Source organism: Paenibacillus sp. J31TS4 (genome assembly GCF_018403265.1).
In the GTDB taxonomy this organism is placed as follows: Bacteria; Bacillota; Bacilli; order Paenibacillales; family NBRC-103111; genus J31TS4.
Map to the genome: position 1 here is coordinate 633,128 of NZ_BOSI01000001.1, position 57,671 is coordinate 690,798.

50 protein-coding genes and 1 pseudogene (2 of these 51 running past the window's edge) are annotated in these 57,671 nt (G+C 58.6%); 4 read left to right on the forward strand and 47 right to left on the reverse strand.

Annotation, left to right across the window (positions count from 1 at the left end; translation table 11 throughout):
* From KJS47_RS02800 to metH, 20 genes are all read right to left on the reverse strand, one after another.
* Window positions 1-1,159: the 5' portion of an ABC-F family ATP-binding cassette domain-containing protein gene (locus KJS47_RS02800; RefSeq protein WP_213522582.1), read on the reverse strand. 392 nt of this gene lie to the left of the window's left edge; 1,159 of the gene's 1,551 nt are visible here — the first part of the coding sequence; it begins with the start codon at window positions 1,157-1,159; its stop codon lies beyond the left edge, outside the window.
* 136 nt (window positions 1,160-1,295) lie between these two features.
* Complete coding sequence (locus KJS47_RS02805) at window positions 1,296-2,954, reverse strand: DUF6382 domain-containing protein (protein ID WP_213522584.1); 1,659 nt, start codon at window positions 2,952-2,954, stop codon at window positions 1,296-1,298.
* Window positions 2,951-3,466 carry an A24 family peptidase gene (locus KJS47_RS02810; protein WP_213522586.1) on the reverse strand — a complete coding sequence of 172 codons (516 nt, stop codon included), beginning with the start codon at window positions 3,464-3,466 and terminating at the stop codon, window positions 2,951-2,953. Before KJS47_RS02810 ends, KJS47_RS02805 begins: the two co-directional genes overlap by 4 nt.
* A gap of 81 nt (window positions 3,467-3,547) precedes the next feature.
* A complete protein-coding gene (locus KJS47_RS02815; protein ID WP_213522588.1) occupies window positions 3,548-4,201 on the reverse strand; it encodes a hypothetical protein in 654 nt (217 codons plus the stop codon).
* A gap of 17 nt (window positions 4,202-4,218) precedes the next feature.
* Window positions 4,219-6,465: a hypothetical protein gene (locus tag KJS47_RS02820; RefSeq protein ID WP_213522590.1), complete on the reverse strand. Its 2,247-nt coding sequence runs from the start codon at window positions 6,463-6,465 to the stop codon at window positions 4,219-4,221.
* A 15-nt stretch (window positions 6,466-6,480) separates the two neighbouring features.
* A complete protein-coding gene (locus KJS47_RS02825; protein ID WP_213522592.1) occupies window positions 6,481-7,416 on the reverse strand; it encodes a hypothetical protein in 936 nt (311 codons plus the stop codon).
* 59 nt (window positions 7,417-7,475) lie between these two features.
* The gene (locus KJS47_RS02830) at window positions 7,476-7,691 is read right to left on the reverse strand and encodes a Flp1 family type IVb pilin (RefSeq protein WP_374706961.1); all 216 of its coding nucleotides are present in this window, start codon (window positions 7,689-7,691) and stop codon (window positions 7,476-7,478) included.
* Between the two features lie 21 nt (window positions 7,692-7,712).
* A complete protein-coding gene (locus tag KJS47_RS02835; protein ID WP_249716067.1) occupies window positions 7,713-8,381 on the reverse strand; it encodes a type II secretion system F family protein in 669 nt (222 codons plus the stop codon).
* A 125-nt stretch (window positions 8,382-8,506) separates the two neighbouring features.
* A complete protein-coding gene (locus tag KJS47_RS02840; protein WP_213522598.1) occupies window positions 8,507-9,328 on the reverse strand; it encodes a type II secretion system F family protein in 822 nt (273 codons plus the stop codon).
* Window positions 9,315-10,556 carry a TadA family conjugal transfer-associated ATPase gene (locus KJS47_RS02845; protein WP_249716068.1) on the reverse strand — a complete coding sequence of 414 codons (1,242 nt, stop codon included), beginning with the start codon at window positions 10,554-10,556 and terminating at the stop codon, window positions 9,315-9,317. Before KJS47_RS02845 ends, KJS47_RS02840 begins: the two co-directional genes overlap by 14 nt.
* The gene (locus KJS47_RS02850; RefSeq protein ID WP_213522599.1) at window positions 10,531-11,643 is read right to left on the reverse strand and encodes a CpaE/TadZ family protein; all 1,113 of its coding nucleotides are present in this window, start codon (window positions 11,641-11,643) and stop codon (window positions 10,531-10,533) included. Before KJS47_RS02850 ends, KJS47_RS02845 begins: the two co-directional genes overlap by 26 nt.
* 101 nt (window positions 11,644-11,744) lie before the next feature.
* Window positions 11,745-13,385 (reverse strand): serine/threonine protein kinase, encoded by a 1,641-nt coding sequence (locus tag KJS47_RS02855; RefSeq protein ID WP_213522600.1) that lies wholly within the window; start codon window positions 13,383-13,385, stop codon window positions 11,745-11,747.
* Between the two features lie 139 nt (window positions 13,386-13,524).
* Window positions 13,525-14,310, reverse strand: a complete 786-nt coding sequence (locus KJS47_RS02860; RefSeq protein ID WP_213522601.1) for an ABC transporter ATP-binding protein — start codon at window positions 14,308-14,310, stop codon at window positions 13,525-13,527.
* 108 nt (window positions 14,311-14,418) lie between these two features.
* Complete coding sequence (locus KJS47_RS02865) at window positions 14,419-15,252, reverse strand: deoxyribonuclease IV (protein ID WP_213522602.1); 834 nt, start codon at window positions 15,250-15,252, stop codon at window positions 14,419-14,421.
* Window positions 15,253-15,275: 23 nt separating this feature from the next.
* Window positions 15,276-16,100 carry an Fpg/Nei family DNA glycosylase gene (locus KJS47_RS02870; RefSeq protein ID WP_213522603.1) on the reverse strand — a complete coding sequence of 275 codons (825 nt, stop codon included), beginning with the start codon at window positions 16,098-16,100 and terminating at the stop codon, window positions 15,276-15,278.
* A gap of 130 nt (window positions 16,101-16,230) precedes the next feature.
* Complete coding sequence (locus KJS47_RS02875) at window positions 16,231-17,517, reverse strand: ribonuclease H-like domain-containing protein (protein ID WP_213522605.1); 1,287 nt, start codon at window positions 17,515-17,517, stop codon at window positions 16,231-16,233.
* Between the two features lie 180 nt (window positions 17,518-17,697).
* Window positions 17,698-19,944, reverse strand: coding sequence for a DEAD/DEAH box helicase (locus KJS47_RS02880; protein WP_213522607.1), 2,247 nt, complete (start codon window positions 19,942-19,944; stop codon window positions 17,698-17,700).
* Between the two features lie 563 nt (window positions 19,945-20,507).
* Complete coding sequence (gene murA / locus KJS47_RS02885) at window positions 20,508-21,809, reverse strand: UDP-N-acetylglucosamine 1-carboxyvinyltransferase (protein ID WP_213522608.1); 1,302 nt, start codon at window positions 21,807-21,809, stop codon at window positions 20,508-20,510.
* A gap of 312 nt (window positions 21,810-22,121) precedes the next feature.
* Window positions 22,122-23,051 (reverse strand): ribonuclease Z, encoded by a 930-nt coding sequence (rnz, locus tag KJS47_RS02890; RefSeq protein ID WP_213522609.1) that lies wholly within the window; start codon window positions 23,049-23,051, stop codon window positions 22,122-22,124.
* 155 nt (window positions 23,052-23,206) lie between these two features.
* Window positions 23,207-26,656, reverse strand: a complete 3,450-nt coding sequence (gene metH / locus KJS47_RS02895) for a methionine synthase (RefSeq protein WP_213522610.1) — start codon at window positions 26,654-26,656, stop codon at window positions 23,207-23,209.
* A 221-nt stretch (window positions 26,657-26,877) separates the two neighbouring features.
* Between metH and KJS47_RS02900 the strand changes: the two genes are divergently transcribed.
* On the forward strand, window positions 26,878-27,417 hold the full coding sequence (locus KJS47_RS02900; protein ID WP_213522611.1) for an acireductone dioxygenase: 540 nt from the start codon (window positions 26,878-26,880) through the stop codon (window positions 27,415-27,417).
* A gap of 139 nt (window positions 27,418-27,556) precedes the next feature.
* On the opposite strand, the gene KJS47_RS02905 is transcribed toward KJS47_RS02900, so the two are convergent.
* From KJS47_RS02905 to KJS47_RS02915, 3 genes are read right to left on the reverse strand one after another with little or no spacing between them, the layout of a single operon-like run.
* Entirely contained in the window at window positions 27,557-28,357 is an 801-nt protein-coding gene (locus KJS47_RS02905; RefSeq protein WP_213522612.1) for an HAD family hydrolase, read from the reverse strand.
* Window positions 28,358-28,398: 41 nt separating this feature from the next.
* On the reverse strand, window positions 28,399-28,896 hold the full coding sequence (locus KJS47_RS02910) for a hypothetical protein (protein WP_213522613.1): 498 nt from the start codon (window positions 28,894-28,896) through the stop codon (window positions 28,399-28,401).
* A gap of 55 nt (window positions 28,897-28,951) precedes the next feature.
* Window positions 28,952-29,134, reverse strand: a complete 183-nt coding sequence (locus tag KJS47_RS02915) for a DUF896 domain-containing protein (protein ID WP_213522615.1) — start codon at window positions 29,132-29,134, stop codon at window positions 28,952-28,954.
* Window positions 29,135-29,343: 209 nt separating this feature from the next.
* On the opposite strand from KJS47_RS02915, the gene KJS47_RS02920 reads away from it, so the two are divergent.
* Complete coding sequence (locus KJS47_RS02920) at window positions 29,344-30,126, forward strand: NAD-dependent epimerase/dehydratase family protein (RefSeq protein WP_213522617.1); 783 nt, start codon at window positions 29,344-29,346, stop codon at window positions 30,124-30,126.
* A 93-nt stretch (window positions 30,127-30,219) separates the two neighbouring features.
* On the opposite strand, the gene KJS47_RS02925 is transcribed toward KJS47_RS02920, so the two are convergent.
* Window positions 30,220-30,540: a LysM peptidoglycan-binding domain-containing protein gene (locus tag KJS47_RS02925; RefSeq protein WP_213522619.1), complete on the reverse strand. Its 321-nt coding sequence runs from the start codon at window positions 30,538-30,540 to the stop codon at window positions 30,220-30,222.
* Between the two features lie 178 nt (window positions 30,541-30,718).
* Here KJS47_RS02925 and lexA point away from each other — a divergent pair, with 178 nt between their 5' ends.
* Window positions 30,719-31,342: a transcriptional repressor LexA gene (gene lexA, locus KJS47_RS02930; protein ID WP_213522621.1), complete on the forward strand. Its 624-nt coding sequence runs from the start codon at window positions 30,719-30,721 to the stop codon at window positions 31,340-31,342.
* Between the two features lie 193 nt (window positions 31,343-31,535).
* On the opposite strand, the gene glnA is transcribed toward lexA, so the two are convergent.
* The 9 genes and pseudogenes from glnA to KJS47_RS02975 form a co-directional block, all read right to left on the reverse strand.
* Window positions 31,536-32,864 (reverse strand): type I glutamate--ammonia ligase, encoded by a 1,329-nt coding sequence (gene glnA / locus KJS47_RS02935; protein WP_213522623.1) that lies wholly within the window; start codon window positions 32,862-32,864, stop codon window positions 31,536-31,538.
* 21 nt (window positions 32,865-32,885) lie between these two features.
* The gene (locus tag KJS47_RS02940) at window positions 32,886-33,296 is read right to left on the reverse strand and encodes a MerR family transcriptional regulator (protein ID WP_213522625.1); all 411 of its coding nucleotides are present in this window, start codon (window positions 33,294-33,296) and stop codon (window positions 32,886-32,888) included.
* A 127-nt stretch (window positions 33,297-33,423) separates the two neighbouring features.
* Entirely contained in the window at window positions 33,424-34,650 is a 1,227-nt protein-coding gene (locus KJS47_RS02945) for a methionine gamma-lyase family protein (protein ID WP_374707015.1), read from the reverse strand.
* 34 nt (window positions 34,651-34,684) lie between these two features.
* Window positions 34,685-36,004: a GTPase HflX gene (gene hflX, locus KJS47_RS02950; RefSeq protein ID WP_213522630.1), complete on the reverse strand. Its 1,320-nt coding sequence runs from the start codon at window positions 36,002-36,004 to the stop codon at window positions 34,685-34,687.
* A gap of 40 nt (window positions 36,005-36,044) precedes the next feature.
* A pseudogene (locus tag KJS47_RS02955) lies at window positions 36,045-36,458 on the reverse strand (AAA family ATPase); the annotation flags it as partial.
* Window positions 36,430-37,926: a recombinase family protein gene (locus KJS47_RS02960; protein ID WP_213522631.1), complete on the reverse strand. Its 1,497-nt coding sequence runs from the start codon at window positions 37,924-37,926 to the stop codon at window positions 36,430-36,432. The gene KJS47_RS02960 and the pseudogene KJS47_RS02955, both read right to left, overlap by 29 nt.
* A 91-nt stretch (window positions 37,927-38,017) precedes the next feature.
* Window positions 38,018-38,269 carry a hypothetical protein gene (locus tag KJS47_RS02965; protein WP_213522633.1) on the reverse strand — a complete coding sequence of 84 codons (252 nt, stop codon included), beginning with the start codon at window positions 38,267-38,269 and terminating at the stop codon, window positions 38,018-38,020.
* A gap of 147 nt (window positions 38,270-38,416) precedes the next feature.
* The gene (locus KJS47_RS02970; RefSeq protein WP_213522635.1) at window positions 38,417-38,626 is read right to left on the reverse strand and encodes a cold-shock protein; all 210 of its coding nucleotides are present in this window, start codon (window positions 38,624-38,626) and stop codon (window positions 38,417-38,419) included.
* A gap of 69 nt (window positions 38,627-38,695) precedes the next feature.
* Window positions 38,696-39,523, reverse strand: coding sequence for an AAA family ATPase (locus KJS47_RS02975; protein WP_249716069.1), 828 nt, complete (start codon window positions 39,521-39,523; stop codon window positions 38,696-38,698).
* Window positions 39,524-39,674: 151 nt separating this feature from the next.
* On the opposite strand from KJS47_RS02975, the gene KJS47_RS02980 reads away from it, so the two are divergent.
* Window positions 39,675-40,442, forward strand: a complete 768-nt coding sequence (locus KJS47_RS02980) for a GNAT family N-acetyltransferase (RefSeq protein WP_213522638.1) — start codon at window positions 39,675-39,677, stop codon at window positions 40,440-40,442.
* A gap of 4 nt (window positions 40,443-40,446) precedes the next feature.
* Here KJS47_RS02980 and KJS47_RS02985 read toward each other — a convergent pair whose 3' ends face one another.
* From KJS47_RS02985 to KJS47_RS03050, 14 genes are all read right to left on the reverse strand, one after another.
* Window positions 40,447-41,133 carry a YdcF family protein gene (locus KJS47_RS02985; protein ID WP_213522640.1) on the reverse strand — a complete coding sequence of 229 codons (687 nt, stop codon included), beginning with the start codon at window positions 41,131-41,133 and terminating at the stop codon, window positions 40,447-40,449.
* Window positions 41,091-41,873, reverse strand: coding sequence for an alpha/beta hydrolase (locus KJS47_RS02990; protein ID WP_213522642.1), 783 nt, complete (start codon window positions 41,871-41,873; stop codon window positions 41,091-41,093). Before KJS47_RS02990 ends, KJS47_RS02985 begins: the two co-directional genes overlap by 43 nt.
* A gap of 116 nt (window positions 41,874-41,989) precedes the next feature.
* The gene (locus KJS47_RS02995; RefSeq protein WP_213522644.1) at window positions 41,990-42,715 is read right to left on the reverse strand and encodes a peptidylprolyl isomerase; all 726 of its coding nucleotides are present in this window, start codon (window positions 42,713-42,715) and stop codon (window positions 41,990-41,992) included.
* A gap of 169 nt (window positions 42,716-42,884) precedes the next feature.
* Window positions 42,885-45,377: a transglycosylase domain-containing protein gene (locus KJS47_RS03000; protein ID WP_213522646.1), complete on the reverse strand. Its 2,493-nt coding sequence runs from the start codon at window positions 45,375-45,377 to the stop codon at window positions 42,885-42,887.
* A 144-nt stretch (window positions 45,378-45,521) separates the two neighbouring features.
* Window positions 45,522-45,761, reverse strand: coding sequence for an RNA chaperone Hfq (hfq, locus tag KJS47_RS03005; protein ID WP_213522648.1), 240 nt, complete (start codon window positions 45,759-45,761; stop codon window positions 45,522-45,524).
* An 86-nt stretch (window positions 45,762-45,847) separates the two neighbouring features.
* Window positions 45,848-46,798: a tRNA (adenosine(37)-N6)-dimethylallyltransferase MiaA gene (miaA, locus tag KJS47_RS03010; RefSeq protein WP_213522650.1), complete on the reverse strand. Its 951-nt coding sequence runs from the start codon at window positions 46,796-46,798 to the stop codon at window positions 45,848-45,850.
* The gene (locus KJS47_RS03015; protein ID WP_213522652.1) at window positions 46,795-47,568 is read right to left on the reverse strand and encodes a class I SAM-dependent methyltransferase; all 774 of its coding nucleotides are present in this window, start codon (window positions 47,566-47,568) and stop codon (window positions 46,795-46,797) included. Before KJS47_RS03015 ends, miaA begins: the two co-directional genes overlap by 4 nt.
* An 81-nt stretch (window positions 47,569-47,649) precedes the next feature.
* Complete coding sequence (mutL, locus tag KJS47_RS03020) at window positions 47,650-49,794, reverse strand: DNA mismatch repair endonuclease MutL (RefSeq protein WP_213522654.1); 2,145 nt, start codon at window positions 49,792-49,794, stop codon at window positions 47,650-47,652.
* A gap of 53 nt (window positions 49,795-49,847) precedes the next feature.
* Window positions 49,848-51,359 carry a S41 family peptidase gene (locus tag KJS47_RS03025; protein WP_213522657.1) on the reverse strand — a complete coding sequence of 504 codons (1,512 nt, stop codon included), beginning with the start codon at window positions 51,357-51,359 and terminating at the stop codon, window positions 49,848-49,850.
* A 30-nt stretch (window positions 51,360-51,389) separates the two neighbouring features.
* Entirely contained in the window at window positions 51,390-54,176 is a 2,787-nt protein-coding gene (gene mutS / locus KJS47_RS03030; protein WP_213522659.1) for a DNA mismatch repair protein MutS, read from the reverse strand.
* A gap of 43 nt (window positions 54,177-54,219) precedes the next feature.
* Window positions 54,220-55,704 (reverse strand): putative amidoligase domain-containing protein, encoded by a 1,485-nt coding sequence (locus KJS47_RS03035; protein WP_213522661.1) that lies wholly within the window; start codon window positions 55,702-55,704, stop codon window positions 54,220-54,222.
* 174 nt (window positions 55,705-55,878) lie between these two features.
* Entirely contained in the window at window positions 55,879-56,445 is a 567-nt protein-coding gene (locus tag KJS47_RS03040; RefSeq protein WP_213522663.1) for an outer spore coat protein CotE, read from the reverse strand.
* Between the two features lie 107 nt (window positions 56,446-56,552).
* On the reverse strand, window positions 56,553-57,509 hold the full coding sequence (locus tag KJS47_RS03045) for an aromatic acid exporter family protein (protein ID WP_213522666.1): 957 nt from the start codon (window positions 57,507-57,509) through the stop codon (window positions 56,553-56,555).
* A 107-nt stretch (window positions 57,510-57,616) separates the two neighbouring features.
* Window positions 57,617-57,671, reverse strand: partial view of an ABC transporter permease gene (locus KJS47_RS03050; RefSeq protein WP_213522668.1) — the 3' portion only. The gene runs 776 nt beyond the window's last position; the window shows 55 of its 831 coding nt (coding positions 777-831); its start codon lies beyond the right edge, outside the window; the stop codon is at window positions 57,617-57,619.

Below are 57,671 nucleotides of genomic sequence, written 5' to 3' on the forward strand. Positions count from 1 at the left end.
GGAAATCACCGAGATAGGTCGTGCCGCCGAGCGGCGGAATCTTGCCGAGTATCGTCTTGAGCAGCGTCGATTTGCCGACGCCGTTGCAGCCGACGATCGCGATTTTGTCTCCCCGCTCAATAGTCATGTCCATCTTGGGCAGTAGCGGAGTGGAATACCCGATCTCCATCCCTTTTGCCTCGAAGACGATGCGTCCGCTTGCGCGCGATTCCTTGATCGCAAACGTCGGCTTCGCCGCCTCCTCGGGACGGTCGATCCGATCGATCCGGTCCAGCTGCTTCTGCCGGCTCTTAGCGCGGCCTGACGTCGAATAACGTGCCTTGTTCCGCTGGATGAAGTCTTCCTGTTTCTTGATGAATTCCTGCTGCTTCTCATAAGCGTCGATATGCTGGTTCTTGTTGATATCCGCCATTGTGAGGAACTTCTCGTAATTCGCACTGTATCGGGTGAGCTTGGCGAATTCCAAGTGGTAGATGACATTGACCACCTGATTCATGAAGTCGGTATCGTGGGAGATGAGAACGAAGGCGTACGGATATTCCTTCAGATAGTTCGTCAGCCACTGGATATGCTCCACGTCCAAATAGTTCGTCGGCTCATCGAGAAGCAGAACGGTCGGCTGCTCAAGAAGAAGCTTAGCGAGCAGCACCTTGGTCCGCTGACCTCCGCTTAAGCTAGCCACGTCGCGCTCGAGACCGATCGCGTCGATGCCGAGGCCGTTCGCCATCTCCTCTACCTTCACATCGAGCAGATAAAATCCGCTATGATCCAGCTGCTCCTGGATTTCTCCCATTTGCTCAAGGAGAAGCTCCAGCTCCTCCGGTGTCGCATCCCCCATGCGCTCGGTAATGGCCATAAGTTCCTTTTCCCGTTCGAAAAGCGGCAAAAAGGCGCTGCGCAGCACATCCCGGATGGTTTGGCCGGCGGTCAGCTTGGAATGCTGATCCAAATAGCCGTAACGGATGCGGGGTGTCCATTCGACCTTCCCCTGGTCCTTCAGCAGCTGGCCTGTCAGTATATTCATGAGCGTCGACTTGCCGACGCCGTTAGCGCCGACCAGCCCGACATGCTCGCCGGCCAGAAGACGGAACGAAACATTTTTGAATAAGACCCGGTCCCCGAAGCTGTGGCTCAGGTCTTCAACGGTTAGTAGACTCATATTGGCAATGTAAACTCCCTGTCTGGTAGGATAGCTTGCGTCGTATTTCAAAAATAAATTATATCACGCCGCATCCCGTTCAGGGAAGCCAATCGTGCAGAAACCGGCTGCACGGGGGAGTTCGCAGCCGTTTCGCTTAAGCAGTCCCGTTCTCTCCGAGCCGATAGACGGCTTCCACGGCCGCATAGCGGATTCTATCCTCGTGTCGGAGTAAATACTCCTCATACGGGACCATCCGGGTGCCGTTGAGATAGCTCCCGTTACGCGAGCCGAGATCCTTGACCAAATAGCTACCGTCCTCCGCGCTGCGCGAGAAGGACAGATGCAGCCGGGAAACGCCGGCTGTCTCGTCTACGTAATCGACCTGCCCGGCTTCCCGTCCGACCAGAAACTGCTCCCTGGTGAGCTCGACAGTCTCCTTCCCCTGATCCCTAGCGATTACGAGGACGGGGACGACGCGAGCGGGATGGGCGGCATTCCCGAGGAAGACGGTCGCGTCCGAAGCCAGCAGCGTCGTCCGCATGGCCAGTCCGCTGTAGTAAGCTCCTCCCGCATCCCGAAGCCCTGACGGGTGGCTCGGCCGCATGTTGTGGGAACGAGGTGGCGGGACAGAAGGCGCCGCCAGCTCCCTGCCCGGTAACGAAGCGCTCGCGTCGGAGCGCTCTCCTGGCACCGGCGCATCCTCTCTGTGCCGATAAGCCGCAGTCGGTCCATTGGATTCCCCTTGTTCAGACCCGCTGGCAGCCGCTATCGGCTCTCTTATTGCCGCTTGATGTTCAGCGGGTTCCGTCGGCTCCCATTTCCATACGGGCAGCGGTTCTTCGTCCAGTTCTGAAGGTTCCGTCTTCTGCTGACGAGTCCGTCTCGCATCCGCTCGTTTGGCCAGCAAATAACCGCCCGCCAGCGCCACAACGCTGATGCCCAGCGCTGCATTCAAAGCCGTATCCGAGCGGATCAGCAAATAAGGGGTCCAAGCTCCAATCACCAGCAGGACGGGCAGCAGCATAAGAAGACGCGGGTACGCGAGGGCGAGCCAAGAAGCTTTGTCCCCCTCGTCCTTCGTTTCGCGGGTGAGCCCTTCCCACTCCTCAAACCGGAACAGGTCCGACGGAGCGTCTGTTTCTGCCCTTTGCCTCTCTCCCAATCCCGCGTCTTCCGGGGCAAGGGCAGGCAAACCTAACCGTTCCTTCGGCGGTGCGGGATCTTCCACCTGGCCGAGACTCTGCCATAGCAGCTGCTTCCACTCCCCAAGGCTCGCGTCCGGATCGGCAAGTAGAGCTTCCAGCTCCCTCCGGGATTTCTCCGGCACTTCCGTCTTCTGCAGAAGAGAGCGGACCAGCTCCGCAAATTGCTCCAGTACGGCCGGTTTGTCCGGCAGCTCCAGCACCGGCACGTACATCAGAGCCGGCTCGAGCATATCTTTCTCCACAAAGATCCACCTCGCATCCAGGACGAAGCGTTCCTCCTGCAGCAAATAGACCCTGCTCTCTTCGACCGTAAAAAGGACTGCGTAAAGCATCCGACAAAGCTGATGATAGCCCGGTGTCGTTCGGGCAAGCGCATCCGCAAGACTCCGCTTTCCCGTCAGCCGGTAATGCAGCCGGACGATCGAATCCGCCTCCTCGATGTCCAGACTGAGCAGCCCGGGAACCCGATACGTATCGAGCATAATCGCTTCCGTCGCCGCTAGCTCCTCACGCCGGAGAGGCTTCTCTCTTGATAAGACGAGGTCGACGTCCCGCCTACGGATCAGCTCGGCTTGCAGCCCGTACAAGTGCTGGATACGCTCGCTCATAGCCATATTCCTCCTTCAACGAGCGTAACTGCAAACGCGGGAGCGACGGCGAGCATGAACGGAAACCGGGTCAAGTCGTTACCGGTAAAACGGAACGCCCGCCGATTCCCGAGGAACAACAAATCAAAAAAGCGAAATGCTGCCTCTTTTGCTTTGGTCAGCAGCACGCGTTTGGCCAAAAAGAACCCGATGCCGATGACGAAAGCGAACAGAAGCGAGTAAGCCATGCACGTCAGCACAAACGGCATGCCAGCTATCGCCCCCAATGCTGCGAACAGCTTCACATCCCCCGCTCCTACTGCCCGGAACGCATAGAGAAGAAGCATAATAACAAATCCGGCTGCAAGACCCGCAAAGGAGAACAGGAATCCCTCCCAGCCTCCTGGCAGGCTGTGGACCAATAGGCCGCCGGCCGTGCCGGCTACCGTGAACCGGTTGTATATTTTTGCGTTTTTCAAGTCTGTGATGAAGGAAGCCGCTATTAAGCCGCTTGCCATGGTCAGTTCCAGCATCGTATCCTCTCCCTTCTTTCCATGAACTCCCGGCCGTCTCGAAAGTGTCGTAGGACATGCGCGTCCAGCCGGATTTCTTGTTCATTCCCCGATCCATGCCCGTTCCATGGCCTGCTGCTTCAAGGTAACCGTCTTGCTCATAAACGGGACCGGAAGCAGGAATTCGTATTCCGCCTCAATCGCCAAGTAGGCGTTTTCGGGATGCTCGAGATCCGGCAGCTTGACGCGGACAAGCCGAAACCGATCTTTCTTGAGAATCCGCTCGTCAGCAAAACCGTAGACGACCGGACGAAACGCCTTTTGCAGCATAGGCTGAAGGATCTTATCTTCCAGTACGCTTCCTGCTGTAGTTTCGAGCGCTTCACGCTTTGCCGCTTCCCATTCCAGAAGAGTGACGGCTATGTCGGGCAGGTAAGCGGCGTACTCATCGGCCCAGTCCTCCGCCTGCTTCACCGCCTCACGGGCCTGGACCGCGCGAGTCCATGCTTCCTTCGCCCAAGCGCCTGCCTGGGTTCCGCCAGCCTGCGTTTTGGCTTCCTGATAGAGCACATCGACCGGATATAGATTCGCTGCCATTACTTTTACCGATTCGCCGACCGTGGTTTTCAGGTTCATCTCGACAGCAGATAGCTGGATGAGGCAATGAAGCGCGAGCAGGAAGACAATGACAAAGGGAAAGAGAATGCAGGCTTCCACGGTCAGGTAGCCTTCCCGGCCCGCCGCCAAACGTTTCACCGTTGCCGCTCTTCCTTTCAATAAGAGGTTACTTCCGTTTTGGTTATGTGCCATCGTCCCTGTCTAACCTGCCCTTCCTCGCCCGCCAGCCGAAACAAGCCGGGGAGAAACCATAACCGGATGGAAGCGGTCGCCGTGCTTTGCAAATAGGTCAACCGATCGGTCAGGGGCACCTCCGTATTCAGCTCAATCAGCGCCTGCATTCTTGCCGTCATGCCCGCCTCGCGCCCATGCAGGAGCATAAAGATCCGAAGCAGATCGGGATAGCTTACTGTAAGCTGGGGCAGCCGTAGAAACAATGCCGTTCGGTCTCCATCCAGAAGCGTCTTCATATTCGTCCACGCCTCGAGGGCCCCTTCCGCCGCGGCTGTCAGAAATGCCAGCATTGGGGAGCCGAGGCGGAGCGCTTGCTTGTCGGGCTCCATCATGTTCTCCACCGTGCGAACGGCCAAAAACAACAGATACATTTCCCCGTAAGCAGAGGTCAAGTTTGCCGTGCAGGACGTTTGGCCGTATAAGACATATTCAGCCTCCTGTCCGGCAAGCGGATGGGTTAGCGGAGCGGACAACGTCCGCGCGGCTGGTTTGCCGCCCTTCTCCTCTTCCACACGCATCGTCCGATAATTGAACTTGGTTAGGGCGTACTCCGCCGTATATGCCTTGTCGCGTAGTCCTAGCAAGAGTCCGGGTATCGCTTTTAGGATGGACACGGCTCCTTTCACACCCGTTTCCGCATCCTTCGGGGCAAGCGGATCTACATCAACACCCTCTATCGCTTCCTGGTCTGTCCTCAGCCCGGCATATTTGGCAGCGAGGCTTCCCTTCTGCCTCGTTGTACCAAGCGTTTCATAGAAAGGCCTGTCCCCTTCCCCGCATTCCCCCGTCACCTTTCGAACCTCGGAGAGAATCCTCTCCAGCTTGGCCTTCTGCTCGCTCTTCGCCTGCCTGACCTTTTGGGTACGCTCTCCCCGCTGATGTTCCTCGCTTTCCCGGGTTTGCCGGAACTCGGCAATCTGCCGGCCGTACGTCTGCACGCTGACCATCAATTCTTCGTAAGGCTCGCCAGAGAACCGGCTGGTCGCTTCCCAACGATCCTTCATCGCCTGCAGCATAGCGGCGACTTTGCCGGCGTCCGTTTTGTAGGATGAGAAAAACTCCATATCGTAAACCGGCACACTTTTCCAATAGTCGGCGCCAGCTTGATTCGATTGCTCCATCAGCTCTTGTCTTGCAGCGCGCAGCCTCTCGTTAGCGAGCCTTGCCTGCTCGATCCGTTCGGCAAGCCGGCTGTTGGCCTGCTGCAGGCTGTGCACGTCGCTTGCCCAGCCAGCTGATGCCTGAGTGACCAAGGCCACGTATGCGGCAATGTCTGTAAGCAGCTGCTCGAGCGATTGCTTACGCTCGAACAGCTCGTTCAAGCTTGCTTCCGCTTCTGCAATCGACTGTTCCACCGACTCGATGGCTTGAGTCAGCGATTCCTGCTGCTCCTCGTCGGCATTGTTCATCGAATTGTGCATGTTGCGGACAGATTCCTGCTGGGAAGCCACATTGTCCTGCAGAAGCCGAATCGCTCGGTCCAGCTCCTCCATCAGCTTCCGTACACTGTCGGCTGTATGGAAACCGATCCGTTCGGACAAGCTGTTCAGCTCCGACAAAAGGGACGAATAGCGGGCATGGAGCGAGGACGCAAGCTCCATGTAGGCCATAGCCTCGTCCCATGTTTCATCCAGTTCTTTATCCAACTTTTCCAGTAACGCTTCCAGCCTCTCGGCATTTTCGAAGTGGGCAGCCCCAGCGCCCAACTCTTCAGACATGCCTGTTTTCTGAAAGAGGCCGATAATGGACTCGGCATACGATAGCGGTGCTCTATATTTCATTTCCTCCAGCACCTGTCTCTGGAACACAATTGGGTTGCCGAGGCTGTACAGCGCTTGATTCGACCGGTCGTCAGGCTCGGCCCGAAGATCGAGATAGGAGAAGCCGCTGCCCGCTGGGCTCGCCAGCTGGTAAGCGAACACTTCGTTGAACCGTTCCTTCCGCAGCGCTTCGTCCCCTGCCAGCCCGAACAAACCATAAGGCTGCAGCTTGCGATCGTAAGAGGATAGGACGGAACGGCCTGCGGCCCGCACGGCATATTCGGTCTCCCGATCGGCAATCCGGATACGGGCATAGTCGATCAGCACAGCATGAAACAAGAACAGCGGGACGACAAGGAGCAGGATCGTCACCGACACCGATCCGTCCCTCTTCCAAATCCATTTCAATCGTCCGGCTCCTTTCTAGTTGTGAATGACAATAACAATCCCGTTTTTCTCCAGCTCTTTTTTGAGCGAGGCGGTAAGTCCCGTCTGGCCGTTCTTCTGGTGGCGAAAAAAATGCCAGACCACGCCTTTGACGACCCCTTTGCGCACAAGCTCCATATCCTTGGCGATCTGCTCTCTGGCATTCTTCTGATTGACCGTGTACTTCGCTTCGTGCGCTACGCCGTCGCTGTCCAACGAATCGATGATTCTCGCCTCTCCAACCGTCTCGGTCGGGAACGTAGTCTTTTTACCTCCGGTCAACTTCCGGATGTATTCGCTCGCTTCCTTTTCGGAGGCGATAACAAGCTGCTGCCGCGGCTCCTCCGACGCGACGGCTGCCTGTACCTGCTCCGATTTCCACTTCTCCGTCCAGCTGCCTACGAATGTACGGAGCAGGTCGGTAAGCCGGATTGTCTCCACCGGATCCGTAATCCAGGAGGTAGCCTTCGCCTCAAGAGAGGGAGCGGCGAAACGGCTCGTCAGCAGCGAAAGCCGCCTATTATCTGCAGCCGTATCCAGTTCCACGACGGGCAGCAGGAGGCGGTTATGGAACCGGAACGTTCCCGTAACGCCAGGAGGAAGCAGCGAGGCCCCTCTGCTCAGCTTGGCGGCCGCTCCGCTCGCGGTAGAGCCGGTCTGCTCCGGCAGCGTTATGGACGCTCCGCTGCCACCCATCCACCCCATGCCGCTCGTCCTGCCCCCGAGCAGCCGGTCGTACAGGCCGTCACGCGAGCCGACCCAAAATGCTCCTGTGACCGGGTCCTTGGCGGCGTTGCCCCAATGAGCTGCCGTTCGGTCTGCCGTCAGAACGGCCTGCTGATACAAGCCCATCTTGGCATACAGCAGCAGGCCGACCATTAGGAGAGCTGTCACGATCAGCAGGATCGCAGGGAACAGCAGGACGGCCTCCACCGATGCGCTTCCGCTGCGGCTTATAAGAAATCGCCGGATGGAAGCCGGCAGACGTCCCGTCATTTCGGGGGGCTAATCGAGTCTTCGTTCGATTTGATTTGCGAATCCACCTGCTTGTCCGCTTCGTTGAACAACCCGCCGACCCACTTCATGATCCATTTGCGGAAGGCGACCGCAATAATAACGAGTACCGCCAAAATCATCAGGACTTCCAGCGTGCCGAGTCCGTCCTCATCCTTCCAGAGACGAATCCAAAATCCTTGTTCCTTGTTCAATGTCATTCCTCCAATCGGCTTCTAGGAGCCGTTCATGATTAAAAAAGCGGGGGCAGCCACCACGAGCATCACGCCGAAAAAGATAAGCACCATCGGAAACACGAGCTTGGCCGACGCCTCCTCACCCAGCGTTTTGGCGAGCGACTTGCGCCTTTCCCAGACAGTGCGGGACAGCTCGCGGAGCGAGTGGACGAAGTCTTCTCCTCCTCTCCGGTAATTGAGCAGCATCGTGGTCGTGAACAGAGCGACCTCTGGCAATGCGCATCGTTTGCTGAAATCTTCCATCGCCTTGCTGAACGAGACGTTGTTGACAAGCTCGGCCGAAAGCACCCTCAGTTCTACGTACAGAGGCGAATCCGCTTCTCCGCTTCCCTGCCGAGCGCAGCGGATCAACGCTTGCTGCACCGTTTCCCCCGCGTTGACGAGCAGCGTCAGTTTGCTTAACAGCTCGGGCAGCTCTGTCAGCATGCGCCGCTTCCTTGCTTTGACTAGCCCCTCCAATCGCTTCAGCTCCAGAAAAGGCAGCAGAAGGGCGAGACCGGGACCCGCCGTCATGCAGGTCACCGCATCAAGCGAAACGAGAGAGAGAGAGATCCCCGCGAGCAGACCCAGCAGCAGCAGACTGACGAGCTGCTCCCCAAACTTGCGCGTCAGCTCGAGTGGCGAGCCACGGCCCGTCAGAGCCGTCATGTGGAGATGAACCTTCGGAAACAGACCGGAGGAGCTATCCATCCAGCCGGATGCTTGCAGCAGCTTTGCCGATAACGGACGTAAAAGTCGGAACACAAGGGATTTCCGTATGAGATTGGACATAGCTACACCTGAATCGTCATGATTCTATTTGAGAGATAAAGACAGGAGGAGAACAGCAGAAGCGCCAGCGTCATGACGACCCGTCCGATCCCTTCTTCGTAAAGCGGCAGCAGATAATCGGGAGAGCTCATCTTGAGCAGCGCCACGACCGCAAGCGGAGCCACGGCAAGAATGGTCGATTCGAATTTCTTCTGGGCCAGCAGAACGGATATTTCCTGCTGCATGTCGAGCTTTTCGCCGATCATATTCGATGTCCGGCGAATCACCTCGATCAGATTCCCGCCCGACCGTTTGCACGTCGAGAAGACTTGGGCAAAGTTCGAAATGTCCTCCGTCCCGGCTCTCCTCGCAAAATCGTCAAGTGCCCGCTCCAGCGTATCCCCATTGGCAAGCCGGCGATGGATCCGCCTGAATTCTACCAGGATAGGCGTGGCCGGATCCGGATAGATCGGCGCGAGGTCTTCCGCCACCGAGACGAATGCGTTCTCCACCGATTTTCCTGCCGTCAGCGAAGAGGATAAGGCGGAGAGCGCCTGCTTGAATTGAAGGGAAAGCTCCTCCCGCCGGCGCCTGACCATCCGGGCGGATCGTAAGCGCGGCGCCAGCAAACCAGTCAAAGAGAAACAGCAGGCGATTGCGAAGTGATCATAGAATAAGAGGCCGATCCAGAAAAGAATTGCCATGGCGCCTCCCGCTGCCAACACCCGTTCCTTGGCGCTCAGCCGATAGACGGAATAATCAGCAGGAGCTGCGGATAGGGGAGGAGATGACAAGGGTGGGGGCCGATCGTTATTTCCGTTCAGCAGCCGATTAAGCCGAAGCATGGACTGCCCCTCCCTCCGTTATGCGGATCCCCGCCCTCTCCAGCTTTTCGGTATGCACAAGCCGGTTCCCGGTCGGGACGAGTCCCGATCCCTGGTCGTCCGCCTCTTCCTTCCAGACATAGAGCGGATTCAGCACATAGTCCCCCTCCTTCATTCCCACAACCTCCGCAATCTCCACTACCTTGCGAGAGCGATCCTTCATCCGGCTCAGCTGAACGATCAATTCGAGCGCCGAGGCGATCTGCTTGCGGACAACGGGAAGCGGGAGCTCGGAGCCGCTCAGCGTCATCGTCTCCAGCCGGCTCAGCATGTCCGCCGTAGAGTTCGCGTGTCCCGTCGACAGACTGCCTTCGTGTCCGGTGTTCATTGCCTGCAGCATGTCCAGTGCTTCGGCTCCCCGTACCTCTCCAACCATGATGCGGTTCGGCCTCATTCGCAGTGAAGCGCGGATCAGCTCCCTCATCGTTATGCTTCCTTTGCCCTCTGTGTTCGCATTGCGCGTTTCCAGGCTGACGAGATTCGGAATGGTCGGGATACGGAGCTCCGCCGAGTCCTCGATTGTCACGATCCGCTCATCCTCCGGAATATACGCCGTCAATGCGTTCAGGAAGGTTGTTTTGCCGGAGCCGGTTCCTCCGCTGATGAACAAATTGTACTTTGCCCGGATTAGGCAGCCGAGCAGCGAGGCTGCTTCCTTCGGCAGCGTGCCTTTGGCGATCAGATCCTCCATCGAAAACGGGGTTTCGGGAAATTTGCGGATCGTCAAAGTAGGCCCCTTCAAAGCAACAGGCGGCAGCACGACATGGACTCGCGAGCCGTCGGGAAGCCGCGCGTCCACGATGGGAGAAAACTCATTCACGACCCGGTTCACTTTGGAGACGATGGCCTGGATGATGTCCTCCAGCTTGCTCTGACTCTCGAACGCTCCTTCGAATCTGCTGGTCTTCCCTTCCCTCTCGATGTAGATCTCGTCGTGACGGTTGACCATAATCTCGCTGATCGACGCGTCGTCCACGAGCGGCTGCAGCACATCCAGACCGCGGAACGAATGAAACAGCCACCGAACCGCACTTACCATTTGATTGGCCGTCAGCGGTTCAGGGTCGACGTCCTGCACCACGATGTCCTCGATCAAGGCCATCAGCTTCTCATCGGACAGAGTCTCGGTCTGCTCGAGCAGCAGCTCGATTCTCCCTCGCAGCCTATGCAGGCGTTCCGGCTCTCCCACTGGCCTTCCCTCCTTCCCTCTCCTCCTCCCGCTTGCCCATCCATCGAAGCAAGTGCTGCTGAAACACGGGTTCCCTCAGCAGTTGACCGGGCGAGGCGACCGACTTCCATTCCGGAATGTAGGGCAGGCTGCCCGCTAGGCTGATGCCAAACCCCGCTGGGTCGTTCACCATTTTGCCCGTGTACTTGTTCAGCAGATAATGAATGCGCGGGGCAGGACGATCCGCCGGCCCGTTCTCGAATAAAGACCTGTAGGCTGCCCTGGTTTTTCCGAGGCAAAGAGCGTCGTCCGTAACCAGCCACAGCAGCTCGCAGCCGCTTAACAGAACCGCCCGGATTCTATCGGAGAGGAAGGAATCGCAATCGACGATCACGTAATCGTACCCCTTGCTCTGCAGCAGCTTCAGAAAGGAGAGCGCGTCAACCCCCGTCATTTCCTCCAGTTCGCTCGGGTTACGCAGCGGAGCCAGCAGGTCAATTCTGCCTCCGGCATCCGATGCTTTTACCTTGTCCAACCTAGCGCTTGCCTGAGGAGAGCCGGCCTTGACGGAATAGAGCATCTGCTCGAAGCCCCGATTGTCCTCGGCCGGAAATAGCGACATCGCATGATGTGACTCGAGATTGAAATAAAAGACCCGCTTATTCTGAAGCGCCAGCATCCGGCACAAATTGGCGGCGGCGGTTGTCTTGCCGGCGCCGCCCGCTGCGGAATATACCGCGATCGTCCGGCAGGATCCCGGTGCCGGATCCGGGAGAGGGACGCTCCCCGTCTCGTCAAGCAGTCTGATGATTTCCTGGAAGAAGAGATGCAGCGGCTGGAATTTGCGAATCCGGCGACCCTTTCTTTCCGAACCGTCAGGTGCCGCTTCCTCCAAATATACGACTGCACAGCCTGGGTCAGTCTCGCCCAGCAGCCCAGGGTCCGCCAAGAGCAGCGCAGCGTCTCCACCGCTCGCTCTCCATGCCTCCAGCGATGAGAATACTTTGAGCGATGCGAGACTTCGGAATTCCGACGTTCGAAAGTAGGAGAGCAGCAGCTCGGTATAGAGCCGGTCTCCGTCCAAAATGCCGATCCCTCGTTTTTCCAATAAGTTCCTCTCCTTTCAACACATAAAAAACGCAAACGATTCGGCAGCTCTCACGCTGTCCGTCCGTTTGCGGTGCCTCCGCAAAGCGCATGCTATGTCGGCTAAAGCAGCCGGGTCAGGAACGCGGTCCGGCGGCCGGGGGGCTTTACGCCCGCAGGGGACGCCAGCCGCTTAAGCAGCGGCTGGAGCGTTTCCTGCAGAACAGAAGCGGCTTCCTTGTGATCCTGCACCAGCTTCTCCTCCCAGGCCGATTCCAGCAGCAGCTTCTCGGGCAGGAGAGGTACCCGGCAAAGCGGCGGGTCCGGGAAAGCCCGGAGCCATTCCTTCATCTGCCGGAACGGCGTGCATTTGTTGGCTACCCACACGATTTTTCCGGAATTGTCAGGAACTGACTCCAATGCGGCGATCGTTTCCATCGCCTCGTGGCTGCTCCACTTGTACGCCATCGGATCTCCGACGATCACGAGGTAATCGGCCGAGCGGCTTAGGCGAAGAAGGGATGATGCTCCCCAGTCGCAAGAGCAGTCGATAATGGTAACCGGTCCTTTCTTGTCGTAAAGCAGCCGGTAGTAATCTTCCTCTGTCCATTCCTCCGAACGGCCGCGGCCGCCATAGTCTGGAGGAAGCGGAAGCCATTCCGAGCGCCCATGCATCCAAGCGGATGTCTGTTCCGGCCTGTGAGGACCCGGCCGCTCGATATAGGAGGAGTATCCATAGGGCTGAGTCTGCTCCCCACCGAGCAGCGCGAACAACTCGGGCCGGTTGCCGGCATGCTCGATCAGCGTGCTCGCTTGTCCTAACCGGTCAAGCGAACGAGCCAGGGCCACCGCCACAAACGTCGAGCCGGCTCCGGGATACAGCGAGCCCACCAGCACGAGCCTCGCTCCGTCGGACGTCGAGCTCTCTCCTCTTGGTCCGTTACGCTGCCCGAGGGGCTTCAAGCCGGCAAGCAGCCGATTCAGCTCACGACCGAGCTCTTCGGCCGACTGCAGCCGGTCTTCCGGCCTCTCCATCAGCAGCTTGGCGATCAGGCTTCGCCAACCTTCCGCCTGCCCGGAAGCGAGAAACGAGCCAGGAGCCGGACGTGACGGATACAGGACGCCTCCACTCAACAGAGAATAGAGCACCGCCCCGAGCGAATACAGATCCGTGCGCGGATCGGTCTGTGTCCTGGTGAACTGCTCGGGTGCCGCGTAACCCAGCGTTCCGAGCTGAATCGTGTCCACCGTTCCCCCCTGCCGGTAATTGCGCGCAATGCCAAAATCGATCAGCCGCACGTTGTCCTGCTCGTCGATCATGACGTTGCTTGGTTTCAAATCCCGGTAGATGATCGGCTTGGGACGATGCTCGTGCAGGTAACGGAACAGCTCGCACAGCTGCAAGGCATACTTGCCGACCCTCTCTGGTCCAAGCGGACCCTCTTCCTCGTGCAGCTTCTGCAGCGTCTTCCCTTTGATGAAGTCCATGATCAAGTAGGCGACTCCCTCTTCTGTCGGAGGCACATAATCGACGAGCTTGGGCAGGAACGGATGATCCAGGCCAATCAGCACCTCCGCCTCCTCGCGGAAGGACAACCCATTCTCGTATTCGGTCAGAGACTGCTTGACGGCCCACTGCTTGCCTACAAGCCGCATGTCTTCCGCCAGATAGACCCGGCTCATGCCGCCTTGCCCGATGAGATGGCGAATCCGGTAACGGCCGGCCAGCTGATCGCCCGACCGCAAATGCGGGACGCTTGGCATGGGAGCATTCCTCCTTTAAAAACACGCACAAAAAAACACCACCTTCTCCCGGAATACAGTTCCGGAGAAAAGGCGGTGCTTCCGCACTTGTTCTCGATATAGGGCTACTCTAATGGATCGGCTGTTAAAAGTCAACCCTTTATTTGGAAATCCCAGCTGTGCCGCGCACTTGGATCCAGGGGCGACCGTTTTCCCATTCCAAACGAACGGGGACCTGGAACGCTTGGAGCAAGTTTTCCTCGGTTAGTACTGCCGTTTTGGGACCTGCAGCAACAAGCTTCCCGTTCTCCAGCAGAGCGGCGTGAGTAAAGATCGGCATGATCTCTTCGATATGGTGGGTGACATAGACAACCGTCACACCCGTCTCTTTGAGATTGTTAATATCATTAAGCAGTTTTTCTCTCTCGAACAGATCGAGGCCCGAGCACGGCTCGTCCATAATGAGAATGGCAGGATCCAGCATCAACGCTCTGGCCAGCAAAATCTTTTTGCGTTCCCCTTGGGACAGCGTACCTAACAGCTGATCCTTCACGTGGGTGAGTCCGACGCGCGCGAGCATCGCTTCCGCTTTCGCAATCGTCTCATCGGGAATGTCCTGGTAGAAGCGCAAATACCCGTACTCCCCCGTCGCCACTACTTCCCACACCGGATCCCGGGGCGTCAGCTTGTCGTACAGAGAGGAGCTTATGTAACCGATGCTCTTGCGTGCTTCGCGGATGTCGACGGTACCGTAACGCTTGCCAAGCACTTCCACCGTTCCGCTCGACGGGAACTGATACCCGTTCAGCAGCTCAAGGATCGTCGTTTTGCCTGAGCCGTTGCGGCCCAGAATGACCCAATGCTCGCCTTCGTTCACCGTCAACTGGATGTCGGTCAGTATATCCCGCTGCTCGCGCCGAAAGTAGATATCCTTCAGACGTATCATCTCGTCACCAACTTTTCCGATAGAATAAGATATGCGCAGATGCCTCTATTCTATCTTGCCGATGGCCGATTGACCAGACTCTGGAACCAAACAGCTCGGCAGGGAACGCTACGCGTCAAGCAGGCTCCGGATAAGGCCCAGCTCCTCCCGGTGGGTATGATCGGGTCCCGCTGCCGTTTCGAGCACGACCGGCAGCCCGCTCACCGCTTCAGATCGAAGCAGGTTCAGCAGATTTACTTCTCCGATATACCCGGTGCCGAAATTCGCATGCCGGTCCTTGTGCTCGCCGTACGGATAGACGGAATCGTTCAGATGTACGGCATGCAGATGCTCCATATACCCAAGCTCCGTCCCCTTCTGGGCAAATGCTCCCCAATCGTTGCCCTTCCATATACCGCTGGCGAAAGCATGACAAGTATCCAGGCAGAACCCGATTCGATCGGGGCGGGCCGAAAGCTCCCGGATACGGACCATCTCTTCCATCGTCGTGCCCATAGGCGATCCCGCTCCTGCCTGATTCTCGAGAAGGAGCAGACACTCCCCCTCCCAGCCGTCCAATACGTCGTTCAACGTTTCGATGATATGGACGTAGCCCTGGAGCGGATCCTTCGTTTTTGCCTTGCCGAAATGGACGATAATGCCGACCGAGCCGCAAGCTTCCCCGATCGCCAAGTCATTCCGCAGCGAAGCGACGGTTGCTTCCCGCAAGTCGCCGGCCGGAATCGCCAAATTCGTAGGATAAGGAGTGTGGGCGATCGAGAGCAGGCCGTGCTCCCTGCTAATGCTCCTGCACAGCTCCGCATCGGTCCGGTCGAAGCGTTTGACGGACAGGCTTCGGGGATTTTTCGGAAAATATTGAAAGGCCCCCGCCCCGATCGACAGAGCGGTCCTTGCCGCTCCGCTGTATCCCTTTCTCGTGCTGACATGACTCCCGAGCCGCATGCTCTCCCTCCTCTCAGGACGTTCTAGCTCCTTCCGCCTCCATGCTGGCAGTGCAGGCAGCAAAACGATTTCCGCGATGCGACGTCTACGCGTTCGATCGGATGGCCGCAGCGCATGCATGGCTTGCCCTCTTCATCATATACCCGGCAGCGGCTGTTATAACCACCGGTCAGCCGGTCGCCCGCATAAAGCGGACTCTCCATATAGCCTCCGCTAGCAATCGCCTCGGTCAAAATGGTCCGCATTCCCCGGTATAAGCGGTCATATCCGCTCCCATCCAGCTCGCCGAGTGAGGTTGACGGGAGAAGGCCCGCTTCGAAGCAGATTTCATCGGAATAGCAATTGCCGATCCCCGATAGAAAGCTCTGGTCTACGAGCGCCGCTTTGAGCTGTCCGCGCCTCTCCGCTGCCCGCTCGGCGAATTGCTCGGGCGTGAAGGAGACAGCCATCGGCTCAGGTCCCAGCTTGGCCAGCTTCTCCTCGGCCTCTTCTCGGGAGAGGAGATGGAGGTAGCCGAGACGAAGCCCGATAAACGACAAATGCTGTTCCCCGAACGACAGGCGAACCTGGACGGTACGCTCCGGTTTTTCCTCGGCGGTTCCCCAATGCATCCATCCGCCGAGCATGAGATGCAGCAGCAGCACCCGCTCCGTATCCAGCACAAAGAGCAGATGCTTGGCACGCCTTTCTATCGCCACGACTGTGCGGCCGAGCACTTGCTCTTCGAACTGCCCGGCGGGCACATTAATGGATTTTTCCCTTTGGATAACCACGCCGGTAATCGGCCGGCCCGCCAATAGAGGTGTCAGCAAACGTTTATAGGTTTCCATCTCCGGCAATTCCGGCATGGGCGCTCCTCCTCTTATCCTTCTTGTCAGTCTTTTCCTAATTGTTGCCGAACCACCGGCCGCCTAACCAGTGGGACATAAAAAGAACGCCGGACTCTCGTCGAGTCAGGCGTTCTTATTCGTCAGCCAATCAGCTTCCGGCCTGCGTCCGCAGCAGCTTGCGGCGCAGCCGCTCTGTCCGTTTGCGGATGTCCTCCAGCAAATCCTTCTCCTTGGGCCGCAGCCGGTTCAGCGAAGCGCGGCGCCATGCCGCGTTCATCGCCTCTTCCGCATAATAGAGCGCAGAGGAATACTGCTTGGCCTTGTGTTCATAATACATCGCCAGCTCGATATACGGAGCGACGGAGGGGAGGAAGGCAGCTTGACGGCCATTGACCATCTGCTTCCACAGCGCGACCGCCCGTTCGTCCTGCCCCCGCTTCTTATACAGCGAGGCAAGCTCGAGGCAGTATAGCGACCGCTCCTGCCCCTCCATTGCAAGCAGCCGCTCGAATGCCGTCTCCGCCAGCTCCTGCTTGCCGTACTTCTCGAGCCAGACGCCGAGTCGGAAGAGCTCCTCCGCCTCCATCTGGTCCAGCTCCAGCTTGCCTCCCAGTGCACGCCCGAAATGAGAAGCGAGACAAGCGAGGGACAGGACGTCCTGCTCGTTATGGTCCAAAACGCCTGCCAGAACAGACGGGTCCCCTTCCGCCAAAAAGCGGAAGTAGAGCATGGGGGCGAGTGAGCCGGGTACGTCATCGACACGGATATGGCCGAGCCGGCTCTCCTCCACCTTGCTTAGCCGGCAGGAGGGGAGGGTGTTCCGCCATAGGCTGCGGGACGGATAAAGAAAATCGACCTGCCGGATGTCCTCTTTGTCCAGCACTAACCGATTGAGAATGTACCGGTTCTTCAGGATCGGCCAGTCGAACGTGCGGCCGTTGTAGGAAACGACGTAGCGAAACCTGTCCAGCAGCCGATTGAAATAGTGAAGCATGGCTACTTCCTCCGACGGGTTGCGGATCAGCATCTGCTCCACGATAAAGGAGCCCCCGCGGTAATACGCAGCGCCGAGCAAAAACGGCACATTGCCCGCGCCGACGCCGAGACCGGTCGTCTCCGTATCGAAGAACAGCATCTCCTCCGGTGCCGCCTCCTCACCGTCCAAGAGAGCGGCCAGCAGCGGGGCTTCCTCGTACAAGTCGCCCATGCGGTATTGGCCATGCCGATGCTCCAGCGGGAAGACCCGTCGGCGGAGCGGAAAGGAGCCCCGTTCGTCATGATGAAGCGATGTACCCAGCTTCTCCCAAGCCTCGCCAAGTGACGCTTCGGGGGGAGATGCTTCGGGAGACGTCGGCTCCGGCGAAGCAGCCGGTGCGGACGGATGGGCGGGCGATGTTTTCATATGCCGGAGCAGCCGGTCCCGGAGCCCGCTCATGACGGCATTCCCCTCATGGCCGAACCGGAACCGGACAGAGGCTTCTCACGGACAGTCAACACCATCGAAATTCCCTCATTTCCTTAACCTTGCTAAGCAATAGTTGCTCATGATACGTGAAGCGACAATAAAAGAAAACAACTCTGCTTCCTGTAGACCTGCTCTAAGGTAGCGAATCGGCTAAAGCCGGTCCAGCAGCTCGATGCTGCGGGCTTTCAAGTGGCTTCCTTCCATCTCCGTTCCTATACAGGAGGGGCAGCCGTCCTTGCATGGACACTTTTGAATCAGGTTTTTGGCAGCGGCCCGCATTTCGTCAAACCGCCTGAACACTTCGTCCGCCAGGCCGATTCCACCCGGATAATGGTCGTAAATAAAAATTGTCGGCAGCTGGGTATGCGCCGCCTTGATTTGCGATACAACGTGGATGTCGTTCCGATCGCACATCACCATGACCGGCACAATGTGCTTCATCACATTGGCGATGCCGAGCAGCAGGTTTTCGAGCGTCTTAGTACCAATGTCGGGATCCACCTGCTTTAGCTCGATCCAGGCAGCGCTCGTATGCAGCTCGATTTCCGGTATGTGAATGGGCCCGGAGCCGATATTTTCGAAGCTGGACAGCTTGATTTTTTTGTAGATCGTCGGCATGGCCGTAACGGTCACGTCTCCGAACTGCAAGGTGCCTTTTTCTCGCTCTCGTGTTTTGTCGATTTCGAGTACTTTTAATTGGACCGCTAGGTTCGCGTCCGTATAGTACTCGACGTCCACTTCCCGAACATAGGCTTTGTTGTGGTCCCAGTCAAGCTTTTCCACTTGATACTGCACACCTTCATGGAGGTAAATGGCTTCGTCGTGCAGCAGCGTCATGGCGCTGAATTTGTCCATTTCTCCGATGATCTTCACATTCGCGACATTCGACTGGTCGACAATGACGACGTTGTCCTGCGAAGCTGATCTCAGGCTGATATTGCTTGCCGGAAACGATTGATTGGCCCAATAGAATGTGTCGGCATTTTTGTGTACGACCCGTTCCTCTGTCAGGTAGTCCATGATGTCGGTAACATCCAGCGGCCCGAATGCTTCCATCTCCCGAAACGGCAATTCGTATACCGCGCATTTCAAATGATCCACGAGGATAATCAAATTCTCGGGATTAATCCGGGCTGCCTCCGGTGTCCGGTCGAAGAAGTACTCCGGATTCTGGACGATATATTGATCGATCGGCGTGGACCCGGCCACCATCAGGATCAAAGCTTCCCCGTGCCGCCGTCCGGCTCTGCCCGCCTGCTGCCAGGTGCTCGCTACGCTTCCGGGATATCCGGTCATCACGCATACCTGCAGCTGGCCTATGTCCACGCCCAGTTCGAGCGCATTCGTACTGACGACGCCCAGAATCTCTCCTTCCCGGAGCCCTCTTTCGATTTCCCGGCGCTGCTGAGGCAAATAACCTCCGCGGTAGCCACGGATGGACTTCGTACCAAGTTCGTGTTTGACCAGTTCCTGGATATGACTGAGAATGAGTTCGACTCTTACCCGGCTGCGGGCAAAAATGATTGTCTGTATGTTGTTTTTGAGAAAATCCTTGGCCAGGCTGTTCACTTCAACCGTTGCGCTCTTCCGGATATTCAGAGGCTCGTTCACGACTGGCGGGTTGTAAAAGACGAAATGCTTCCTTCCCCGCGGAGCCCCGTTGTCGTCAATGAGCCGCATCGGCTCGCCTGTCAGCTGCTCGGCCAAATCCTTGGGGTTGGCGATGGTCGCCGAGGTACAGATGAAGATTGGATTGCTCCCGTAGAACCGGCAGATCCGCTTCAGCCGGCGAATGACGTTGGCGACATGGCTGCCAAAGACACCTCTATAGGTATGGAGCTCGTCAATGACGATGTACTTCAAATTCTCGAACAAGCTTACCCACTTGGTATGATGCGGCAGAATGCCGGAGTGAAGCATGTCCGGATTGGTGATCACGATATGGCCGGCCTTCCGGACGAGCTGCCGGATCGCTGGCGATGTGTCTCCGTCGTACGTGTAGCTTTTAATTTCCGTACCCATTTCCTTTATGATTTCGTTAAGCTCGCTCTTTTGGTCCTGGGCGAGCGCCTTCGTCGGAAACAGGTACAGCGCACGGCTGGTTTCATCCTGCGCGATCGCCTGCAGAACCGGAAGGTTATAGCAGAGCGTCTTGCCGGAGGCGGTAGGGGTAACCGCTACGATGTTCTCGCCCTTTTGAACGGCTTGGTACGCACTGTGCTGGTGGGTATAAATATCGGTGATGCCCCGTTTGATAAGCGCCTCCCGGATCCGGGCATCGACGCTTTCGGGAATAGGCTTGGTTCTCGCATCCTGCGGTTCGATCTCATGCCAGTTCACAACGTTGGCATTCGTTCTTAAGTCTTGAATCAACTCTGCAAGCGACTTTTTTTTCATAACTGGTTCTCCTGCTTCGTTTCCTTCTATTCGTACAGCTAGAATAGGGGGTTGCACCCTTCCATTCCAGAACTATTGTTCCCCTAGTATAAACGTTCGACCACAATTTAAAAAGCCCCTACGTTCAAACAGCTTTCCTCGCTCCATTCGCTTCTAAAGGCGTACTGTAAGGGAAAAACGGGATCTCTCGTGTCGAATCGCCCTAACAGTTCCTACTCTTGTCGAATGAACTCACAAAGGCGTCGCATTCTTTCTAATTTTCTGTCTATTTCCTGTCGGTTCCTGCGCTTTCCCGGGAAAAGTTCTATTTCCTAAAGCCTTCCCCACCCAACCTCGGCATGACGGTGGTCGTCTTGCCGGAACGGAACCCCGGAGCGACTGCTCGCCGCCCGTACCTCGGTAAGGCGCTGCACAAAAAGAGACGCCTCTCCCGTAAGAGAAGACGTCTCCTCGCTATAGTCTTTAAGACGATCCGACAGCTCCTAGGTATCTGCCAAATCGGAACGGCGACTCCCGTTTCGTAATTGGATTCTTCCCTTTAGCCGTTCGACCGGCATAGGCCATTAACTCCCGAAGCGGATGTCCGCCTCGGCTCCCGTCACCGGAGCCTCGCTGTCCCGATAGCCGATCTTCGCTCCCAGGCCGCGGAACAGGCCGATCACGTCCTCGTTCCCGCGTTCAATATGCTCGACGCCCGAGATGATCGTCGTGCCCTCCGCCATGAGACCGGCCATAATAAGGCAAGTTCCGGCGCGAACATCCGAGGCATGCACATGCTCGCCGCGGAGCTGCAATCCTCCCTGAATGAACGCCGAGCCCCGCTTCACCTCGATGCGGGCGCCCATCCGCTTCAGCTGTGCTACATGATTGAAGCGCCACGGGTAGACTTTGTCCGTTACGATGCTGCGGCCCTCCGCCATCAGCATGAGGCTAGTGAACGGCTGCTGCAGGTCCGTCGCGAAGGACGGATACATGCCGGTCCTCAGCCGCGTAGCCCGAATCCGGGAATCCCCGTAGGCGGTGATGGATTTGTCCTTCACCTCAAGCTGGAGGCCGACCTCTCTCAGTTTGGTGATGCACGAACCGAGATGCTCGGGAATGATGTCGTCCACCGTCACGGTTCCTCTAGTTACCCCTGCGGCCATCAGGAACGCTCCGGCGATCAAACGGTCCGGAATAACCGAATACGTACAGCCGCTCAGATGCTTGACGCCTTCAATGCGAATCGTATCCGTCCCCGCTCCCCAGATCTTGGCACCCATCTGGATCAGCAGGTTGGCGGTATCGACGACTTCTGGATCGCGCGCCGCATTGCGCAGCACCGTCGTTCCTTCGGCTAGCGCAGCGGCCATCATCGCGTTCATCGTCGCGCCCGACGTCACCATATCAAAATAGATGATGTTTCCTTTCAGCTTGGCCGCCGTGACAACGTAATGATCGTCATAACATTCGACCTTGGCGCCCAGCGCCTTGAGTACCTTAAAGTGCTGGTCGATGGGACGTGAGACGAAGTTGTCTCCACCCGGGTAGCCGACCGTGACGCGGCCCGTCCTCGCCAGCAGCGCACCGACGAAGTAGTAGGAGGACCGGAAGGCCGAGGTCTTTGCCCGGTCCAGTTCCGCAGATACGAGTTCTCTAGCATCTACCGTCCATTGTCCGTCTTCGTCCCTGTCCATCCGAATACCGATCTCTCCCGCAAATCCGCGAATGACCTGAATATCCAGGATATTCGGGATCCCCTGGAGAACCACCGGTTCATCCGCCATGCAAGCTGCTGCCACAAGCGCCAATGAGCTGTTCTTCGCCCCCGGGATTTTGACGCTGCCCGACAAAGCGCCGGAGTTCTCCACTTCGATCCATCTCATCCGGGAATCCCCCCTTTTCTCTTATGCCTATCCAATTTCGTTTATTTGTCTCTCTCGTTCGCTATTCCTGGTCCGGTCCCTATTCCTAGTGCCGGATTGGATTCTTCCTCCAAATTACGGAAATTGATTAGTTATTGTTACCCTATCTTTCGTCAATTCGAATCAATTGCTGAATAGTCCAATTTTCCCGGATTTTGTCGACAATCGTCTAACAAACACGGCGACAAAAAGTTCCATACCTATAGCATTCGGGGGGGAGGTCGGTTTTTAGTCGCACCCGCCGTATGTATGCAAATTTATCGCCTGCCGGCGCTATCGTTTGGGGATATGAATGCTCCAAAAATCCTCGGCGATGTAGCTGCGTTCAAACACGCTTCGCGCCTCCTTCAGTAGCGGCTCCACATTATCCTGATACCGCTGGCTGAGGTGCGTCATGACCAAAGTGCGGACTCCCGCGTTCTTCGCCACGGTGGCCGCCTCCATCGTCGTCGCATGAAAATATTGCTGCGCCGATTCCGCCCGTTCCTGGGCAAAGGTCGCTTCGTGCACCAGCAAATCCGCTCCCTGCGCCAGCTCGATGGCACTCTGGCAATAGCGGGTGTCGCCTACGATCACGACGACGCGGCCGGGCTGCGCCGGACCGAGAAAATCTTCGCCCTTCAACACTTGGCCGTCCGGCATGACAACCTCCTGGCCCTGCTTGAGCTTACCGAAGAGCGGACCTCCCGTCACGCCGATCCGTTTCAATTTCTCCGCGTCCAGCGTGCCTGGACGGTCCTTCTCGCGAATGCGGTAGCCGAAGCTCTCAATCCGGTGCTCCACTCGCTTCGCGGTGACCACGAACGAATCGGTTTCGACAATCGGTCGGTCGGTTTCTTCTTCTATTTCAACGATGTCCAGTTCGTATTCCAAATGAGCGTCGCTTATTTCAAGCGCGTTGCGGATAAAAGCGGCGATTCCTTTCGGGCCGATGACCTGAAAGGGGGAGGCGCCTCCTTGGTACCCTCTGCTCGTTAGTAATCCGGGAATGCCATATATGTGGTCCCCATGAAGATGAGTAACAAACAACTTATTCAGTTTACTCATTTTCAGAGAAGATTTCAAGATTTGCTGCTGGGTTCCTTCTCCGCAATCGAACAACCAGATGCCTTCTTTTTCTTCCAGCAGCTGAAGCGCAGAAGCCGTGACGTTGCGTTTTGTCGAGGGCATGCCCGCCCCCGTTCCCAAGAATACCAGTTCCATCGCCGTACTCCTTTCCTCCGGGCAAGCGTTCTACTTGTAAGGGTTAACCAAAGCGGGTGCGGATAATCGACCCGAGAAACGAAAAGAGAGAAAAAAAGAATAAAGTGCAGCGGCCGGTCCGCCGCACCTTATTCTTAACCAGACCTTCCGATCTGCTACACTTTTTCCACGTTGAAATACTGAGCCTGCGGATGGGCGAATACCATAGCAGACACGCTCGCCTCCGGATCCATCATGCAGCCCTCGGTCAACTGGATGCCAATCGTCTCCGGGTTCATCAGATCGAACAGGATGCGCTGATCCTCGAGATCTGGGCAGGCCGGGTAACCGAAGGATACCCGAATTCCCTGGTAGCGGGCGCCGTGGCGCTGCTTCATCGTCATATCCGCCGGGTCCGGGAATCCCCACACGTCGCGCATAATATGGTGCAGCCGCTCCGCGAACGCCTCGGCCAGCTCAAGAGCCGCCGATTGGAGGGCGTGCGAACGGAGATAATCGCCTTTCTCTCTCCATTCCGTCGAACGTTCACGAATGCCCTCCCCTGCGGTTACGACCAGGAAGCCGACATAGTCCATAATGCCGCTGTCCACCGGCCTTAGGAAGTCGGACAGGCACAGTCCCGGCTCCACTGCCTGGCGGGGGAACGAGAATCGTTTCAGCTCCTTGGTGACATCGTTAGGGTCATAAATAATAATGTCGTTGCCGTCCGCCTGAGCCGGGAAGAACCGGTACATGCCCTGAGCGCGGATGATGCCGTCCCGGATCGCTTCCTCCAGGATGCCGTCCACCACTTCTTTCAGCTCGGTCGTCTTCGGATCCTTCTCCTGCAGCAGCTTGGCGACGGAACCGCGGACACCAAGATGCTTGCCGAGCAGCATCTCCAGATTGATATAAGGAATGAGGTGGTCGATCGGGTAATTCCGCAAAATATGCGGCTCAAGATCCGGCGGCAGATAAACAGGCACATCCTGCGAGATGGCCGTGCTTCTGGCACGCGACGGTACCGGCAGCTCCCGGTCGGAGCGCCGTCCCGTCTCCTGGACGGACGATTCCTTCAGCTCGCGAAGCTCCTGAATGAGCTTGCTCTTCTGCTCGGGATTGCTGAGCTTGTTGGCGATATCCAGACCATCCATTGCATCCTTGGCATACAGAACGAGGCCGTCATATTCGGGTATGATGCGCGTCTTGGTAAACTTGCGCGTCAACGCAGCTCCGCCTACGAGAATCGGAACATCGATGCCCGCCGCTCTCAAATCCTGAGCGGTAATGACCATCTGCTGCGCCGATTTGACGAGCAGGCCCGAGAGTCCGATAGCGTCCGGCTTCTCGCGGCGGAAGGCCTCGATCAGCTGCTCCGGCGGAACCTTGATGCCCAGATTGACGATTTGATAGCCGTTGTTCGACAGAATAATCTCGACGAGGTTTTTGCCGATGTCGTGGACATCCCCTTTTACCGTGGCGAGAATAATTTTGCCTTTGACGGCCGATTCCGTCTTCTCCATGAACGGCTCGAGGAACGCGACGGATGCTTTCATGACCTCTGCGCTCTGCAGCACCTCGGCTACGATCAGCTCGTTATTGTTGAACAGACGGCCGACCTCTTCCATCCCCGCCATCAGCGGCCCGTTGATGACCTCAAGCGGCGAGTACGTATTGAGCGCTATCTCGAGATCGGGAATGAGCCCTTCCTTGCTGCCCTCGACGATATAGGAGGCAAGACGCTCTTCCAGCGTCAGATTCGCGGTGTTCTTCTCCTGCTTCTCTACCTTCCTCTCCCGGAAAAAGGCGACGAAAGCCGCAAGCGTCTCGTCATTCGTCTCAAAAATGAGACGCTCGGCCAGCTCCTTCTCTTCATCCGGAATGGAAGCGTATCTCTGCAGCGTCTGGCTGTTGACAATAGCATAGTCAAGCCCCGCCTTGGTGCAGTGGTACAGGAATACGGCGTTCAGCACCTCACGACCGGCCGGCGGCAGGCCGAAAGAGACGTTGCTCAGCCCCAGGATCGTCTGGCAGTCCGGCATTGCTTCCTTGATCAGCCGGATTCCCTCGATCGTCTCCAGAGCGGAACCGATGTACTGCTGGTCTCCGGTTCCGACCGGGAAGACGAGCGGGTCGAAGATGATGTCCTTCGGATTCATGCCGTATTGATGGACGAGCAGGTCATGGGAGCGCTGAGCGACCTTGAGCTTGTTTTCCCGCGTAATCGCTTGCCCGGTTTCGTCTATCGTTCCGACGACGGCGGCGGCTCCGTATTTGTGAATGAGCGGGACAACTCTTTGGAATTTTTCCTCGCCATCCTCAAGGTTAATGGAGTTAATGATCGCTTTCCCTTGCGAATATTTCAGACCCAGCTCGATTACTTTGGCGTCGGTCGAATCCAACATAAGCGGTGCTTTGACCTTCTTCACGACAAACTGCAGGAAGCGCTCCATGTCCTCCATCTCGTCGCGGTCGGGATCCTGCAGGCAGACGTCGATGACCTGCGCCCCGCCCTTCACCTGCGCGCGGGCGACCTCAGACGCCTCTTCAAACTTGCCTTCGGCGATCAAACGCTTGAACTTGCGGGAGCCAAGCACGTTCGTTCTCTCTCCCACCAGATAGGGACGGTTCTCCGACTCAATATAGACGGTCTCGATCCCGGTTACCGCTGGCGGATGTGTACCGTAAGCGCCACGGGGAGCATAGTCCTTGAGCGTCTCGGCCAAAGCCCGGATATGGGCCGGCGTCGTTCCACAGCAGCCGCCGGCGATATTGAGCCAGCCCTGCTCGGCAAAGCCGGCTAATTTCTTCGCCAGGGAGTCGGGGGATTCATGGTAATGGCCGTTCTCGTCCGGCAGACCCGCGTTCGGATAACAGCTGATCGCCGACTCTGCGACATCGGATAGCGTCCGGATATGGTCCTTCATGAACTCGGGTCCCGTCGCACAGTTTAGTCCCACCGAAATCGGACGGAGATGCTCTAATGACAGATAAAAGGCGTCGATCGCCTGCCCGGCGAGCGTCGTCCCCATCGGCTCGATCGTTCCCGAGATCATGAGAGGAAGTTCCTTCCCTACCGCCTCGAATGCCTGGCGGATGCCGATGCTGCCCGCTTTGACGTTCAGCGTATCTTGAGAGGTCTCCAGAAGAAGGGCGTCTACGCCAGCTTCCACGAGCGCTTTGGCCTGCTCATAGTAGCTCTCTACGAGCTCCTCGAACGTTACCCCGCCGGTTACCGACAGCGTTTTGGTCGTCGGTCCGAGCGCACCGAGCACATACCTCGGCCATTCGGGAGTCGAATACTTGGCTGCTGCTTCCACAGCAAGACGGGCGGCCTCCCGGTTCAGCTCTACCGTCTTATCCTGAAGCTGGTACTCCGCCAGCACGACGCTGGTCGCCCCGAACGTATTCGTCTCGATCAGGTCGGCCCCTGCTTCCAAGTAGGCTTCATGTATCTTGGTAATCACGTCAGGCCGGGTAAGCACGAGATTCTCGTTGCAGCCATCCAGGTCCTCGCCGCCGAAGTCTTCCGGCGTGAGGTTTTCCTGCTGAATCATCGTGCCCATGGCTCCATCCATGATCAGAATTTTCTTTTTCATTTGTTCTTGGATCGTTAGCTTGTTCATAGACAGTCTTCCTTCCCGCATGGCATGAAAAGGGGCCCATTGCTTGTCGAATGTTTTATCTTTTAGTCTAGCAAATCTTTCGGATTTAGGGAAGCGAATATATATATGTTTTTCCGATCCGTTAAGTTGGATTAATTTTGCCTAGTTTATCGACATTCCCTTCTGCATCTTATATAATACGAATAAGGTTTTTGGACTTATCGATACAGGAGGGGTTTTACTTGGCACAAATTCGCATCCGAAACACGAACGAACGGATCACGGGAGAAGAGAATGTTAAGGCTTTTCTGGATCGGCAGGAGGTTCTGTACGAGCACTGGGATGCCGGCAAGCTGCCAGAATCGCTTCGCGACCAATTTTCTTTGTCCGATGAGGACAAGGCGACCATTCTGTCCACGTTCGAAGAGGAAATTAAGGATCTGGCGAAGCGCCGCGGCTATCTGACCTGGGACATCATCGCCCTCTCCGAAGCTACGCCCAATCTGGAGGAGCTTTTGGTCAAATTCGAGCAGGTTCATACGCATACCGAGGACGAGGTACGCGCCATCACAGCAGGCAACGGCATTTTCATCATCAAGGGAAGTGACGATGTCGGCTATTTTGACGTCGAGCTCACAGCCGGCGATGTCATCTCCGTCCCGGAGCACAAACCGCATTTCTTTACGCTGATGGATGACCGGCAAATTGTCGCCGTCCGCCTCTTTATTGAGAAAGAAGGCTGGATCGCGCATCCGTTCGAGGATTCGTCGTTCGTCAAATAACAATCTAGACAGTCAGTGGCTTTTCCGTCCAACGGATTCTCCGCCCGGGAAACACATGCCAAAAAGCCATCCTCCCTGGAGGATGGCTTTTTGTTATACCGCAGCTCCAGGTCCAGGGCTTGAAACTGCCTCCTGGAGGCTACCTGTTCAGCATGTTGAGAAGAGGAGTCAGCTCGCGCAGGCTCTTGATTTCAAAGGTCGGTACGATCTCATCGGTACGCGGAAGACCATGCCGGTTCATCCAGGCGTTCCGCATTCCTACGGTGTTGGAGCCCAGGATGTCGGTTGTCAGCTTGTCCCCGACCATCAAACCTTCATCGGGCTGAATGCCGAGCAGCTCCATGGAATAACGGAAGATCGAGGCATCCGGCTTGCCCTTGCCAAAGACGCCTGAGATCACGATATGATCAAAATAGGCGGCAAGCTCGGGAAAGCCGTCCAGCTTCTCCTGCTGTAGATCAGGGGAACCGTTCGTCAACAGAAGCAGGCGGTAGTCCTTCTTCAGTTCCTCCAGCACCTCGAATGTTTCTTCGTAAACGAGCGGGCGTGCCCGTCTCTCCTCGGGAAACAGCTCTGCAAGACGAGCTCCCATCTCGGCATCGTCAACTCCGGCCGCTTGGAGGCCTCTTGTCCATGCTTCCCGGCGGTAACCGGGTGCCAGCTCATTCAGCTTACGGAACTCAGGCGCTTCCCCTTCCGCAAACCGTCCCCACATTGCCTCGAACGGGTTAATGCCGATCATTTTGGTGAACGGATAGGTTTCGTAGCTCTCATATAATTGACGCGCCTCGGCTTTCACCTTTTCCTCAAGCCTCTCGGCATTCAGCTCCGGGTAGCTCTCCGCAGCAAAGCGGCACGTTGCCTCGAACGCTTCCTTGACGCTGCGCTCGTCCCATAACAGGGTATCGTCTAAATCAAATAGTACTGCCTTGACCGCCACGCTCATCGTTCCCCTTCATGTATGATAAATGTTCTCTTCTCTTATTCGGTGCGAATGCCGTTCTGGTTCGCGAATTCCTTCAGCTTGTCCGTCATTTCAGGGATTGGCATCCGGTGAAGGAGCCGCGAAAACACCCAGCGGTTGCGTTTTTTGTTGGATTGAATGATGACATAGCTTTTCATGAAATGAATCGCCTCCACATCGGAAGCCTCCATCCGCTTCTCCCCTGTAAAACGGGCCGACGACAGATGCGACTTGCCGATGGTCAGCGTAGGCCTCCGGATCAGAAAAATGAGGATGGCCAAAATGAGATACAGAATCGGCGTAACCTTATAAGTCCAATCCGTCTCGGCCACTCCCGAAAAGACGAAGAAATAAAAAAAGGCCAACGCGACTAAGACAGACGGGAATACCCAGTGTCTGCCTTTGTAAACGACTTGCTGACCTGTTTTGAAGGAAGCGCCCGTCCCCTGCTTGCCTTTCTGCTTGCTTAATGTCTTCTGGTTCTTCTCGATCATCCGTTCCCATCTGCGGGACATGGACGTTCCCCCTTTGTCTCTGGCAAATCTTCTTCCTTAATCTTATTAAAGAAGTTTATTGCGGCTCTTCGTCGGTGTACTTAATGGAATCGAGCTGATGTTTGAGCGAACGTTTAAACGCGTCAATGTATTGACGGCGCAGTACGTTGCGTTCCTCGATTTCTTCTTCGGTAAGGCCGACCGTCTTGGCCTTGCGCGCGAGCTCGTTGATCCGTTCGACCGTCTGCTCGATGGACATGCTATCTCCCCCCCGCAGTAACTTGATGATGTTCTTAACTTTGCCATTCCCCCTGCGGAATGTCAAGAAGCCCGAGAGCTCAAAGCGATCGCTCGGACCACGAATGAAACCGGGAGGCAACGGGTAAATAAGAGAAAGCAGAATAACTTCGATTCGATCACGGAATCGAGCGGATAGAAGACTACAAGGAAGATTAGGAGGAGAGAAGAATGAAGAAGGTTTTGATAACCGGAGCCAACGGGCTCATCGGCAGCCATTTGGCAGAAGGGTTACGCCAATCGGGAGAATATGAAGTCATCGCAACGGGCTTGCGGGGGGATCCCGAGAAGAACATTCAACAAATGGATATGACGGACTACGAACAAGTGCTGCAACTGACCAAGGGAGTCGACACGATCCTTCATTTCGCCGTCAACAAAAATCAGACCGACTTCCTGGGAGCGATCGTTCCCATCGATCTGAAGGGTGCCTATCACCTGTACGAAGCGGCGAGAATCCATCAGGTTCGTCGTGTCGTGTTCGCAAGCTCGAACCATGCCACCGGGTATTATGAGATTGGAGATAAGGTAACGCCTGAGTCACCTTATCGTCCCGACAGTCTATACGGATTAATGAAAGGTTATATTGAGATAATGGGCAGATTGTATTCCGATAAATACGGCATCTCGTCCATTAATATTCGAATCGGCAATTATAACGCGAAGGATGTTCCGGATTCCGAACGTAAATCTCATCTATGGATTAGTCATGCGGATATGCTGCAGCTGGTCCGCAAGTGTATAGAAGCAGACGGCAGCCACCGCTTCCTCACCTTGTACGGTACCTCCGGGAATCGCCACAATTATTACGACATCGAATACTTGGAAGAGCTGATTGGTTACAAGCCCGAGCATGACGCGGAAGCTTACATCAAGCTGGCCGAGCAGGCTCACATTCCAATCCGGCAGGATGAGACGGAGCGGCAGGGGGGTCAGATGGCCGATCGAGTCTAACTCGGTCTCTGCCGACTGGATATCGAGAAGCTGCCGATGCAGGCTTCTAAGCTTTTGACGAGGGGATTCTCGGAAGGGCCGGGAATTCCCCTTTTAAGGGAGAAGCAGTGTCTGCCCAATCTGAATACTCGAGCTCTTTAGCCCGTTCAGCTTCTTCATCTTGCTTATATAAGGCTGGAGGTTCGTCTTGTCCGGCGCATATTCACCCGCAATGGACCAGAGCGTATCTCCCGGAAGCACATCGACCGTCCGTACCGAGGCTGCCGAAACCGCTCCTTCCTCTCCACTCCCTGCATAAGCCTTGATCAGGGAACTGCAGGAGACGAGAAGGCTTGCCACCAGAATAAGAAAGAGAAGGCGCGCAACTGCGCGTTTCTGCCGCTTGTTATCCTCTACACGAACACCGATATACATATGGTCGACCTCCAAACATTTGTTCTGTTTGCAGATTAACACGAACGAATGTTTGTGTCAATGCATTTTGGGAACGAATGTTTGGTTTTTGTTCGCTAGCTACTCGAACTAATGTTTGTACGAACTCCGGTTCTATGGTATACTTTGTTTAATTATTTCCATAATTGGAGTGATCATTGTGAGCAGCAAATTATCAAGTCGCCAGCACGCGATTTTGGAATTCATCAAGACGGAGGTTCGCGAAAAGGGTTACCCGCCTTCCGTCCGTGAGATCGGCGAAGCGGTTGGACTTGCGTCCAGTTCCACTGTACACGGCCATCTGGAAAGGCTTGAGAAGAAGGGATTGATCCGCCGCGATCCGACGAAGCCTAGAGCCATCGAAATTACGGACGGCGACGAATCCGTCAGCATGCTGCCCCTCTCCATCACCCGTATTCCCTTGATCGGGAAGGTTACGGCGGGTGAGCCGATCACCGCCACGGAAAATATTGAAGACTATTTCCCGCTCCCCAGCCACTTTGTTGGTGATCATAACGTCTTCATGCTGAGCGTTATGGGCGAGAGTATGATCGATGCAGGCATCCATAACGGAGACTTCGTCATCGTTCGTCAGCAGCCTACCGCTATGAACGGCGATATCGTTGTCGCAATGACGGAAGACGACGAGGCGACGGTGAAAACCTTCTACAAGGAGAAGGACCATATCCGGCTGCAGCCGGAGAATCCGACGATGGAGCCCATTCGCCTCAAGAATGTGACCATTCTTGGCAAGGTCATCGGCCTGTTCCGCGACATCCACTAACAGCAGGTTTTCTTCGAAACTCAACCGGCAGCCGTTCCCCCAACGGCTGCCGGTTTTTTGTATGATGCCGGTCAATGGATACTCGGCGGCAGTCGTAAGAGCGCAACGAAGAACCTGGCAACTATAAATGCACAGCAAGGAACCCGGCAGCCATCTGCCGGGTTCTCTCACCTATTCTCTATCGGGTACTCTATTAGTACAGCGTCATGTACTGGTCACGTTCCCACGCGTGAACCTGCGTGCGGAACATATCCCACTCGATCTCTTTCAGCTCGCAGAAGTGGGACAGCGCATGCTCGCCGAGCGCTTCGCAAACAACATCGTTGCTGATCAGCTCGTTCAGCGCTTCCTTCAGATCGGCAGGCAGACTCGGAATCCCCTCGTCTACGCGTTCTTCTTCTGTCATGATGTAGATATTGCGATCCGTCGGGGCAGGCAGCTCTCTCTTGGTCTTGATGCCGTCCAGGCCGGCCTTCAGCATAACGGCCAGAGCCAAGTAAGGGTTAGCCGCCGGGTCCGGGTTACGCACTTCTACGCGAGTGCTGAGACCGCGGGATGCGGGGATCCGGATCATCGGGCTGCGGTTGCTTGCGGACCATGCGACATAGCAAGGTGCTTCATAGCCCGGAACAAGACGCTTGTAAGAGTTCACGGTCGGGTTGGTAATCGCGGCGAAAGCACGAGCGTGGTGCAGGATACCTGCCATATATTGACGCGCTTCCTCGCTCAGGCCTAGGCTGTCCGATTCGTCGTAGAACGCGTTGACATTCCCGCGGAAGAGCGACTGGTGACAGTGCATCCCCGATCCGTTCACGCCAAACAGCGGCTTCGGCATGAAGGTGGCATGAAGGCCGTGCTGGCGAGCCACCGTCTTGACGACAAGCTTGAACGTCTGGATTTGGTCGGCCGCCTTGACGGCGTCGGCATATTTGAAATCGATCTCGTGCTGGCCAGGAGCGACCTCGTGATGGGACGCTTCAATTTCAAAGCCCATCTCCTCCAGCGTCAGCACGATCTCGCGGCGGCAGTTCTCGCCAAGATCGGTAGGCGCCAGGTCGAAATAGCCACCTTGGTCGTTCAGCTCGAGGGTCGGATTGCCCTTCTCGTCGGTCTTAAACAGGAAGAATTCCGGCTCAGGCCCTACGTTCATGGCCGTATAGCCCATCTCCTCGGCTTCCTTCAGCGCACGCTTCAAGATGCCGCGCGGGTCGCCTGGGAACGGGTTGCCGTCCGGCAGGTAGATATCGCAAATCAGACGAGCTACGCGATCCTCGGTTACCCATGGGAAGATAACCCACGTGTTGAGATCAGGATATAGATACATATCGGATTCCTCGATCCGGACATACCCCTCGATCGAAGATCCGTCGAACATCATCTTGTTGTCAAGCGCCTTCTCCAGCTGGCTTACCGGGATCTCGACGTTCTTGATCGTGCCGAGCAGGTCCGTAAACTGAAGACGGATAAAGCGTACATTCTCTTCCTTGGCAATGCGCAGAATATCTTCCTTCGTGTAAGACATGTCCTGGTTTCCTCCCAATGATTATCTAGTGTAGAATCTCGAAAGCTCCCCCTGAATCAAAGACACCTGACCTGGACGCTGTGCGCCCAGCAGCTGCTGCTTCAGCATCTTGTGCAGCTGATGGTCGGTCAGCTCCTTCCGCTTGGCAACCGACTGTTCGTTGATGACGGTCTGTTCCGCCTCGTCGTTGCCCACCGGAAGAAGGACCTGCTTGATGCCGGCGATATTGACGCCTTTCTCGATCAGTTCTTTGATTTCCAGCAGACGCTGAACATCAATGAACGAATAGAGACGCTGGTTGCCGTCCGTTCTCGCCGGCTTCACCAATTCGTGCTGCTCATAGTAGCGAATCTGGCGAGCCGAGAGGTCTGTAAGCTTCATCACGATCCCTATCGGAAACAAAGCCATATTCCTGCGGATATCATCGCTCATCGTTATCACTCCTGTGAGTGTTGTCTCATTAATTGTAGCTATAACAACAAGCGACGTCAAGTTATTCCAAGAAAAATGTAAGATATTCTTACAAAAAGGACAGAAAATCGCATATTCATGTTAGGTATTATGACAAGAACCCTCGACTTCTCAGCTCGTCCAACGCATGGAGTATCCCCAGCTTGACGTGGGAGTACGTCAAGCCACCCTGCATGTACGCAATATACGGCTCCCGGATGGGAGCGTCGGCCGACAGCTCGAGGCTTCCCCCTTGGATGAACGTACCGGCGGCCATAATGACCGGGTGTTCATAGCCGGGCATGTCCCACGGCTCGGGCACGACATGCGCATCGACGGCCGAAGCCTTTTGGATTCCTTGGACGAACGCCACGAGATGATCGGCTTCCGTGAACCGGATCGCTTGGATTAGGTCCGTCCGCTCGGCGTTCCAGGCAGGGCTTGTCTGAAAGCCAAGCTGCTCGAACACGGCGGATGCCAGCATCGCGCCGAGCAAAGCTTGTCCGACAAGATGAGGGGCAAGGAACAATCCTTGGTACAGGCTCCTGGTCGTGCCCAGCATCGCTCCCACCTCGGCGCCGATTCCCGGAGCCGTCAAGCGGAACGCGGCTTGCTCCACACAAGCCTTCGTCCCGACGATATACCCACCGGAGGCTGCGAGACCGCCGCCTGGGTTTTTGATCAGCGAGCCGGCCATCAGATCGACGCCCACTTCCGTAGGCTCCTTCAGCTCCGTAAATTCGCCGTAGCAATTGTCTACGAAGACGAGCACGTCCGGACGAAGCGACTTGACGAACGTTACCATCTCCTCGATCTGCCGAATGGTGAACGACGGGCGCCAGTCATAGCCGCGCGAGCGCTGGATGCCGATGACCCGCGTATTCGGCTTCATCGCCTGTCGGATCCCGTCCCAGTCGGGTGAACCGTCCGGGCGCAGGTCCGCCTCACTGTACTCGATGCCCCAGTCCTGAAGCGAGCCGGTTCCGTCCCCCGGCTTGCCGATCACCTTATGCAGCGTATCGTAGGGACGGCCGGTTATGTACAGCAAATGATCGCCGGGACGCAGCAAACCGAACAAGGCAATCCCGATCGTATGCGTGCCCGAGACAAAATGAGGACGGACGAGGCCCGCCTCCGCACCGAAGACGTCGGCATAAACCTCGTCCAGCACCTCTCTTCCCCGGTCGTTGTAGCCGTATCCGGTGGAAGAGGCAAAATGGTAATCGCTCACCCGGTGACGCTGAAACGCCCGGATTACCTTCCATTGATTCTCGTCGACTATCGCTTCCCTTTCCCGTTTCTTCTCTTCGATTACTCTCTCGGCAGATGCGATCATCTCCCGGATCTTTCCTGCTGCATCCATGCGGTGTCTACTCTCCCTCTGTTGTCGAACCGGAACCTTCGCCGGTCTGTTCATAAGCTTTCAATTGGTGGCCGGTCTTGCTGTACGCATCCCGATCGACGCGCACCCGCAGCACCATCGTGTCTTCCTCCACTTCGCTATCCTCCACCTCGCCCATCCGATAGGCCAGCGCCACGAGATCCCCTCGGTCGGCAGGAATCCGATACGTTACCGATGCACCGCTTTGATGCTCCTGGATCTCCAGCTTGAGACGTTCCAAATCGTCGTCGCGATATGCAGACAGCTTCAAGAACGGACCGGGTGCCGTCAGCAGCTCGCTTTCCTCCGGCGGGCACAGATCCATCTTGTTGAATAGCGTAATCTGATCCTTGCCGTGGGCGCCCAGCTCCTCCAACACCTCGGCGACGACGTCCATCTGCTCGTGGCGCATCGGCGAGGAGGCATCGACGACGTGAAGGATCAAGTCCGCCTCATTCACTTCCTCGAGCGTCGCCCGGAAGGCGGCGACCAGATCATGGGGCAGATGCTGGATGAAGCCTACGGTGTCGGTCAGCACAATTTCCTTGCCGCCGGGCAGCTCCAGATTGCGGGACGTCGGGTCGAGCGTGGCGAACAGCTGATTCTCCACATAGACGTCCGCCTGGGTCAGCTGACGCAGCAGTGTCGACTTGCCGGCATTCGTATACCCGACAAGCGCCACTTGGAAAGCACCTGTCTTCTTGCGGCGCTCCCGGTACAGCTTGCGATGTTTGACGACCTCCTGCAGCTGCCGCTTGAGCTCGCCGATCCGGCCGCGGATATGACGGCGGTCGGTCTCCAGCTTGCTTTCGCCCGGCCCCCGCGTACCAATGCCGCCGCCGAGACGAGACAAGTTCTTGCCGTGGCCCGACAGACGGGGCAGCAGATAGCTGAGCTGCGCAAGCTCAACCTGCAGAATTCCCTCTCTCGTTTTGGCCCGCTGGGCAAAAATGTCGAGAATGAGCTGGGTCCGGTCGATAATTTTGGCGTCCAGCACTTCCTCCAAATTCCGTACCTGCGCTCCCGACAGCTCCTGGTCAAATATAGCGGTATTGGCGTTCAGCTCCGCCATAATGGCCTTCAGCTCTTCTACCTTGCCCTTGCCGATGTACCACTTGGTATCTACACTCTCGCGGTTTTGCGACAACGTGCCGAGCACTTCCACGCCGGCTGTCTCGGCTAGGCTGACAAGCTCCTGCATCGAGTACTCGACCAGCTTTTCCCGTCTCTTGTCCTCCTGCGTCTGAAGACTGACCAAGATGGCCCTGTCGATGGCTTGCGCAGCTACTTCATGCGTCGATTGTTTCATAAAAGGCCTCCTCTGGAGAACAGGGGGACAGCTGTTCTTCTTAACGCTTCTTGTCGGTTCTGAGGTCACACGGCTTGAGCGTCATCAGCTCCTGCCGGCTCGGTGGCTGCTCCTGTTCCAGCAGCCTTACGGCCTGATGCCTCATGGCGCGTTCGATCAGATTACGGACAAGACGGGCGTTGCTGAACAGCTCCTCCCCGTTCATTTGTTCGTGATTGATATATTGGCGAAGCTTAAGCTCGGTCTGCGGGTGAAACACATACTCCCGTTCCTTGATCATCAGATTGGCGATCTGCATTAGCTGGTCGACCGTATAATCCGGAAATTCCACCTGAATCGGAAAACGGGAAGGCATGCCGGGGTTGATGCGGAGAAACTCCTCCATTTCGTCCAGGTACCCGGCAAGGATGAGAATGAACTGGTTTTTATGGTCTTCCATCGCCTTGGCTATCGTATGGCTTTCCGGCCTCGTCCCGTACGTTCCAGATGAGCAGCAGCCGGCGCCCCGGCCCAAAGCGGGCCTCTCTCAGCAATAAGCGGGCGAGCTCTCGACGCTCCGCTGCGTCCAACCGGTCCAGCAGCCCCTCTTCGTCGGAAGGAAGCTCCTCCCGCGCGGTCTCCGGCTCCCCGGCGGTGGCCTGCGCGAGCCGGCTGCGCAGCCTGTTCAGATCGGCTTCCAGCTCCTCCAGCTTGCGATCGAACGGCTCCTTGGCGAGCCGTCCGTCCACGAAGAGCTCGACGAGCCGTGCCCGTTTGGCTGCTAGCTCCTCTCGCTGTCGCATCCACCAGGCCGACTGCACGCCCGGCATTCCGTCTCCTGCTTCCTCATTTGCCGCCATTCCCCAACCGTCGCGGGATTCGGCAAGCAGGCGGGCCGCGAACGCACGGACGGACGGCCATACCGCTTCATCGACGGCGTCGCTGTTCCAGTACCGGCTCGCGCAGTCTTCGCGGTCCGGGCAGGAATAATAGCCGTACCGCTTGCTCCCTCCCTGGCTTCCCGCGCGCATGGGCTGTCCGCAGGCACAAACGCCGAGGCCCGCCAGCAGATAAGACCGGGCGGCAGGTCTCCCGGTGCGGGTCCGGTTCCGGTCGAGCGTTCGCTGCGCCTGCTCGTAGAGCTCCTGGCCAACCAGAGGCTCGATGGGCAGCGGAATCTGCTCCTCCGGCGGCCTCCGCCTGCGGAAGCCTTGGTGATAATCAACCTTATACGCCCGGTACGTGCCGAGGTAGCTGTCGTTGCGCAAAATCCGCGTAACGGTCGCCCCATACCAGGAGGATCCGCGCGGCGCAGGAATCCCCTTCGCCTGAAGCTCCCGGGCGATCCGCTCTCCGCTCCACCCGTCCGCCGCGAGCTGGAACATGAGCCGAACGGTCTGCCCCTCTACGGGCTCAGGCACGATGCGGTCGTGCTCCGTATCGAACCGGTATCCGTACAAGCGCGGATCCCCGTTCAGCTTGCCGTATTGCTTGGTCTTCGTGTACCGGCCCCGCATCGTCCGCTCCCGGATCTTCTCCCGTTCGAATTCGGCGAACATGCCGCGAAGCTGGTAGAACAGCCGCCCCTCCGCCGTATTCTTCCATTCGAAGTTGACGAATTCCAGCTGGACGCCGTGGCGAAGCAGCTCGTCGGTGAGCAGCAGCTGATGGCTCAGCTTGCGGGCGAGACGATCGGGATCGTACACGATGACGAACCCGGGCTTTTCGGCCGCCACCTCGTCGCGCAGCCGGGCGAGCCCAGGCCGATCCAGCGAAGCGCCCGACGCTTCGTCTCGGATCGCGGTGACGTCCTCAGGCCGGCAGCCCAGCTCCATCGCCTTGCGCCAGCAGTCGGAGAACTGGGCCTCCAGGCTGTAGCCCTTCTCGGCCTGTTCCTCCGTGGAGACGCGGAGATAGAGGTACGCCGTGACGCATGCCGTCAAGTCGATCGCCTCCTTCCGCGGGAGGGACTTCTTCGATACCCACTATTGTAAACATACCCGATAGGAAACACAATGAAAGCCGCCCATCCGATCATCGCCCATTCCTCGATTTCGGGCTTGCAGCATTCCATTCCTCTACGGCTTTGGGAGCGGCCGGCTCGGTATAGCCTCCCTCCCCCTGGGAAGCGCCGCAGCCAATCCCGCCGGCATTCGTCTTCCCGCGACTGCGCACGCCGTCTAGCAGGTTCCGCACGCGAGAGGCCGCCTCACGCCTCCTTAATCCGTCCGCGGCCCCCATATCCAGCACCGTGAACGAACGACTGCTCGCTGTTCCTGACTTCATGGCCATCACCTCAGCACCATGTATATGGACAGCCGGGACTGTCCTATTCCGGACAGCCGGCGGCTGGAGCGAGGGATAGAAAAAGGCCGACCGCCCAAGCGGTCAGCCTTCTTTTGCGTGCCTAACGGCCGCGCGAAGCCGGAGTCCTCACGATTGCAGAACCGGCCTTCTGGATAAGTTGACAACGATGGGGAGCTGTCTGACCTCCATCGACATAGCGGAGCGGCACAACGGGCATTCCGGCTCTTCCACGAATGAAAAATCCGCCCTCATCCAACCATTGCAGCCTTCGTTCGTGCAGGCCCAGACGGACGTATCGGCCTCCTCCGGAACTTCCACCGGCTTGCGATTGTACATAGTCTCCCTCCTTCTGGCTATGCAGCCGCCTGTACATGTTCGGATGCGCGGCAATCAGGTGCCCCGTACCTACTTACTATATGCGTTGGAGCTGGACATTATACCCATCTGCCTTCTGCCTCTGCGGGAACGGCTTTCGTCCTGCCTCCGCGCAGGCTTGTCCGATCCGGGTAGGCGATTTCTATGCTCAGCAAAGCGACTGGCCTCCACTGAACGTACTCCTGACACTTGGAGCCATAGAGAGCCTGCTTCCGGCTCGTCCCAGCCGCCTGCGGGCTGCCCTTTCCGCTGCGTCTCTCCTGCCTGGACCCTTGTCTCTCCCGAAAGCCAATCGCTGGCTTTGACCAACGTATCGATAGCCTCTTTGCCGAAATCCTTTTCTCCTCCGCGGGCAAGGCTATAGGCTTCGTCGATGAACAGCACGCCTCCCATGGCCCGTTTCACAAGATCCTTTGTTTTCTGCGCCGTATGGCCGATATATTCTCCCACAAGCTCCGCCCGGTCGCATTCGATGAGATGGCCTTTGGACAGAATGCCCATCTCGAACAGCAGCTTAGCCACGATCCGTGCCACGGTCGTCTTGCCGGTGCCAGGATTCCCCTTGAACACCATATGGTAGACGTGGGCATCGTGCTGCAAGCCGGCGTCTGCCCGGTACTGTTTAATCATGAGAAGCGCATAAATTTCGTAAATCAGCTCTTTTACGTTTTCGAGCCCGATCATCCGGTCAAGTTCCTTGAGCACATCCGAGAACGGCCGGGAGCCCGGCCGGTTCATACGGGTCAAATCCGTTTCCGGGACCGTCTTCTTGTTGTCCTGTTGGCCCAGTACGATGTGAATCTGACCGGGATGGCTTGCACCTATGCGTGTTACGGTTGCCGATTGACGCCCACTCATGGCGGATCACCTCATACGTTTAAGTGTAACAGTATACGCAGGAGCCCAGATTTTGTGCTACAAAAAAAACAATCCCCGGGAGGCATTGTATATTAATGCATTCGAATGTATATTTATAAAATCCTTTCTATTAACGAGGAGGCAAAAGCAAATGACAAGTAACCCGGTATCGGCAGTACTCATAGCCGAACTCGAGCGGCTGGCCGCCAACACGTGGCCGGCTGCCGAGGTGCAGCCGTACGGACGATGGCTTCACCGCGCCTCCAAGGGCGTCACCAAACGAGCCAACAGTGTACTGACCGCAGGGCTTCCTCCCGAGTCGAAAGATTGGTACGCGGAGGCCTGCCGATTCTACAACGAGCGCAGCCTGCCTGTCCGGTTCCATATCAGCCCGGCCACTCCCCCTTATGTCGATCGCTTCCTGGAGAGCCGCGGGTTCCTTCGGGAGGCCGAAACGGTCGTGATGACGGGCGATCCTCGTCAAGCACTCGACCGGCTGCCTGAGGATCCAGGGGGCTGGGAAGCCTTGATCCATACCGAACCGACGCCTGCCTGGATGGAGTCCTTCCTTGCCTTTGGTCATCCTTATGAACATCGGGACGTCTATGAAGTCATCTTCGGAGCCATCGGCCCGGCAAAATGCTTCCTGGAGCTCAAAAGAGACGGCGTTCCCGTAGGCGTCGGCACAGCGGTTGTCGAGAACGGCTGGGCCGGCTTCGTGAACATAGCCGCAGACGAATCGGTCCGGCGGCAGGGAGTCGGCAGCCGGATCGTCTCGGAGCTGATCCGTTGGAGCCTCGGGCAGGGCGCCGAGCGCCTGTACCTGCAGGTCGTTGCCGACAACGAGCCCGCTGTCCGCCTGTATAGCAAAGCCGGATACCGCGAGCTCTACCGCTATCACTACCGCAGCCTGCCCTAGCGAATCAGGGCATGCTTGCACGATCCGCCCTTACGTCTGCCGGGAGGCGCAGCCTCTGGGCCGTCCATTTGGTGTAGGCGAGGGTCTCCCGTGCACGGTGCCAATACATATTCATGACCCGGGAATCGACCGGGTACAGCTGTACGTCCGCAAGTCCCGCCGCCCGGGCCATCTCCAACGCCCGGGCACCATGATAAGTATGGGTGACCACAATGGCGCGGATCCAGCCTCTCTCCTCCATCAAGCGTCGGCTGAACGCGACGTTCTGCAGCGTATTGCGGGCTTGATCCTCCGGAACTACCGCTTCCTCCGGTATCCCCTGCTGCAACAGATAGCGCTTCATTCCTTCCGCTTCGGATACGGTCGCACCGTTCGTATCTAGACCACCACTGACGATGATTGCCTTCACCAGCCCCTGCTTGTACAGCCGGACTCCCCCGTCCAAACGCTCCTGCAGACCGGGACTCGGCCAATCGTTCCATAGAGCGGCCCCCAGCACGATAGCGGCGTCGGCGGCCGTCCATTCCTTCACGCTCTCGGCCCGGAAGATCCTCCACTGCACATACGCCGTCCAGATGAGGCCCAAGACCGCTAGACCCAGCATCACACGAATCGTCCATTTGAGCCATGGCCGGTTACGGGTCCGGTCTAGAGAATTCCCCCGTCTTCCTCTGCCCGTTCCTCCCAACATCCCCTTGCTGATTCCTCCTTCTCCGCTGCTTCAAACTCCGGCGGCACGGACTGAGTAGAACCAACTCCGTCCCCTTCGGGCTGGTCCAAAAAAACCTTCACCTGGTGGAACAGAAGCTCCGCTTCCTGATCCAGGCAGAGCAGGTGGCCGGAGCGAGGGAGATAGAGAAGCTCCTTGTCGCCCGGCAGCCAATGATAAAGCAGCCGTCCGCTGATCGGGTGCACGATGGGGTCGGTCTTGCCTTGCACCACCAGCACCGGCTGCCGGATACGTGAAAGTTGGGGACGAAGCTCCTTGGCCAGCCGGAGGAATTGGACGACCGCATGCGCAGGCGTCCGCTCCTTGACGGGCAGCTTGCTGAACGAGGCTCCTCTCCACCGCTCGACGGCCGCCCGGACGAAACGCGTTGGGCTGACGTAGACGATCGGCGTGCCGAGCAGCACGAGCCGCCTCACTCGCAGCCGGTTCGCGGCGTAGGCGGCCAGCAGCCCGCCCATGCTGAAGCCGACCAGGTCGAATGTCCCGTACTGCTGCTCCAGCCGCCGCCCCTCCTTCATGACGGCATCCAGCCACTCGCGCCGATGCACGGTTCGGAGGCCAACGAGCCGTTCATCATGGCCAGGCAGCCGGGGCGTCCGGACGGCGTAGCCGTGCAGCATGAGTTCTTTCGCCAGCGGCTGTACTTCGTACGGCCCCCCTGTAAAGCCGTGCAGCAGCAAGCATGCTTTTGAGGAAGCCATCGGTTTTCCTCCCCCCATTCTCGCAAGATCAGCCGTTGCGTACAATCCGGGAAAGGAAAGCGGCAGAGCGTCTGACCACTCTGCCGCTTCTCCCGGTGCCGCTCGGCTGCCGAAGCTTATTTCTCGACAATGGTCACCTTCTGGATAACCACCTTCTCGGTCGGCATGCTCGGACTTCTATCGTTGCTCTGCGGGTTAATCTTAACCGGTGTCTGGGCGATCTTGGTGACGGTGTCCATTCCCTCCACCACTTTGCCGAAAATCGAATAATTCGGTCTCTGGTTCAGACTCTTGCTGTCCTCCCCTGTGCAGATGAAGAACTGGCTGCCGTTCGTGTTCTTGCCGGAATTGGCCATCGCCACGATCCCAGGCTCATAGCTGAAGCCGGTATTCAGCTCGTCCTCGAACTTGTAGCCGGGGCCGCCCATGCCGGTCCCGGTCGGATCGCCGGTCTGGACCATGAACGTATCGATGATCCGGTGAAACGTAATGTTCTCGAAGAAGCCCTGTTTGCTCAGAAAGACGAAATTGTTGACCGTCTTGGGCGCCTGCTTGGCGAATAGCTCGATTTTGAACGAGCCCTTATTCGTCTGGACCTCTGCCGTATAGGACTTGTTGACGTCAATCTGCATCTCCGGCGGCTTGCTCCAGCTCTTGGCTTGTCCGGCGGGAGAAGCGCTTGGGCTGGCCGCGGACGAGCTCGTCGGCTGGGGAGAGGAGGACGGCGACGACGATGCCGCCTGGTTCCCGGAGCTGCCGTTGCCGCATGCGCTGATGAGCAGGGATGCCGCTCCGACCAGCAGGAGGGAACGGATGGCGGGAAGGCTGGTGCGACTCTTCATTCGATGGTTACTCCTATTCTGATGAAATGTGATAGCGCCATTATACCATAGCGTCTTTCTGCCTCTCAACGAGGAGCGTCCTGCGGCGCTGGACGGTGCCATAGACAACAAAAACCATCCGGCTGTCCAATGACAGCCGGATGGCAGATTTGTCTATGAAGCTGGCGTTCTACAAGCCCCGAGGACGATTAGCTCCCTCGCCCCCCGCTGCAGGCTCACCTGAAGCGGGAGGGGCCGTAGGGGTTGGAGACGGTGTAGACTGGCCGGGACGTTCCGTCTGACTGCCGCCCGACGGCGAGGGCCCGCCCGGACGGGCGCTGCCTTCGCCTGGCGTAGGTGTCGGCCGGATGGAGCTAGACGGAACCGGTCGCCCGTCCGTTGCCCCCGGCGATCCGCTCGGCTCCACGAGGCCGGACGGAGTCGGTGTCGGCGTCGCAGCACCCAGCGATACCGTTACCTTGACGGCGTTCGACTTGCCGCCGGATTGGTCAAGGCTCGGCGAGTATGATTCCACGTAATATTCGTAGGTATCGCCTGGCTCGATGGCGATATCGTTCACGGTCGTGCCGGTCAGCTCGGTCAGCGGGCTGAACGACATTTCTTTGGAGCCTTTCCGGAACACTTTGTACAGCACGTCGCTTCCTTCCACCGCCGACCAGGTCAGCTTGATCGAGCGGCTGCCTTCCTGGTATTCGCCGTTCAGGTCGTTGACCGGCTGGATCTGTTCCACTACCTTCTTCGGTTCCTCGATGCCCGCCGGCTTAGGGAATACCTTCGCAGGCACCTTCGCAAGTCCCTTGGTCATGATTTCCTTGAACAAGGCGGCGGGTGCCCCGCTCTTGAGCGTGACGTAGTGCTTCGGATCCGGCTTGTCGAAGCCCATCCAGATCGCGCCCGTCCATTCCGGCGTATACCCGGCGAACCAGAGATCGCGGTAGTACTGCTCAAGTCCTTTCATGACCTCCTGCGTGGAGCCGGTCTTGCCCGCTACCGGGCGGTTCATCGCCGCGCTGAAGCCCGTGCCGCCCGGCTCGATGACGCTCTTCATCAGTTCGGTCATGTAGTAGGCTGTCTTCTCGCTCATGACGCGCTTGCCCTTGTCTTCCTTAAAGGCCGCCACGGTGCCGCCCGAGGCGTTCACGATCTTGGTGATCGCATGAGACTTCATCATGACGCCGCCGTTGGCGAAGGCGCCATAGGCCTGCGCCATCTGGAGCGGCGACACGCCGCGGTTCATCCCTCCGAGGGCGATCGCCAGGTTGTTGTCCTCGTCGGTAAACTGGATGCCCAGTCCTTCGGCGAACTGCTTCGCCCGCTTGAGGCCGATCTCGTTCAGCAGCCATACGGCAGGCTGGTTGATCGACAGTTTGATAGCCTCTCGCATCGATACCTCGCCGCGGTACTTGTTGTCGTAGTTTCGAGGCGAATAGCCGTTGTACGACTGCTTCTCGTCCTTAAGCATCGAGTTCGGACCGAACTTGCCGCTCTCGAGCGCCGGCGCATAGCTGATGATCGGCTTGAACGAGGATCCCGGCTGCCGGAGATCCAGAGCGCGGTTGCGGCCCTTGGTCTCGTAATCCCGGCCTCCGATCATGGCTACGATACCGCCGGTCCGGTGATCCGTAATGACCATGCTGCTCTGCATAATCTGCTCGTCGACATCCTTCTGGAAGAACTTGCTGTTCGCGTACGCCGTTTCCATCGCCTGTTGGGCGTCGGCGTTCATGGTCGTGTAGATCTTGTAGCCGCCGCGGCGCAGCTTATCCTCTTCGATGTTGTATTGGTCGCTCGCTTCCTGCATGACGTAGTCGATGTACGTCAGGAATCTCTGCTTGGTTCCGTCGGATTCCGTCTGCTTCGGCGGCACGTAATCGACCGCTGCGGCTTCCTTGGCCTGCTGCTCGCTAATGTAGCCCTGCTGTTGCATTAGCGTCAGCACGACGGCCCGGCGCTCCTTGGATTTGTCCGGATTGTTCAGCGGAGAATACGTATTCGGCGCCTTGGGCATCGCCGCGAGCGTAGCGATCTGCCACAGCTTCAGCTCGTTCAGATCGGAGACGCCGAACAGCCGCTTCGAAGCCAGCTTGACGCCGTAATCCCCGTGACCGAAGTAGATCCGGTTCAGGTACATCGTCATAATCTCTTCCTTCGATTTTTGCTGCTCGAGCGCAATGGCGATAGAAACCTCCGTCGCTTTACGGAAGACGGTCTTGTCAGCGCTCAGGAAGATGTTCTTGGCCAGCTGCTGGGTGATCGTGCTGCCGCCCTCCGCTGCCGACCGCTGCAGAATGTCCTTGTATAAGGCACGCCCAATCGCGTACAGGTCGACGCCGGAATGCTCGGCGAACCGCTTGTCCTCGGTCGCGATGAAGGCGTTCGCCAGAAGCGGTGGAATCTGCTGCTGCGTGACAACCTCCGGCGTCTTGTTGTTGATTTTGGTGACTTCGTTGCCAGCTGCATCCAGCAGCACGGTAGGCTCCGACAGCTCCAGCTTGTCGGCCTGCTCCGTCAGGATCCGCTGGCCCGTATAGATGATGGCCAGATAGCCGGCCAAGCCCACGATGATCGCAATCGCCCCTGCGATCAGGAGGCCGACCAATACCGTTTTCCCGGTATTCCGGCGTTTCTTGGCTGGTTTTTTCTTCGTTGACTGTTCCGCCATGTTGTCCCCCCACTATCCAGAATGGCTTCTCTCTCTACACTACAATAATAAACATAATCCATAAAAAAGAACAACCCGAGCGGCAGCCGTGCCAAGCCGGGTTGTTCTTCTGAAATCGGATACATTGCCACAGCAACGGCAAGTTTAGTGGTCTCCGGAGTCCTGCTGCAGGAAGGAAACCGGGCGAAGGGGCGTAAACGTCGAGATGGCGTGCTTGTAGACCATCTGCTGTTTGCCGTCGCTGTCGATGATAATCGTAAAGTTGTCAAAGGCTTTGATCAATCCGCGGATCTGGAACCCGTTCGTTAAGTAGACGGTGACCGGGACGCTTTCTTTGCGCAGAGAGTTCAAAAAGTTGTCCTGAATGTTAATCGATTTGTTCATCACTGGGGCCCCCTTCGGAATATGAACGTCTGCCTCGATGTGTTCGCTAAACGTTTCTATTGTTCAGAACTATATTCCCTGTCCGGCTATAACTTTCCTGCTATTATAGCATGTATTATTTGCAATTGCTGAGGAAAATTTACCTGCTCCGTGACGTCCACCCAGTGAATATCGGGCATGTGCCGGAACCAGGACAGCTGCCGTTTGGCGAAGCGGCGGGTGCTTTTTTTCAGCAGCGCCACCGCGTCGTTCAGCGTCAGCTCTCCCCGCAAATAAGCGGCGATTTCCTTGTAGCCGAGCCCTTGCATGGACACGAGAGAGTCCGCGTAGCCGGCCTCCCGCAATCTCCTAACCTCTTGGACGAGTCCCTCTTCCATCATCTGGTCGACCCGGCGCTCGATCCGCTCGTACAGCAGAGCGCGGTCCATCGTCAGTCCGACCAGACACAGATCGTACAGAGGCTCTTTGGTCTGGCCGGCCAGATGCTCGGACAGCGGCACGCCGGTCAAATGGGCGACCTCGAGGGCGCGGATGACCCGCCTCGTATCGTTCGGATGCAGCTTGGCCGCCGTGGCGGGATCGGTGGCGGCAAGACGGGTGTGCAGCGCTCCGGCGCCATGCTCCAGCGCGAACCGATGCTGCTCCTCGCGGAACGCTTCGTCCGAGCCCGCTTCCGTGAACCGGTAATCATAGCAGAGCGACTCGATATAGAGTCCCGTTCCGCCGACGACCATGGGCAGCCGGCCTCGATCCGCAATTGCCTGGATTTCCCGGCGCGCCGTCTCCTGAAAATCGGCGACCGAGAACGGCTCGTCCGGGTCCAGAATGTCGATCATATGATGGGGGACGAGCCGCCTCTCCTCGGGCGTTGCCTTGGCTGTCCCGATATCCATGCCGCGGTAGACCTGCATGGAATCGCCCGAGACGATCTCGCCCCCGTATGTCTGGGCGAGGCTCAGACTGAGCCGGGTCTTGCCGGAAGCGGTCGGGCCGAGCAGGACGAGCAGCTTGGTTCTCCCGGACTGCTTCTTCGTCATACGTCTATCACTCCGTAAGCCAAATTGTTGCCGGACGGGATGACCCGCGTAAAGCCAAGACGGTCAAATTCCTCGCTGTTGCGGTGTTCCTTAAGGACGACCGTGCGCCGGGCCGCCCGGACCGCGTTCGCGATCGTGTCCGAATGAATGGGATCCGGGTTCGCGAGCGCCCTAAGCGGCGTCATGGCTGAGGAATCGTGAACCGGCCGGCGAAACATCGGATCGAGGTAGACGACGTCCACGCTGTCGTCCGGCATGGCCGCCAAATAGGCGGCATGATCCGCTCTCCGTACGGTCATCCGCCGCATCGCCCGGTCCAGCTCGGGAATGCCGGAGACATACGACCGCAGCCCTTCTTTAAGCAGCAGAGCGGGCACTTCCTCGCTCTCGAGCGCCGTCACGGTCCCCCCTTCGCCTACGGCGACCGCGAACACGAGCGAGTCCGAAGCGAAGCCGGCCGTGCCGTCCAGAACCGTGTCGCCGGGACGAACGCCGGCCACCTCGATCAGATGGTCGTTCTCGCCCTTCAGCATCCTCTTGATGCGGACCTGGGCCATGCTGGGATGAAAAAAAAGAGGCGGCGCGTCTTCCTCGTGGTACCTTAGTCCCTCCTGATTGAGCAAAAGCACCCGCTTGTCGCCATAGCGCTGCATCAGCCGCCGCAGCGACTGACGCTCGCGCGGCACAAAACGCACGCCGGCTTCAGCCGCAATCCGGCGGGCTTCGGCTACCAGCGAACCGGGCGGGTCATAGGATGTCGTGACTAGCATGGTTCGTTCACCTGTTTCTATCCGTCCTCTCGGTGCTTGCGTACGGCCAGTATACACGACGCTATTGCGCCGTGCCAAATTTTACATGACCCTCTTGAACATCTTCTCAAGCTCGTACGTCGAGAAGCTGACGAGGATCGGGCGGCCGTGCGGGCATGTGTAAGGGATCCGGCAGGCCGCAAGCCGGGAGAGCAGAGATTCGATCTCCGCCCGGGTCAGCTGCTGATTCGCTTTGATCGACGCTTTGCAGGAGCAGAGGGTGGAGGACTTCTCCCGGAGCTTGGCCAGATCGATCGGCTGGCGCTCCGTCAGCAGCCACTCGACCATCTCCTCGATGACCTGCTGCTCCTCTCCGTGCGGGAGCCAGTGCGGGTAAGCACGGACGAGGAAGCTGCCGCCCCCGAAGCTCTCCAGGTAGACGCCCGCCTGCTCCAGCAGCGGCAGCTTCTCCTTCAGCGCCTCCGCTTCGGCACTCGTGTAATCCAGCGTGAGCGGAACGAGCAGCTCCTGGCTTGCGTCCGCCGGCTGGCCGAATTTCTCATAATAATATTCGTAGTTGATCCGCTCGTGAGCGGCATGCTGATCGATCATGTAGAGTCCATCCTCGTTCTGCGCGAGGATGTACGTGCCGTGCAGCTGGCCGATCGGGGTCAGCTGCGGGAATGCGGGCAGCGCGGGCTCGGCCGCTCCGCCGGACGCCTGCGCCAGGAAGCGGCGCGTCTGCTCCGGCGACGGCAGCGCCGTGCGGCCGGCGTACGGCCGCTGTGCGGCACCGCCTGCCACTGGGGCGCCGCTCGCGCCCGGCGCGCGGCCCTCGCGCGGCTCCGCGTACGCCCGCTGCGCACTGCCTGCCACTGGGGCGCCGCTCGCGCCCGGCGCGCGGCCCTCGCGCGGCTCCGCGTACGCCCGCTGCGCACTGCCCATCGCCGGAGCGCCGCTCGCGCCCGGCGCGCGGCTATCGCGCGGCTCCGCGTACGCCCGCTGCGCGCTGCCTGTCGCCGGGGCGCCACCTGCGCCCGGCACGCGGCTTTCGCGCGGCTCCGCGTACGCCCGCTGCGCGCTGCCCGCCGCCGAAGCACCGCCAGCGCCCGGCACGCGGCCAGCGCCCGGCTCTGCGTACGGCTGCTGCGCAGGCTCCGGCGGCAGCACGGGTCTCCGCGCCTCGTCCGCGTCGTACCAAGCGAGCTGTTCGTGGACGGCCGCCTTTCTCTTCGGCTGGCTGCCCTGCGGGATCAGCACGGTTTGGCGAAGCGCCTCCCGGACCGTCTCCTCGGCAAGCTGCTGGAGATTGGCCTCCTTGCTGAAGCGAACCTCCAGCTTCGACGGATGCACGTTGACGTCAACGAGGCCAGGGTCCATCTCTACATGAAGGACGACCAGCGGGTACCGGTTGATCGGCAGCAGCGTGTGATACCCTTTGAGCACCGCCTGCGTCAAGCCGTAATGGCGGACATACCGGCCGTTGACGATGACGGAGATGCCGAGCCGATTCGAACGGGTGAGCTCCGGCTTGGAGATGTAGCCGTTCATCTTGTAGTCAGGGTCCTCGGCGGATATCGGAAGCATTTGCTTGGCTGCGGACGTGCCGTATACGGCCGCCACCACCTGCAGCAAATCTCCGTTGCCCAGCGTCCTCAGCAAAAGATGCTCGTTGTGCGTAAGCGAGAACGCAATCTCCGGATGCGCCAGCGCGAGACGGTACAAGTAATCCGAGATGTGGCCGAGCTCCGTCTGAATGGTCTTGAGGTATTTCAGCCGGGCCGGTGTATTGTAGAACAGCTCGTCCACCCGAATATCCGTCCCCCGGGAAGCCGCGCTATCCCCGAAGCTCTTCTCCGTACCGCCTTCCAGAACCAGGCGGGAGCCGAGTCCCGATCCATCCGTCGACGTCGTGCACGTTACCTTGGCCACCGCGGCGATACTCGGCAGCGCCTCTCCCCGGAAGCCAAGCGTCGCTATGCGAAACAAATCCTTGCCGCTAGCGAGCTTGCTCGTCGCATGCCGCAGGAAAGCGGTTCGCAGATCGTCCCGTTCGATACCCGAGCCGTTGTCCGCCACCCGAATCGACTGAATGCCGCCTTCCTGCAGCTCGACGTCGATCCGGGTGCTGCCCGCGTCTATGCTGTTCTCCACCAGCTCCTTGACGACGGAGGAGGGTCTCTCCACCACTTCCCCCGCGGCGATCTGGTTGGCGATATGATCATCGAGGATGCGAATCGTAGCCATGGTCTCTCTCCCTTCCTGTCCTCTCTATCCGACTGATCCGTCTCCCATTGCCGCTAGCGGGGCAAGGACGCCTCCAGCGTCAGCTTGCCGCCGTCATCCGTCCACCGAAGTGCGGGAAACCGGTCCGCGAACGCCGACAGCTCGACCAGGGAGGTGCCCGCGATATTGATCAGCGTCTCTCCGGCCCGGAACCGCTCGGTCCGTCCCGCGGCCGTCACCTCGGCTGCCTGCTCCTGCTGCTGCCAGCTCACCGTACCGCCGATAAGCGCGGCGAGCACCCTCGTATGGACGTATACGCGGCCGTCCTCTCTTATGACCGGCACGATATCCTCTACCGGCTCCCCGTTCATGGTCAGCGCCATTCCCTGCTGATCAAGCCTCAGCACCGGCTCTCCCGCAAGCCGCAGAGCGGCTGCCAGCTGGGCGGCACCGCCGTCCACCTCGATGTCGGGCGCTAGGCCGATCCGGTTCACCTGGCGGTTCAGCGGGGTGTAGTATTCTTCCATCGTCACCTTGATCGCGCCGCCGCCGGACAGCTCGAACGTAGACTGCACGCTTCCCTTGCCGTAGGTGCGCATGCCAACAACCGTCGCTTTGCCGTAATCTTGCAGCGCCCCCGCCAGCACCTCCGAGGAGCTGGCGCTGTTCTCGTTCACGAGAACGACGACGGGGATCGCCTGCTCTTGTCCGCCGCTGATGAGCACCGGGTCGTCGCTGCCGTCCCGGTTTCTCGTATGAATCAGAATGCCGTCCTTGACGAACAGCTTGGCAATATTCTGAGCCGTCTCAAGAATCCCGCCGGGATTGTTCCTCAAATCCACGATGAGCGACTGGACGCCCCGCTCCTTCAGCGTCTTCAGCTCGGCCGCGAACGCCTCGTCGGCATCCGAGGTGAACGTATCGATCTTTAGGTAGCCGGTTTGGCCGAGCATCCGGCCGGTGACGGCCGGGATCTGGACCTTCCGAACGATAAGCGGCACGTCCAGCCGGGCGCCGTCCCGTTCGACCGTGACGGTCACGCCCGCGTTCTCCCGCTTTGGGAACAGCGCGCTTAGCTCGGACGCCTTGCTGGAAGCGGCGGATTGTCCGTTCACCGCAAGAACCTGGTCGCCGGGAAGCAGGCCCGCTTGTTCGGCGGGTGTCCCCGGAAAGGTGCGGACGATCACAATGCCGGAGTCGGTATCCTCCAGCTGGATGCCCACGCCGACATATGCTTGCTCGAGGCTGTACTGGAACGTCTTCCATTCCTCAGGCGTCATATAAGTCGTGTACGGATCGTTCAGTTGTTCGATCATTGCCCGGATACCGCTGTCCGACAGGACACGGCTGTCCGTGCCGCTGACATGGTACCGGCCCAGCACGTCAAACACTTCGTACAGCCGGATGCCGCTGTTGTCCAGCCCGTCAGACGCCTCGGCGGCCATCGCCGCAGTAGGGAGAAGCAGGGCGGCGGACAAGACTGCCGCAAGGACACCCTTAATCGGTTGACGGCTGTTTCTGCCGCCGGCTTCTCCTTTCCGGCTTTTCATGCCGGACCGCAAAAAGCAGGATGCTGCCTTTGCCACCTTGGTTCCTCCTCCGTCAGGAAGCAGCCGTCAAGCCTGCTGCTTCAGTTCATGCAAGAAATTCAGCGCCTGCAAGGGCGTCATATTGATCAGATCCGCCTGCCGGATGCGTGCGGCCAGCAGGTCCTCCTTGGTCGGCGCGTGCTTGTCGGGCCGGGCCTTCTTGGCCGGCTCCGGAAACAAACTGAGCTGAACGGCCGCGGACGACGCGTCATCTGGTACGGAGCCGCTTCGGGAAAGAGTGTCCGCCTTCTGCGGCGCCTCGCCCGTCTCCGCCACCCGGCCCGCTTCCGACGCCGGGCCGATGCCTTCCGCGTCCGCCGCATATCGGACAGTCTGCCGCTCCTGGCCTACAGATTCGGGCGCTTGCGCCGCATCTCCGGCCGCTGCCGCTTCTCTAGCTCCCGGACTTCCCCCGGCGGCTCGCGCCTCATAGGAGCTGAGCAGCGCATACGAGCGGTCGATCACCTCGCCTGGAAGGCCCGCAATCTGGGCGCAGTAGATCCCGTAGCTCGTGCTGGCCGCTCCACTCACCAGCTTACGCAGGAAGGTCACCTGCTGGCCGCTCTCCTTGACGGCCATGCAGTGATTGCGCAGGCGGCCGAGGCTGTCCTCGAGGTGCGCCAGCTCGTGAAAGTGGGTCGAGACCAGCGTCTTGCAGCCGACCCGGTCATGCAGATATTCGATCACCGCCTGGGCGATCGCCATCCCTTCGCCCGTGGAGGTGCCTCGTCCCAGCTCATCGATGATGACGAGGCTGTCGACCGTCGCCTTCTCGGTCATGACCCGGATGTCCATCATCTCGACCATGAACGTACTCTGTCCGCCGATCAGATCGTCGGCCGCCCCGATTCGGGTGAAGATCCGGTCGACGAGAGGGATGCGGGCTTCCGCCGCCGGCACGAAGCAGCCGATCTGGGCCATGATGACGATCATGGCGACCTGACGCATGTAGGTGCTCTTGCCCGCCATGTTCGGTCCGGTTATGAGCATGATGCGGTTGTCGTCCCGGTCCATCGCCGTGTCGTTGGCCACGAACGAACGGGCATCCATCATCGCTTCGACGACCGGATGTCGGCCTTCCCGAATCGAGAGGCCGCCGCCCTTGTCAGCCAGCTCCGGCTTCGTGTAACGCTGGTCCGCGCTTACGGAAGCAAGCGACTGGTAGACGTCAATTTCGGCGATGCAGGCCGCCAGCGACTGCAGGCGGTCCATCTGCGCCGCCACCCGCTCCCTCAGCTGCTGGAACAGCTCGTATTCGATGAGCAGCATCTTGTCCTGCGCTTCGAGAATGAGCGCTTCCTTCTCCATGAGCTCGGGCGTAATAAAGCGCTCCGCGTTCGCCAGCGTCTGCTTGCGTTCATATCGCCCCGGCGGCAGGGAGGCCAGATTCGCCCGAGTCACTTCTATGTAGTAGCCGAACACCTTGTTGTACCCGATCTTCAGCGATTTGACTCCGGTCTTCTCTCGTTCGGCCCGCTCAAGCTCGGCGATCCAGCGCTTGCCGTTCCGGTCCGCTTCCTTGAGCTGGTCCAGATGCTCGTGATAGCCGTCCCGGATCATCCCGCCGTCGCGCACCGAAACCGGCGGGTCGTCGGCGATCGCTTCCTCGATCCATTCCCGGATGTCCTGGCAGGCGTCCGCGGACGCCGCTACCCCTGCCAGCGTCGCGGAGCCGGACTCGGCGCAGGCGTCAAGCAGATCGGGAACCTGACGGAGCGACAGCTTGAGTGCCAGCAGATCCCGCGCGTTCGCGTTGCCGTAGCTGATCCGCCCGACCAGACGCTCCAAATCGTAGATCTCCTTCAGCCGACCGCGCAGATCCTCCCGGACAATGAACTGGTTGTAAAGCGTCTCGACCGCTTCCAGCCTCGCTTCGATCCTCTCTCTGCTGAGAAGCGGCTTCTCCAGCCAGCGGCGAAGCAGCCGGCCCCCCATCGACGTGGCCGTCCGGTCCAGCAGCCAGAGCAGAGAGCCTTTTTTCGCCCGGTCCCGCACCGTCTCCACCAGCTCGAGATTGCGCCGGGTGAACGGATCGAGAATCAAATATTGATTCGGCGTGTACCGGCGGATTCTCGTCATATGGCCAAGTGAGCGCTTCTGCGTCTCCGCGAGATAGGCCATCAGCATGGCCGCCGCCCGCAGCTCGCTCTCGTCCAAACCACTCAGCTGATCGGCCGAAAAATAGGTCTCCGCAGCCGATGCAGGTGCTTCGGGACGCTCGGTCATCAGCGTCGCGCGGCCGGACAGCTTGCCCGCCTCGCGGGCAAGCTCGAGACCCGGCGCAGCGCCGATAAGCTCCGAAGGGACATACACGCCCAGCTCGTCCGCCAGCCGGTCGGACGCCGCCTCCATTGCGGTGACGTACAGCTCGCCGGTCGAAATGTCGCAGACGGCAAAGCCCGCCGACGCCCCGCTGACACTGAAGGAGGCGATATAGTTGTTCGCCGATTCGTGCAGCAGCTTGCCCTCCATGAGCGTGCCGGGCGTCACGATCCGTACGATCTCGCGCTTCACGATACCTTTGGCCGCCGCCGGGTCCTCCACCTGCTCACAGATGGCGACCTTATACCCTTTTTCTATCAATCTAGCTATGTATCCTTCCGCCGCGTGGTAGGGAACGCCGCACATCGGAATCCGTTCCTCGGCGCCGCCGCCCCTTCCAGTCAGGGTCAGCTCCAGCTCGCGGGAGGCCGTCACCGCGTCTTCGAAAAACATTTCATAGAAGTCGCCCAGACGGAAAAACAAGAGGGCGTCGGAGACGCCTTCCTTAATCGTCAAATATTGTTCCATCATCGGTGTATATTTTACTGTCATTGTCTTCATCAAACCCCCAAACGCGCAAAAACGTGCTTCTCCATTATAACACGAAAGGGGGGGAGGCTCCCGTTTTTTCGGACGGGCTTTCCCGGTTGTGCATCACACCGGCGGCCGGCACGGCGGTCAGCCCCCAGGCCGGCTTCACGTCGCGGCTTTCCTCCCAGTCATCTCCAGCGAGCGTCCTGCTTTCCAGCGCCTGCAGGTCCTTGCGGCAAGCGGCATACGTCTCCGTTCTCCGGATCTCCTCCCATATCCGTGCAACGGCTGGGCGCAGCGCTTCCTTGTCGATCGTGTAGAACGCTCTTTGCATCTCCTCCTCCGCGAGCGGCCGCCACGACAGCTCCCGCTCGTGACGCGCCAGACAGTACACCAGGCAGAGGACGCCGGCCGCTAGCCCGGGCGATTCCAGCCAGCTCGGCAGCGACCGGTACTCAAACCCGCCGTGCCCCTTGCGTCTAAAATCCCCCAGAATGCCGTATCTCGGCCTCCGCTTAGGTCCGGATGCCGATTCGAGCATGACGAGCGGCAGTGCTGCGTAGTTGTCCAGCACGCGGAGCAGCCGGCTGGTCAGCGGAATCCCGCTCAGATGGACGTGGCCGCCGAGCGGCACGCCCGGCACCGGCATGCTGCCCGCCAGCCAGAGCAGCGACCGGTCGGGAATAAGCCGATCCGCTTCGCGCATGGACCGGCCGATCCGCGCCGCGAGCCGGTGCGGGTCGGCCGCCGGCTCCGGCCTAAGCTCGACGAGCGGATGGATGAGCCGGTGTCCGGACTGCACGACCGCGTCGCAGCCGACGCCCCCTTGCTTCTCCAGAAACTTGGCCGCGTTCGCCACTTTGCCGTCCGGGCGCAGGAGCAGAAATTCCGGATCGGCTCCGAGCAGCAGACTCCGGTCGGCGGCCTCCTCCCGCTCTCGCTCGCGCTCCTCCGCGAACCTGTCGATTGCATCGGCATACAGAACGGCGAGCTCGGCGTTCAGCTTCGGGCACGGCCTGATCTCGCGAACGATCGTGTGCCCGTCCACCGTAGCCGCCACTCCGACCAGAGCGAAGTCCAGACCGAGTGCGTACGCCGCCTTGACCGCCTCCCGGGCCGCCCGGCGCGCGTGGAAGCCCCGCTCACCAGGAGCCAGGCGGCGGTAAGCGCCGGCCTGCTCGCCCGTCCCTCTTTGAATAAGCGGCTGGGTGTTCTTCCGCTCGTAGATCGCCAGCGTCTCGAGATGAAAGACGGGGATCCAGTATTCCCAAGGATAGACCCCCCGGCGGGCGCCCGGCATCTTGCCGTGAGAAGCCTCGGTTTTGATGCCGCCGAGCCGCAGCAGCCGTTCCCGGGCCGAGATATCCAGGCAGCGGCGCACCGCATCCCTCGGGTTCAACGTCCAGACACCTGGGGGATCCGCCGCCTCCGTCCCCCACCGAAGCACCCATTCCGTCCCTTGCGGCGCCAGCGTTCCCGCGGGCACGGTCAGCCTCTCCAAGAGCCGCGCCGCTTCCGGCTCGCGGGCATGCAGCACAAATCCTGCCATTCTCGGCACCTCCTCTATACGTGTAAGGCAACAGCCGCCTCTCCTCCCTGGGTGGCCGATGCCGCTCGGACACCGGAGCAGAATACCCCGGATGAAGGTAGAGGCAAAAGAATAGAAAAAAAGAGGGCTCCCGCCCTCAGCAAACGCCGGCCCCCCTCATATCCTGCTACTATCTCAGTTAAAGTCATCCTCAAGCAGGTTCGGATCGAGGTCCTCGTAATCTCCGTCGCCTGCGTCAAGGTCATAGGACTTGTCATTAAAGTCGCTGATCCCGTCCGGATTGACCGCGACGCAAACCTTGGTTTCCGCCGTCATCTCGACCGCATACTCGCGCTCCACCCGCAGAACGACGCTGCGGCCGTCCGCCGAGATCCCCGCCTCTACGCAGTTCGGCTCCTGCGTGGAAGTGGCCGAGACTTCCGCCGTCGAGGATTTATGGTACTTGTCGACGAACGAAAGCGGGATGAGATCGACGTACGACACCGTCTCCTTCGCCACGTCGGTTTTCGTATTCCGGTCATAGGAATACCAGATGTTCAAATCGTAAGTACCGACTACCTCGACGCCGTCCATCGCTTTGGCGGCCTCGTATTGGTTGTTAATAATCCACGCACCCAGGATGCTGGTTGGAGCATGAGACGGAGTTACGGTGTGGCTCACCTGACTGAATTTACGTCCCTTGCCGCAGACCGCTTTCGTGATGATTTCGCGGAACTGGAGCTCTTTATTCTGAATCGACATCGTTTCAACCTCCTCCATACAATCATTCTTTTAAATTGTATGCAGGACATTCGTCTAGAGTGACAAGAATTTTCGGACAGATGCCCAGGGCCGCCGGCGGCCCCGGATCAGCTCCGGCGCCGGATTGCGGTCTTGGACCGTTTGGCGATCGCCAGGTAGGCCTTGAGCTCTAGCATGAGCTGCAGCAAGGCGGAGCGCACCTCGAATTCTCCCCGTGTCACAGGCAGCGGCATCTCTTTGAATTGCCGCTCTAGTGCAAGGAGACGCTCCTCCACCTTGCCGCGGTAGCCCTCGGACTTCACGTCCTCGCTCAGCCCCTCGAACAGCGGAGCAATCTCCGCCGCGTGAGGGACCGTCTCGTAGGCTTGAGCGAGCAGCGCCAGCATCCTCTTGATCGAGTCCAGCTGTCTCCCTCTCATCGCATAGTAGGCTTCCCACGGCTCCTCTCTCCGGAACAGAGAGTTGTCGGCGGCGAGTCTGGCCGCTTCCCTGCCTTCCCGGATTACCGCCTCGGCTTCGAGCAGCTCCCGGCCGTCCCAGACCTGCTCCGGGTTGCGCAAATGGCCCGCCATTTGCCGGAAGATGCCGGACAAGCTCTCCTCCAGCCGGATCTTCCCCTCCTCGAGCCTGCGGTACGCTTTGGGCGTGTATGCCATATTGATAACCGTCGCGACGCCGAAGCCGATCAGGAGCAGGCCGAGCTCATTGCCGATCATGGCGATATCGGTTCGCCGGGCCGAGAAGAGATGAAGCATAATGACCGTGCTCGTGACGATGCCGTCCTGCAGACGAGCCTTGACGAGAATCGGGTAGAGGACAAGCAGGAACAGTCCGATCCCCCAGATTTGGAAGCCGAAAACCCGGAATATCACGCAGGCGGCAACCAGCCCGGCGGCGGAAGCAAGGATCCGGATCGATGCGCTGGCCAGGCTTTTCTTCTTGGTGACGTCGATGCCGAGGATGGCGAGCAGGCCTGCCGAGAACGGAGTCAGCAGGCCTGCCCATTGGGCTATGTAGATGGCGGCTAGCGCGGCCGCCGCTGTTTTGACAATTCGGATTAGCATATCGGAATCACCGGTTTTCTCGCAAGATGGTGATTCCTATTGTACAACGCCGAGCGAGCCGCTGCCAAACATGGACCGGAAAGCGGGCAGTCGTCAGCGCCGGCTGGTCAGCGTCGGCCAGTCAGCTTCGTCTCCAGGTAGGCCACCGCCTGGTACATGACG

What these genes read in the sequence shown, in the direction of transcription:
- KJS47_RS02805 (WP_213522584.1), bottom strand. Translation starts at nt 2,954, where the DNA reads ATGAGCGAGCGTATCCAGCACTTGTACGGGCTGCAAGCCGAGCTGATC.
- KJS47_RS02810 (WP_213522586.1), bottom strand. Translation starts at nt 3,466, where the DNA reads ATGCTGGAACTGACCATGGCAAGCGGCTTAATAGCGGCTTCCTTCATC.
- KJS47_RS02835 (WP_249716067.1), bottom strand. Translation starts at nt 8,381, where the DNA reads ATGACGGCTCTGACGGGCCGTGGCTCGCCACTCGAGCTGACGCGCAAG.
- KJS47_RS02840 (WP_213522598.1), bottom strand. Translation starts at nt 9,328, where the DNA reads ATGCTTCGGCTTAATCGGCTGCTGAACGGAAATAACGATCGGCCCCCA.
- KJS47_RS02855 (WP_213522600.1), bottom strand. Translation starts at nt 13,385, where the DNA reads ATGCCAAGCGTCCCGCATTTGCGGTCGGGCGATCAGCTGGCCGGCCGT.
- KJS47_RS02860 (WP_213522601.1), bottom strand. Translation starts at nt 14,310, where the DNA reads ATGATACGTCTGAAGGATATCTACTTTCGGCGCGAGCAGCGGGATATA.
- KJS47_RS02865 (WP_213522602.1), bottom strand. Translation starts at nt 15,252, where the DNA reads ATGCGGCTCGGGAGTCATGTCAGCACGAGAAAGGGATACAGCGGAGCG.
- KJS47_RS02870 (WP_213522603.1), bottom strand. Translation starts at nt 16,100, where the DNA reads ATGCCGGAATTGCCGGAGATGGAAACCTATAAACGTTTGCTGACACCT.
- KJS47_RS02875 (WP_213522605.1), bottom strand. Translation starts at nt 17,517, where the DNA reads ATGAGCGGGCTCCGGGACCGGCTGCTCCGGCATATGAAAACATCGCCC.
- KJS47_RS02880 (WP_213522607.1), bottom strand. Translation starts at nt 19,944, where the DNA reads ATGAAAAAAAAGTCGCTTGCAGAGTTGATTCAAGACTTAAGAACGAAT.
- murA (WP_213522608.1), bottom strand. Translation starts at nt 21,809, where the DNA reads ATGAGATGGATCGAAGTGGAGAACTCCGGCGCTTTGTCGGGCAGCGTC.
- rnz (WP_213522609.1), bottom strand. Translation starts at nt 23,051, where the DNA reads ATGGAACTGGTATTCTTGGGAACGGGGGCGGGCATGCCCTCGACAAAA.
- metH (WP_213522610.1), bottom strand. Translation starts at nt 26,656, where the DNA reads ATGAACAAGCTAACGATCCAAGAACAAATGAAAAAGAAAATTCTGATC.
- KJS47_RS02910 (WP_213522613.1), bottom strand. Translation starts at nt 28,896, where the DNA reads ATGTCCCGCAGATGGGAACGGATGATCGAGAAGAACCAGAAGACATTA.
- KJS47_RS02915 (WP_213522615.1), bottom strand. Translation starts at nt 29,134, where the DNA reads ATGTCCATCGAGCAGACGGTCGAACGGATCAACGAGCTCGCGCGCAAG.
- KJS47_RS02920 (WP_213522617.1), top strand. Translation starts at nt 29,344, where the DNA reads ATGAAGAAGGTTTTGATAACCGGAGCCAACGGGCTCATCGGCAGCCAT.
- KJS47_RS02925 (WP_213522619.1), bottom strand. Translation starts at nt 30,540, where the DNA reads ATGTATATCGGTGTTCGTGTAGAGGATAACAAGCGGCAGAAACGCGCA.
- glnA (WP_213522623.1), bottom strand. Translation starts at nt 32,864, where the DNA reads ATGTCTTACACGAAGGAAGATATTCTGCGCATTGCCAAGGAAGAGAAT.
- KJS47_RS02940 (WP_213522625.1), bottom strand. Translation starts at nt 33,296, where the DNA reads ATGAGCGATGATATCCGCAGGAATATGGCTTTGTTTCCGATAGGGATC.
- KJS47_RS02945 (WP_374707015.1), bottom strand. Translation starts at nt 34,650, where the DNA reads ATGATCGCATCTGCCGAGAGAGTAATCGAAGAGAAGAAACGGGAAAGG.
- hflX (WP_213522630.1), bottom strand. Translation starts at nt 36,004, where the DNA reads ATGAAACAATCGACGCATGAAGTAGCTGCGCAAGCCATCGACAGGGCC.
- KJS47_RS02965 (WP_213522633.1), bottom strand. Translation starts at nt 38,269, where the DNA reads ATGAAGTCAGGAACAGCGAGCAGTCGTTCGTTCACGGTGCTGGATATG.
- KJS47_RS02970 (WP_213522635.1), bottom strand. Translation starts at nt 38,626, where the DNA reads ATGTACAATCGCAAGCCGGTGGAAGTTCCGGAGGAGGCCGATACGTCC.
- KJS47_RS02975 (WP_249716069.1), bottom strand. Translation starts at nt 39,523, where the DNA reads ATGAGTGGGCGTCAATCGGCAACCGTAACACGCATAGGTGCAAGCCAT.
- KJS47_RS02980 (WP_213522638.1), top strand. Translation starts at nt 39,675, where the DNA reads ATGACAAGTAACCCGGTATCGGCAGTACTCATAGCCGAACTCGAGCGG.
- KJS47_RS02985 (WP_213522640.1), bottom strand. Translation starts at nt 41,133, where the DNA reads ATGTTGGGAGGAACGGGCAGAGGAAGACGGGGGAATTCTCTAGACCGG.
- KJS47_RS02990 (WP_213522642.1), bottom strand. Translation starts at nt 41,873, where the DNA reads ATGGCTTCCTCAAAAGCATGCTTGCTGCTGCACGGCTTTACAGGGGGG.
- KJS47_RS02995 (WP_213522644.1), bottom strand. Translation starts at nt 42,715, where the DNA reads ATGAAGAGTCGCACCAGCCTTCCCGCCATCCGTTCCCTCCTGCTGGTC.
- KJS47_RS03000 (WP_213522646.1), bottom strand. Translation starts at nt 45,377, where the DNA reads ATGGCGGAACAGTCAACGAAGAAAAAACCAGCCAAGAAACGCCGGAAT.
- hfq (WP_213522648.1), bottom strand. Translation starts at nt 45,761, where the DNA reads ATGAACAAATCGATTAACATTCAGGACAACTTTTTGAACTCTCTGCGC.
- miaA (WP_213522650.1), bottom strand. Translation starts at nt 46,798, where the DNA reads ATGACGAAGAAGCAGTCCGGGAGAACCAAGCTGCTCGTCCTGCTCGGC.
- KJS47_RS03015 (WP_213522652.1), bottom strand. Translation starts at nt 47,568, where the DNA reads ATGCTAGTCACGACATCCTATGACCCGCCCGGTTCGCTGGTAGCCGAA.
- mutL (WP_213522654.1), bottom strand. Translation starts at nt 49,794, where the DNA reads ATGGCTACGATTCGCATCCTCGATGATCATATCGCCAACCAGATCGCC.
- mutS (WP_213522659.1), bottom strand. Translation starts at nt 54,176, where the DNA reads ATGACAGTAAAATATACACCGATGATGGAACAATATTTGACGATTAAG.
- KJS47_RS03035 (WP_213522661.1), bottom strand. Translation starts at nt 55,704, where the DNA reads ATGGCAGGATTTGTGCTGCATGCCCGCGAGCCGGAAGCGGCGCGGCTC.
- KJS47_RS03040 (WP_213522663.1), bottom strand. Translation starts at nt 56,445, where the DNA reads ATGTCGATTCAGAATAAAGAGCTCCAGTTCCGCGAAATCATCACGAAA.
- KJS47_RS03045 (WP_213522666.1), bottom strand. Translation starts at nt 57,509, where the DNA reads ATGCTAATCCGAATTGTCAAAACAGCGGCGGCCGCGCTAGCCGCCATC.